Below are 55,504 nucleotides of genomic sequence, written 5' to 3'. Positions count from 1 at the left end.
GACCTCGATGCCACGGTCGACACGTACCTGCAGGGGGTCGTCCGCGGAGAGGGCATCGACGGGAGCCGCATCAAGGTCCGCCATCTCCTCCAGCACACCAGTGGACTTCCCGAGTACGAACACCTCGTCAACGACGACATCCTCCGGCACCGGTACTTCGAACCCCGCGACCTCCTCGACATCGCGTTCCGGCAGGCGTCCGCCTTCGACCCCGGGGCGAAGTGGGCGTACAGCAACACGAACTACGTCGTGGCCGGCCTGATCATCCAGAAGGTCACCGGCCGACCCCTCGCCGAGGTGATCGACCAGCGCGTCATCAAGCCCATCGGGCTGCGCCACACCTACTTCCCCGCTTCCGGTGACATGTCCATCCGAGAAGCCCATCCCAAGGGCTACCACCGGGATTCGGCGGACGCACCGCTGCGCGACACGACGGAGATCGACCCCTCCGTGGCCTGGGCGGCAGGCCAGATGATCTCCACCAACTCCGACCTCAACCGGTTCTTCACCGAGCTCCTCGAAGGCCGCCTCCTCCCGGAGGCCCAGCTCGCCCAGATGCGTACCACCGTCCCCATAGGTGACACCGGCGCCGGCTACGGACTGGGGCTCATGAGCAGGCCGCTGTCCTGCGGCGGAGTCTACTGGGGCCACGGCGGTGACATCCCCGGGTACGAGTCCCGGGGCGGAGTCACCGACGACGGTCGCGCCGTCAGCATCGCGGTGACCGCCATCCCGGCCGACGGGGCGGCCACCAAGCATCTCGAGAGCGTGGTGGACGCGGCCCTCTGCCGCTGAACGGAGCTCATCGAGGCGGATGGAGGACGAGGGTCCAGCTGTGGACGGTGTGCTTGCCGGGGCGGTCGGGATGCCGTTCGGTGAGTGACACCGTGAGCTTGTCACCGGTCCGGTCGAGCCGGCCGTGATAGCGCCACATCTCTTCGGGGGCTACGGGGAGCAGCTCGGCGAGGACGGAGTCCTCCAGCCGGCGGCTGACGGCCCGTAGCACCCCGGAGTCGAGGACCAGGATGGTGCCGTCCGACAGGACGAGCGGCCGCGGGGTCAGCGGATCGGTGAGCAGCGGTCCGCGTTCGACGGTGCCGCCCGGCAGGAGGCGGACCACCCGGCTGCGGGTGGGCAGGTTGCGGTCGGTCTCGACGACGCGGATGCCCGTACCGATGACGTAGTGGCCGTAACTGCGCCAGGAGTCGGCCAGGGTGCCGTCGCGGTCGTACTCCCAGGTGTCGAAGGCGTCGTAACCTTCCAGGCCGAGAAGGAAGCGGCCGCCGCCCAGGGCCGCGCCGCGTTCCCCGCGCAGTTCGGTGATGAGGGTGCCGTCCGCGAGGTCGAGCAGCAGGGCGGGGCCGAGGTTCCCCCAGGCGGTGTACGCGAGGGAGTCCGTGGTGACCAGGACCCGGCCGCGGGATATGTGGGCGGCGTTGGGAACGCCGGAACAGGGCGTGGTCCAGCGGGTGCGGCCCGAGCCGTCGATGCAGCTGATCTTCCCCGCGGTGCCGTGGACGCGGAGGTCCTCCCGGCGGGCGAGCGGCTGACCCTGGCGGCGCGACGGCTCGTACGCCGGCGGGCCGGCCTTGCGTCGCTCCTGCTTCAGCACCGTGACGCGCCAGGCGCCGGAAGCCGCCCATGGGATACGGCCGTTCTCCTCGGGTCTCACCATGGACGCAGATGCTAGCTCGCGCCGGGCGGGAGGCGGGCCGGGTCGATCGTGGTGGATTCGGCAAGACACCGTCACCAAGCTGTGAAGGTTCTGCGGGACGCTGGTGCTGAGCCCATCCCAGCCCTGCCCAGCCCGGCGCACTTCGCGCTTCTCATCGGGGGGAACCACACCATGAGCACCGTACGCAGAGCCGCAGCCGTCCTCGCCGCCGTATCCGCACTGGCAGCCCTGACCGCCTGTGGGCCCCCCGAGGACAGCGCGGGGGGTGGGGCCGGCGGGTCGACGGCGAGCCCGGTGAAGTCCGCGACGCCGGCCGCGTCGGCCAAGCCGTCGACGACTTCGAAGCCGGCGAAGCCGAAGCCGACGAAGCCGTCCACCGACCCCGACTTCGACGTCTTCCCGTGCAGCACGCTCGACGTGAAGTTCACCGCGACCCTGGCGGAGCCCACGACGAGCAGCTACCTGCTGAAGATCACCAACAAGGGCACCAAGGCGTGCAGGGCACTGGGGCATCCGATCGTCACCTTCGGGGACCTGGACGGTCAGGCCACGGAGCGCGGCACGGCTCCCGGTATCGAGGACGCGATCAGGCTCGGCCCGGGAGAGTCGGCGTACGCCGGGCTGATGGGCGGCGCCAACGACGGCAAGGGCAAGACCGTCAACTCGATCGAGCTGACCATGAACACGGAGTCGGACCTGGAGCAGACCCCGCTGAAGGCATCGACGCCCGGTCTGTACGTCTCGCCCGACAAGAACTCCGTGACGGCCTGGATGGACAACGCGGAGGACGCCCTCAGCCTCTAAGGTCGGGTCCACGAAGTCCGGCCTGCTCGGCGCCGAACCTCAGGCGAAGCGCCAGCGGGTCTGGCTGTACGGGGCCTTGCCGAAGCCGAAGGCCGTGCGCGGGGCGACCGCGAAGACCACCGCCTCCCCGGCGCCGGGGTTGACGAAGACGCCTTCGCCGACGTCGAAGTGCCATTCCGCGCCGTACTTCGCCTCCCACGCCTCGGCGAGCGCGCGCAACCTCCCCGAGTCGCTCACGCGCACCGCCTCGCCCTCGACGACCAGGTCGAGGCCCCCGTGGAGGGAGTTGCTGCCGGTGGTGAGCACGACGTTCGGATTCCCGCGGAGGTTTTCGGCCTTGCGCTCGTGCGGACCCGTGCAGAAGTGCAGCGCACCGTCCGCCCAGACACCGATGAGGGGCGTGACGTGCGGGCGCGCGTCGGGACGTACGGTCGTGAGCCAGTACAGCTCGGCCCCGGTCAGCTCCGCCACGGCCGTCGTCCACGGGACGGCGGCCGCCTCCTCGTCGCTGTAACGCTCGTCCAACTGGGTGTAGGGCATACGTGACGTGTTCATGGGTCTCCAGCCTCGACCGTGGGCGCCGGGAGGGTACGGCCGACATGCCCGTGCCTACGGACGTCACTCGATCGGTTGCTCAGGATCCCGGCCGCCGCCGGCCGCCGCGGAATCGGGTGGGAGGGATGGCCCCGAGCAGTGGCCGCGGACGATGATCGGCCTGTGAACGCATCCCACCACGCCGCCCCCGTCCCGCCGGCCCACGGCATGCTGCACCACGTCGAGCTGTGGGTCCCGGACCTCGACCGCGCGGTCGCCTCGTTCGGCTGGCTCCTCGGGGCACTGGGTCACACGCCCTACCAGGACTGGAGCAACGGACGCAGCTGGCGGCTCGGGCCGACCTACCTGGTCATCGAGCAGTCCCCGGCCCTCACCGCCGCCGAGCACGACCGCTGCCGGCCGGGACTGAACCATCTGGCCTTTCACGTCAAGGACGACATCGAGGTCGAGCGGCTGGCCGGGGAAGCGACCCGGCACGGCTGGCGGCTCATGTTCCCCGACAGGCATCCGCACGCGGGCGGTGCGCAGCACCATGCCGCCTACCTGGAGAACGCGGACGGCTTCGAGGTCGAACTCGTCGCGATCGAGGCATCGGAACGCACCTGAGAACGTGATCTCGATGCGCCGCGTCCAGGTCACCTTGGGGCTTTCTATCTCCAACATGCGTTGTTCCTAGAATGGCGGGATGGAGGACATCGACACGATCGCGGTGCTGCAAGATCCGGTGCGCCGCCGCCTGTACGAGTACGTGGTGGCGCAGGGGCGTGAGGTCGGCCGCAACGAGGCCGCCGAGGCGGCCGGAGTGGCGCGCACGCTCGCCGCGCACCACCTGGACAAGCTCACCGAGGCCGGGCTGCTGGAGAGCGGGAGCCGGCGTCTGACGGGCCGCTCGGGGCCGGGGGCGGGCCGCCCCGCCAAGGTGTACACGCGGGCGCGGGCCGAGTGGTCGGTGTCGCTGCCCGCCCGTGACTACCTCACCGCCGCCGAGCTGCTCGCCGAGGCCGCCGAGCAGGCCGGGCTGGACGCCGGGCTCTGCGCGGCCGCGCGCCGGAGGGGCGAGGCCCTGCGCGGATCGGCGGCGCCGTGCGCCGGCCTGGAGGAGGCCATGGAGATGCTGGCCGCCCGCGGCTACGAGCCCCACCTGGAAGGCGTGGGGAGCGCGGAGGGTGAGGCGGCCGAGGCGGGGGCAGAGGGCAGCGGAACGGCCGCGCGTGTCGTCCGTATGCGCAACTGCCCCTTCCATGCCGTCGCCGAACGCTTCCCGCCGCTCGTCTGCGGCATGAATCTCGCCCTGCTGGAGGGGCTGCTCGGTGCGGACGGTCCCGTCCGCGCCCGTATGGACGCCAGGCCGGGGGAGTGCTGCGTGGCGGTCGAGGCTTCTAAAAACAATAATGATTGACATAGAAAGAGGGGCCGTGCTGGGATGAGGCCATGACCGCATCCCCGCCTGCCGCCGCCCACCTCGCCCAGCTCAACGTCGCCAAGCTCCTCCACCCCTTCGACGACCCGCGCGTGGCGCCGTTCGTCGAGCTGCTCGACCCGGTCAACACCGCCGCCGACGGCGCGCCCGGCTTCGTGTGGCGGCTCGTGGAGGAGGGAGCGGCCGACGCCACCGGCCTGCGCCCCGCGGGCGAGGACGTCATCGTCAACCTGTCGGTGTGGGAGACCCAGGAGGCCCTGTGGGACTTCGCCTACCGCAGCGGGCACCTGGAGGTGATGCGGCGGCGCCGCGAATGGTTCGAACGGCACATCGAGGCGCACCTGGTGCTCTGGTGGATCCCCGCCGGGCACCTCCCGACCGTCGGCGAGGCCCTGGAACGGCTGGCGGACCTGCGGACGCACGGGCCGTCACCGCGCGCGTTCACCTTCGCCTCCTCCTCCACCGCAGCGGAGGCCGCCGAGGCCGCCGAGGCCGCCCAGGCCGCCCAGGCCGCCGAGGCCGCCCAGGCCGCCGAGGCCGGCCGGGTCCGAACGGCTTAGGGCCGGGGGCCGTGACAGGCCCGCCCTCCCCGCTCGCACCTATCGTGGGAACAGGCCCATGAGGGTACGGACGTGCGGGCAGGTGGATCGTGAACGGATCCGGGATCGATTACGAGGCGGTCTTCCAAGCCCTGCCGGGCGCGGTAGCGCTGCTCACCCCCGATCTCGTGTACGTGGACGCCAACGACGCCTTCCTGGTCATGTCCGGCCGCACCCGCGAGCAGATGATCGGCCGGTACCTGTTCGACGTCTTCCCCGACAACCCCGGCGATCCGGACGCCACCGGCATGCGGAACCTGCGCGCCTCCCTGGAGCGGGTCGCGACCACCGGGGAGCGCGACACCATGGCCCTGCAGCGCTACGACGTGGAGCACCAGGGCCGGCCCGGGGTGTGGGAGGAGCGGTACTGGAGCCCCGTCAACGTCCCGGTCCTCGCCCCCGACGGCAGCGTGGCGCTGCTGCTCCACCGGGTGGAGGAGGTCACCGAACTCATCCGGGCCCGCGTCGGAGCCGGCAGCGGTTCCGACCGCGCCCAGGAGCTGGCGTCCGACCTCTACACCCGCGGCGGGGAGCTGCAGGAGGTCAACGCGCGCCTGCGGCAGGCCCACGCCCACGAACGCGAGGTCGCCCTCCACCTCCAGGAGGCGATGCTGCCCGCCCCCCAGCCGCTCGGGCACCACGAGGCCGCCGTCCGCTACCGTCCCGCCACCGCGTCCTTGAACGTGTGCGGCGACTGGTACGACCTCGTCGACATGCCCGTGCGCACCGCGGTCGCCGTGGGCGACGTCGTCGGCCACGGACTCCGGGCCGCCGGGGTCATGGGCCAGCTCCGCAGCGCCCTGTCGGCCGCCTCCCGCGTCGTGGGTGGTCCCGCCCAGGCACTCGAAGTCCTCGGGCTGTACGCCCGAGCCGTCGAAGACGCCGAATCCACCACCGTGGTGTCCGTCTTCATCGACTGGCGCGACCGAGTCCTCACCTACAGCAGCGCCGGACACCCGCCGCCCGCCCTCTGCCACCCCGACGGCACGGTCAGCTTCCTCGACCAGGCGACCGACCCCCCGCTCGGCGCCCGGCCCGAACACACACGCCGCCCCGAGGCCCAGGCCGCCTTCGCCGAAGGGTCCGTCCTCGTCCTCTACACCGACGGCCTGATCGAACGCCGCCGCGAGGACATCGACATAGGCCTCCAACGGCTCGCCGACTCCCTCGCACGACACCGCGCCGCCGACCCCGACACCCTCGCGGACGCCCTGCTGACCGAACTGATTCCGCCCGTCGGCGTCACCGACGACGCGGCCCTGGTCGTCCTCCGCCTCTGACGGAGCCGGCCCCCGCGGCCGTCCCCGCGGCCGTCCCCGCCGCCGCCCCCGCCCCTCGCCGTGTCGCGAGGCCCTCACCGGTCAGTGCGGAAGCTCGACCGATACGTACGGGGACAACGCCCGGAGGAAGTCCACCGCGTCGAACATCGCGCCCGCCGAGGCCACACCCGTCGTCCGCGCGTGCCCTGCCAGGATGCGCTCGACGGCCTCCACCGCCAGCGGTGCGGTGACCGCGTAGATGTCCCGGCCGCGAGCCGAGGCCCGGCGCTCGACGCCACCCGCGCTCACCACGACCTCGACGACGAAGGTCTGGTCCGACCGTCCCAGGGCGTCGACCGGCTCCGGGGCCGGCGTGTCCTCGTCGGCGAGGTCCCTCGCGGCCTCGACCGTCATGTAGGTGCGGACCTCGGGCACGGCCACATGGCTGGGAACGGTGACCACATCGGCCATCGTGAACTCCGCGATCACCGCCCGCCGGCCCACGGGCTCCGGGAAGACCCAGTCCTGCTCCCACGGCTTGTCGTCGTGGTACTGCAGTGCGCCCTGCGCGAACCGCACCCGGCGGCCCGCGCGACGCTCGTGGGACACCCGGCCCGCCACCCGGGTACCCGGCGTGGGATGCCAGCCGTTGAGCCCGTACGCGACGTGCACCGTGTCCGCGGCGGTCCATTCGCCCATCGCCGCGGTCACCAGCAGGTCGCCCAGCCCACCGTAGAACGCCATCGCCGGCACCACGGGCGTGTCCGCCGCGCGCGCCGCCGCCGCGTGGTCGGCGAACATCGAGGCGTTCGCCTCGATCTCCGCCGCGACGTCGACGTACGGGATCCCCGCGCGCAGGGCCGCTTCGACGACGGGGCCCGCCGTCACCGCGAACGGTCCCGCGCAGTTGACGACGGCCGCCGCGCCGGTGAGGGCGCGGTCCAGCGAGCCCGCGTCGTCCACGGTGGCCGGCCGCACCTCCACGTCCCCCCACTCGGCGGCCAGCACCGCCAACCGGGCCGCGTCACGGCCGGAGACGACGGTGGCGAAACCACGCCTCCGCAGTTCGGCGACGACGAACCGGCCCGTGTGCCCCGTCGCCCCGAAAACCACCACTGCTGCTGTCGCGCTCATCGTTCCCCGCTCTCGATGTCCTGGTGGATCCACTCTCGTTGCGGGCCCCGCCCGACCGTGAGGGTCCGGAACGACGTCATGCGTACACTTTCGGACATGCCCACTGTCGCGCTGCCGGCCGCCGGTCACCTGCTGCACTTCGAACTGGCCGTGGCCTACGAGATCTTCGGCAATCCCCCAGGCGAGGCCACCGACGGCTGGTACGACGTACTGCTCTGCGGGCCCGGGCCGGTGCGGGTCGGCCCGTTCACGGTCGAGCCCGACCACGGGCTGGAGCGCTTGGCCGAGGCGGATACCGTGATCGTCCCCGCGTGCGCCGACATCGACGAACCGCCGCCGCCGGAGCTCATCGAGGCCGTGCGCGCCGCCCACGCGGCGGGCGCCCGGGTCGCCTCCCTGTGCACCGGAGCCTTCGTACTCGGCGCCGCGGGCCTGCTGGACGGGCGCCGGGCCACCACCCACTGGGCGCACGCGGAGGAGTTGAGGGCACGTCATCCGCTGGCCGTCGTCGACCCGGACGTGCTCTACACGGACAACGGCAGCGTCCTCACGGCCGCCGGCAAGGCCGCCGCCGTGGACCTCTGTCTCCACCTGATCCACCTCGACCACGGCGCCACCATCGCCAACTCCGTCGCCCGCCGCCTCGTCATGCCACCCCATCGGCCGGGCGGCCAGGCCCAGTTCGTGGCCACGCCGGTGCAGGCCGGAGGCGACCACGCCCTCGCGCACCTGCTCGCCTGGGTGCGTCAGCGGCTGGACCAGCCGCTGACGGTGACCGACATGGCGCGGAAGGCGAACACGAGCCCGCGCAATCTCGGACGGCAGTTCCGGTCGGTGATCGGCCAGACGCCGCTCCAGTGGCTCCTGATCCAGCGCGTACGCCGCGCCCAGGAACTGCTGGAGGCCACCGACGAGACCATCGAGGCCGTGGCCCTCGCCACCGGCATGGGCACCGCCACGACGCTTCGGCGCCAGTTCAAGCGCATCGTCGGCGTGCCACCGGACAGCTACCGCCGCTCGTTCCGCAACGCGGCCCCCGGCCCGGCCTAGCCGGCGTCGCCATCGGCGTCGGCGGTGGGCGTGCCGCCTCCGATGTGGTCCGCGATGTTGACGTCCGGCCCGTGTTCCCGGCGCATCAGCTCGGCCCACGCGACCGTCCGCGTACCGGCGTGGGTGGCCAACCCCGGCGAGATGCCCAGCCGGAAGGTCCCCGGGAGCGGCTTGCCCTCGGCCGTGTGGGGGAGGAGGTCCAGCGGTGACGGGCCGTCGGACGCGTACACGACGCGGTCCGCCGAGACCGCCACCGGGAACAGGCCCGTCTCCCGCGCCAGCCTGAGCATCTTGCGGTGCGCGTTGACCCGGGCGGTCGCGGCGACGGCGGCGCGGATGTCGGGTCGCCAGGTCGCGCGCTGCGGGGCCGACCAGGGCTGTCGGAGCCCGCGACCCGCCTCGGGCGGGCCCTCACCGAGCTTGCCCAGGCCGCCCTCGGCGGTGGCCGTGATCGCGTCGAGTACACCGACCAGCCCGGGATCGCCCTCCCGGTGGACGGCCAGGGCGTCCAGGAGCTCCCGGCCGCCGAGACCGGCGGTTACGCCGAGGTCGGCCATGGTGGCCAGGTAGCCGTCGCGTATCCGCTTGTACCAGGGATCCAGGTAGTCGCCGCCCGCGGTGCGGACGTACGCCTCGACGGGCTGCACGGGGAAGCCCAGTTCCACGGCGTAGGCGAGGGTCGGGGTCGTGTACCAGGCCGCGCCCGCCGGCGGCCGGCCGTCGGGCGTGAACGGGGAGGGCAGGTGCTCGTCGAGGGTGACGGACGACAGGTCCACCAGCCAACTGCCGGGCAGCGACGTGTCGAAGACGGGCCGCTCGACGTGCACGGGCGCGCCCAGGCCCACCCGGCGCCGGCTCGCCGCCGCGGTGAGCGGCAGGGTCACCCTGATGGCGACCACGTACGCCTTGAGGCGTTCGGCACCGGTCAGCGGCCGCGACCAGCGGTGTGCCTCCTCCCGCAGGACCTGGTCCGGGGTGCGCCGGTGCGAAGGGGGATACAGGCCGGCGAGCATCGGGTGCCCGTCCGGGGCCTCACAGGGCGCACAGTCCACCGCCCCCCTGAGCGCCCCGGGATTCGGCGCGGACACCCAGCCCCCGGTCCGCTCGTCCCTGACGGCGCGGGTCGGCGGCCTCAGCGCGGTCATGAGCGACAGGCCCGTGGCGGCGGCGGAGCCGTGCGGGGTGATGATGCGCTCCGCGTACGTGCCGAGCAGCCGGGCGACCTCGGACGGAGGCAACTGCGCGGTCAGGCCCCAGTAGCGGGGGTCCAACGCACCCCAGGGCAGGAGGCACAGCTGCACGCACCGGCGCCGGCCGCCGAGGACGGGGCGGTACAGCCTCGCCCACGGGCCGAAGCCGTGCTCGGTCGGCTGCCAGTCCGCCTGCCGCAGCTGCTTGAGGACCTCGTGATCGTCCGGCAGCCGGGGGAGACCGGAGGGCCACGCACCCTCCGGGCGTGAGGGGAGACCGAACCGAACGGCCGCGCCCGAGGTGAGCACGAGCAGCGGATCGGCTGCCCGGCCGTTGCGGTTCAGCCTGGGTGCGCCGAGCCGCGCCCGGGTGAGCGTCCAGTCAAGGAGCGAGTCGAGCGTCGGGGCGGGACAGTCCAGCACCGCGCCGGCCGCGCAGTGGGCCCGCACCCGGCCGTCCTCGGCGTCGGCGTCGATGACGGCCAGTGGCCCGTTCTCGAAGCCCGTCCCAGGCGGGGCGTCGCCGGGGCGCCGGGCACGTGCGAAGGCCGGCTTCGGCCTGGTGGGTTCGGTCGGTGTGATGGCTGCGCTCATCGTGCCGGCTGCGCTCAGCGGGCCGGCCGCGGCAGCCGGCCCGGTGGGTACGGGGGCTCGGCCGGGCGCGGCGGCCCGGTTGCGCAGGCGGATCCGGGCGGCGACGGAGTTCTGGGCGAACTGCTGCGGCTCGGGGCTGCCGCGCTCGCGCATGCGCCGCAGGATCCGGCGCCAGGCGTCGTCCAGACTGAGCTCCGCGCCCGCGTCGGCGACGCCGTGTTCGAGCAAGCTGATCAGCAGGCCCGTGAATTCCGGGAACCGGGCACCCCTGGGGACGAAGGAGCGCCGGGTCGGGGGAGCCGAGGTCAGCACGCAGTCCCCGTAGTCGTCCTCGTCCCCGGCGGTGTCGCCGTGACCGTTCCCGCCCCCGTCCCCGTTGGGGTCCTGGCCCGGGCGCGTGCCCATCGGGGGCCACGGGCCGGACCCGTTCCCACCGGAGTGCGCGGGCTCGTCCAGCGCGTGGGCGAGATCGGTGCGTGTGGGAACACCGCCTACGGACATGGCACCGGCCAGGCCGCTGTAGCAGCAGTCCAGCACCGTCACACGGTGGCGCGCCCGGTACCCGGCCTGCCGCACCACATCGCGTAACGCCCGGTACGGGACCGTCCCGATCTGCGGATGATCCGCGTCCGCCTCGGCCAGCGCCAGGTACAGCTTCTCGTCGCGGTCGCGCAGACCGTGCCCGGCGAAGTACACGAAGAGCGTGTCCGTGGTCTCCAGGGCCGCGTCACGCACCGCGCCCAGGACGCGCGCCATGGAGGCGTCCGAGCCCAGGACCGTGACGTGGGCGGCGGGCAGGCCCCAGACCGACGGATCGCGCAGCAACTCGGCGAGCCGGTGTGCGCCGGCGGCGGCCGCGGGCAGCGGTGCCAGGTCCCGGTGGGTGTAGCCGTCCATCCCGACCAGCACCGCCCGGCTCGCGGACGGGTCAGGAACCGGCACCGCTGGCATCCTCCGGCGCGGCGCCCTGGGACCGGCCGGGGCCGGATTCCGTACCGCCCTCGGGGCTCCCGGCTGCCTCCGCCCCGGCCAGGGCGCGTACGAGGCGGGCCACGTCCTGCTCGGTCCCGTCCTCGATGACCACGCGGACGCCGTCGTGCTCGACCACCAGCCGCGCGCCGGAGCGCAAGCGGGGCGGGAGGGAGGCGCGGAAGGTCCGGTGCGCGTACACGAGCGCGGCGGTCGAGAACCCGGAGGAGACGGCGAGACCGATCCACTCGACCAGATCACCCGACATCGCACCCTCAGGGGCCTCCGCACGGACGCGGCGGACCACCGCGTGCCGGGAGACCTCCCGGTCCTGGGTCAGCCAGTCGGCGAACTCCCCGGTCAGCCCGGCGGTCTGCTCCGCACCCCGGCCGTCCCCGTCACCACTGTCGATCCGTACGCGCATCCCAGCCGCCCCCTCTTCCCCCGTGCCTTGCAAGCACCCCACGAACACCGGCGCAGGCCGGCCGTCCTCACATTATCGAGGCACCGGCCGGCTCACCCGTGCGACCCCATCCGCCCACGGTACGCATCCACTTGACCCGCGGGAGGTTCAACTCCCGTCCCCATGGGGCGCGGTGATCCTGCGCACCGCCTCGACGACCGCCTCCCGGTGGCGGGCGAGCCGGGCCGGTGCCCAGTCGGAACCGGCCTCGCCGCCTGCCGCACCGCCGGCCGCCGGACCGCCCATGGCGCCGAACCACGCCTGTGACAGGGCCACCACCAGCGTCAGGACGTCGGCGGCGTCCATTGCGGCGTCGATCCGGCCCGCCTCCTGCGCCTGCCGCACGGCTGCGATCTTGCCCTGGTAGGACGCCGCCTCGGTGTCCGTGCTCCCCGGGCGTTCCAGCTGCTTCCACAGCACCAGACGCATCAGCGACGGCCGCTCGACGAGGTGGTCGAAGATGGCTCCCGCGTAGCCGGGCAGGTCGTCGACGTCGAAGGGGACGGACTCCGAGCCCGTCTCCAGCGCCCGCTGGAGCACGGCGTCGAAGAGTTGTTCCTTGTTGCCGTAGTAGACGTAGATGAGCCGCTTGTTCGCCTGGGCGGTCTCGGCGATGCGGTCGATCCGCGCGCCGGCGATGCCGTGCGTCGCGAACTCGGAGAAGGCCGCGTCGAGCAGGCGTGCCTTGGTCGCGCTGGAATCCCGTGCCATGCCCCGCAGCGTAGCAAGTAACTATCTGGTTATTGACATCCAGCGCGCGGGTGGTGCACGCTCTATCTATCCAGTTAGTTACTTACCGGGAGAGCATGATGGAGACCGCGATGGAGATCCGCGCACTGGGCGGCCAGGGGCTGAAGGTAGGCGCCGAGGGGCTCGGCCTGATGGGCATGAGCGCCCACTACGGAGCCACGGACGAGACCGAGTCGCTCGCCACGATCGACCGAGCCCTTGAGCTCGGCGTCACCCTGCTCGACACCGCCGAAGGCTACGGCCCCTTCCTCAACGAGCAGCTCCTCGGCAAGGCCCTCGCCGGCCGCCGCGAAGCCGCCGTGGTCGCCACGAAGACCGGCGTCGAGTTCACCGACGAGGGCGCCTTCCTCGGCCACAATGCGAGCCCCGAGTACATCCGCCGCTCGGCCGACCGCTCCCTGCGTCACCTGGGCACCGACCACATCGACCTGTACTACCTGCACCGCATCGACCCGAACGTGCCCGTCGAGGAGAGCGTGGGCGCCCTGTCCGAGCTCGTCGCCGCCGGCAAGGTCCGCCACATCGGCCTGTGCGAGGCCGCGCCCTCCACCATCGCCCGCGCGCACGCCGTCCACCCGCTGGCCGCCGTGCAGACCGAGTACAGCCTCTTCGAGCGCGGCATCGAGCACGACGGGGTCCTCGACACCCTGCGCGAGCTCGGCATCGGACTCGTCGCGTACTCCCCGCTCGGCCGCGGATTCCTCTCCGGCGCGATCGCCGGCCCGGACGACTTCGCCGCCGACGACTTCCGCCGCACCGACCCGCGCTTCCAGGGCCAGAACTTCGCCCGCAACCTGGCCGTCGTCGACCAGGTCCGCCGTCTCGCCGCCGACAAGGGCGTCACGCCTTCGCAGCTCGCGCTGGCCTGGACCCTGCGCCAGGGCGCGGTGCCCATCCCCGGCACCAAGCGCCGCCGCTACCTGGAGGAGAACATCGCCGCCACCGCCGTGACGATCACCGACGCGGATCTGGCCGCCATCGACGCCGTCGCCCCCCACGGCGTGGCCTCGGGCGACCGCTACGCCCCGGAGCTGATGCAGTCGCTGAACGGCTGACGGATCCTCCGGAGGCGGCGACGGGGCCGGAGGACGCGCGCCGCCTGCTGCGAGGGAGGATGGGGGCGTGCTTCCCTACGTGTACCGCGTCACCAAGTACGACCCCGCCGACCGTGACGAACACGGTTCCTACGTCGGCGCCGAGGACAGCGTCAGCGATCACGGCGCGGTCGAGGCGGCTTACCTCCAGGCGGTCGAGGCGTTCGCCGTCGAGTCCGGGATCGACCGCCTCCGCGTGCGCGAGCCGGCGATCTCGTCCTTCGTGCACTTCGGTGCCGAGCCGCCCATGGACGGTTTCGGGCTGGACGGGCTCTTCCCGCGCGACACGGCCGGCCCGGCGGGTTTTCACGACGGGGCGGAGGTTCCGCTCGACACCGCGCTCGCACTGGTGCGGGTCATGCTGCGCGACGGCGGCGCCTGGTGCCGGCTGGAGGCGGAGGACGCGTTCGCCGTGCACGTGGGATGGGACCAGTACCTCTTCATCGGCAGCAGCTCCCCGTGCGAGCAGGGGCAGGCCCGGGCCCGCGCGCTCGGGCTCTTCCCGGAACGCGTGGACGCGTCCCCGTACGACATGGAGACCGACGAGGACGAGGTCCGGCGGCCGGGCGACGACGCGTTCTGGGCCCGCCTGAGATGGGCCGTCGCCTCGTGCCGGGCGGGACTCCTGGAGGAGACGCCGATCGAAGGGGCCTCCCGTTGGCACCGCCTCGACTACGAGACCCTCGACACGGTTCGCGCCGGGCTCGCCCCCCGCGCCCGGCTGGCCGTGTGGCCGGACCTGTCCCCGGACATCGACGCCGTCCTCGGCTCGTTCCCCGCCGACGGCCTCGTCGAGGGCGTCTGGCAGGACGAGGACGGCCGGATCCACAGCGCCGTCGTCGACGAGGACGACTACGCGGAGTTGGCCGCCCGGATGTCCCGTGCCGGTGCGGCAGCGCTCCTGCCCATGTACGCGGACGAACGCGTGCCCTTCATCACCGCCGTCATGCCGGACGGCGACGGAGTGGTGCGGGCCCGCTGGGGGACCGATCCCACTCCGAGTGACCGGAACTGGGCCTTCCTGAAGACCCGGGCCCTCCAGCGGGGTCAGGTCGTCACCGGCACCGTGACCCACATCGCCGACTTCGGCGTCACGTTCGTGGACATCGGCGGCTTCATCGCGGTGATCAACATCCCCGAGCTGTCATGGCTCCCCTTCGACTACCCCTCCGAGGTCGTCTCCGTCGGTCAGGAGATCACCGCGAAGATCCTCGACGTCGACCCGGTCCGAGAACGCGTCTCCCTCTCCCTCAAGGCCCTCCAGGAGGAGCCGCAAGAGACGGCCTAAGCCGGGTGGTCGGCCGTGTCGCTCGTGGCCCGGTCAAGTTCCGCCGTCGGTCCGGTCTCCTCGGCGAACAGCCCGACGTGGTTCGCGTAGGTGAGCATCTTGTCGAAGGCGTAACGGGCTTGCCCGACCCGGCCGGCGCGCGCGAGGGCGTACACGTAGCGGAAGGAGCACAGCGAGAACGCGCCCTCGGAGCCCCGCAGGCCGTCGGGTGAGGCGGCGGGGTCGTAGCGGCAGACGAGGCTGTCCGAGACGAGTTCGCCGTCCACCGCCTCCAGGGTGGACAGCCGGCGCGGATCCTTCGGCTCCGAGGAGCCGCCGACCGTGGCACGGGCCGCCCGCCGGGGGGTGCAGCGGGTCGCCCCAAGAGGCCTCCAGTCCACTGGTTCAGGCAGCCGACCACGGGACGCGGCAGGTGTGGGGAGCCGTCCCCTCAGGGCACAGGCTCTCGATCACCGTCTTGCGGGTGGCCCGCCATGCCCGCAGGGAACAGGCCAAGTGGACGCGCAGTTCCCTCAGTTGTCGTGCGCCGCTGCCCTGCGAGGGATGTTCCAGGGCCCACTGTTCCGCCAGGTAGTCGTACCCGTAAGCGAGCGTGACGGTCTCGCTCACGATCCGGGCGCTCCGCGCGCCGGCGGCGTCCTCGACGAGTGCCCTGACCCAGGCCAGCCCCTGTTCGTCCGCGTACAGGCCGAAGGTCAGCTTGCGCGTTCTCATCGCATCGGGCCCTTGTGATCGTCGTCCCCGCTCGTGGCGAAGGCCGTGGCGAAGGCGGTCGTGAACCAGGAGTGAACGGGAGCGAGCGTAGGCGATGCGGGCCATCCGTTGACCGTCGCCAGGAGCTCCCAGTAGCGCTCGGCGTACGGGTCGGCGGTCGCCCGCAGGCGGGCGAGGAGCCAGCGGCGCAGGTCGCTGTCGCCGGCGCGCTCGAACGCGTGGGCGTAGAGGCTGCCCAGAGCATCCGCAGGGGACGTACGCGTGGCGGAGGACGGCAGCAGGCCGGCGGACACGGCTTCGTCGATGCGTTCGCGCATCGCCTGGTCGAGTGCGTCCTGCAGGCCGCCGACGTCGTGCTGCGGGGGCTCTTCCGCCTGTTCCTCAGCCGCGCGGCGTATCGCGGCACGGAAGTCCGCGTTCTGGCAGAGCCCGGCGAGTTCCATCCAGGCCTCGACCTGTTCGGGCGTGGGATCGTCGGGAAGCTCGGGCAGGGCGGATCGCATCAGAGACACGAACTCGGGGTTGCTGTGCGGGCCTTCGAAGGTGTCGTCGATGAAGCCGGATACGAGTCGGCGTCGTTCGGCCTGGGACAGCGTGGCGAGTCGGTGCATGAGGTCCATCTCCATCGTGGTGGGGCCGCGCCGGGCGACGGCGCGGAGAACCGCCCGGCGCAGGCGAAGCGTTTGGATCTGCACGTCCAGGGCGTTGGCGTGGGCTTCCGCGACCTCCGGCACGGTTGCCTCCCGGTCCAGCACCCTGCGTACGGTCGCCAGATCGAGCCCGAGATCGCGCAGCGTGCGGGCCAGGTCCAGGCGGGCGAGTGCGTCGACGCCGTAGAGCCGATAGCCGGCCGGGCTCCGGCCGGTGGGCGGGACGAGGCCCTTGTCGGAGTAGTACCGGATGGTCTTCACCGTCAGGCCGGTCCGACGGGAGAGTTCTCCGATGGAATAGAGCGTGCCGCTGTCCATGACCCCAGCTTGGTGTCTCCCCCCACGGGAGACTCAACCGGGGCCAGGACGCACCGGTGCGGCGAGTGCACTCGGCCTGCGGACCTTCAGGGGAGGGGGCGGTGGGGGTTGGTGCCGATGCGGGCCGCCAGGAGGGCGATGTCGTCGTCCGCGGATGCCGGTACCAGGTGAGCGATCAGGGTGTCGCAGAGGTGGTCCAGCGGCTGCTCCGGTTCGGTGAGCAGGCTGGTGAGTTCGTTGAGGCGTTCGTCGATGTCGCGGCTGCGGGCCTCGATCAGGCCGTCGGTGTAGAGGACGAGCAGGCTGCCCGGGGGCAGGGTGATTTCGGTGGTGGTGAAGGTGATGCCGCCGACGCCCAACGGGACGCCGGGCGGGGTCTTGACGAGGTACACGGTGCCGTCGGGTTCCGCCACGGCCGGTGGCGGGTGTCCGGCGCGGGTGACGGTGCAGTGGCCGGTGGCGGGGTCGCAGACCACGTAGAGGAAGGTGGCGAGCATCGGTTCGGCGAGGTCGGCGAGGGTGGCCTCCAACTGGTGCAGCAGCGCCGTCGGGGACATGTCGAGGCGCGCGAGGGCGCGTACGGTCGCGGAGAGGCGCCCCATGACCGCGGCGGCCGCGATGCCGTGGCCCATGACGTCCCCGATGAGGAGGGCGGCCCGGCCCCCGGTGAGGGGCAGGACGTCGTACCAGTCGCCGCCGACCTCGTTGACGTCGCTGGCCGCCAGGTAGCGGTGGGCGATCTCGATGCCCGGGGGAGGCGTGACGTGCTGGGGGAGCATGCTGCGCTGGAGGACGACGGCGGTCTCGTGCTCGTGGTGGTACAGCCGCGCGTTGTCGATGCCGACCGCGGCCCGGGCGGCGAGTTCGGCGGCGAGCGTGACGTCGTCGGAGCCGAAGGAGGCCCCGCCCGGCTGGGCGCGGTAGAAGGTCGCGACGCCGAGGACCACGTCCCGCGCGACGAGCGGGATCATCATGAACGAGTGCACGCCCGTCTCGAGCAGTTGGGCCGGCTTGGGGGTGTGGCGGGAGGCCGAGGCGACGGCCCGTTCGTCGAGGTGGGCCATCAGGAAGGGCTGCCGGGCCGCGAGGGCCTGGGTGTACGGGGCGGCCGCGGGGAAGGTGAGGGTGCGGCCGAGCGGCGCCAGGATCTGGGTGACGGCGGAGCCGGTCAGCGGCGCCTTGCCCAGGCGGCGCAGGGCGACGCCGGCCGCCAGCCCCGGGCCCGGCTCGTTGCCGCTCGCGAGGGAGTCGAGGACGTCGACGGTGACGGCGTTGGCGAGGTGCGGGACGGCGAGGTCGGCCAGCTCCTGCGCCGTGCGCTCCAGGTCGAGGCTGGCACCGATACGGGCACTGGCCTCGCTCAGCAGCGCGAGCCTGCGGCGGCCCGCCTCGACCTCGGTCTGATCGCGCTGCTGCCGGGTGATGTCGAGAAGGGAGGCGATGACACCGATCGGCCGGCCGCCGGGGTCCTCCACGCGCACGTACGAGCACGACCACACGCGGTCGTGCTCCGGGTCGGCGGGGGTCCGGCCGGTGCGGCGCCGGTCGAGGACCGGTTCACCCGTGTCCAGGACCTGGCGCATCGCCTGTTCCATCTCGTCGGCGTTCACCTCGGGCAGGATCTCGGCCAGGCGCCGGCCCACGTGGGCGGATTCCGCGAGCCCGTTCATCTCCTCGAGCGCCGGGTTGACCTGCAGGAACCGCAGCTGTGTGTCGAGTATGGCGATGCCGACGGGGGAGCGGGCGAACAGCCCGTCCCACACCGCCGAGGACCCCCGGATGCGGCGGGCGGCGTGGGCGTCCGCGGCGAAGACCAGAACGGCCGAGGCGCCGTGCCGCCGGTCGGGGACGGGGCAGGCCCAGATCTCCAGCTCCAGCGGGTGCCCGCTGCGGTGCCAGGCGGTGACCGTACCCATCACCCCGCGCCCGGTGGCGGCCGTCTCCCACAGGGAGCGGCCCAGGCTGCGGTCGGCCCCCGGATGGAGCAGATCGGCGATGTGCCGCCCGAGCACCTGGGGCGGGGTGTAGCCGAGGAGTTCCTGCGCGCCGTGGTTCCAGCGCACGACCACTCCGTCGCTGCTGGTGGCCACCAGCGCCACCGGCAGCGCGCCGAGCCATCCCCCGGCGTCCTGGGCGGCGCCGCTGATCAGGTCCTCGAACGGCATCTCCTCATGCATCGCGTACCCGTTCCTCCTGCGAGGCCCCGGCCCCCAAGGGGTGCCTCGGACAGCGGCGGGTGCCACCGCTGCCCACGGACGGGAAGGGCGCCACGGTCGGCTCCTGCGGCCACTCGCCCGGTGCCTGCCGCGGCTGCGCTTCGTCCACACTTCTCATCGTCGCCCTGTCGGCTCGGCGCCGCCCCCCGGCCGCTCCGTCCTACGGCCGACCGGAGGTCGCGTCGGCCGCCGCGGGGGCGGCTCCCTCGGCGCAGCGGAGACGATCGGCGGTCACGGGGGCGCCGTCGGCGATGTTGCGGTCGTAGGTGACGGTCTTGACCAGGACCGGCCGTGTGCCGACGGCGACGTCGAAGAACGCGCCGTGATCCGGGCCGGGCTCCAGGCGGGAGCCGGGCAGCGCGGCCGCGAGGGTGGCCGCCTTCTCCTCCTGGCCGGCGGCGAACCGGATGACCGGGGGGCCGGCAGGGCGTTCGGCCGGTGCGGACGGCGAGGTGTCGACGACCAGGAACCCGTTGCGGCGCAGGGTCGCGGCGACGGCGGCGTCGTCCACGCGGACCGCGATCCCGGCGGGATCGGTCGGCGCCGGGGTCTCCGCGACGGGCTGGATGCGGGTGTCGCCAGTGATGGGGCGGTCCGCGCCCAGGGCCGCCCACAACGCCGCGGAACGGGCCTCGTCCCACACCAGGCTGGAACCCACTCCGGGGACGCGGTGGTCGAACAGCCGGATGGGGACGGTCGCGAACTCGGTCCGGTCCGCACGGAGGCGGCCGAGCGCCCAGCCGATGCGGATCAGGTCGGCCGGCCCGGTCCGCGCGTCGGTGCGTACGGTCTTCAGCAGGGTGTGCACGGTCCGTGCCGTACGCAGGGGGCTGGCCAGGGCGCCTTCGAACGTGAGGCGGGCGAGCAGGTCGTTGACCACGCGCTGCTGGCGACGGACGCGTCCGAGGTCGCCCGGCCGGAGGTTGACGTGCCTGGCCCGGACGTAGCGCAGGGTTTCGTTGCCGTTGGTGTGGTGGCGGCCGGCGCCGATGTCGAGGCCGGAGTTCTCGTCCGTGAGCGGCCGGTCCGTGCACACGGTCGCGCCGCCGAGGTTGTCGACCGTGCGCTCGAAGCCCTTGAAATCGGTCTCCAGGTAGTGGTCGACGTGGAGGCCGGTGGCCTTCTCGACGGTGGCCACCGTGAGGGCGCCGCCGCCGAGGGCGTACGCGCCGTTGATCTTGCCGCTGCGGGCGGTGGTGGTGTCGCCGGCGTATTCGACGTAGGAGTCGCGCGGGATGGAGACCACGCTCGCCCGCTGCCGGTTCCCGGAGAGGTGGACGAGCATCATGACGTCCGTGCAGTTGCACGCCTTCCCGCCCACGTGGAGCCGGTTCTTCTCGGCGGCGGAGAGACCGGCGCGGCTGTCGATGCCGACGATCAGGATGTTCGTGCCCCGGCTGCCGCCGCCCGCCCGACCGCTTTCGGCCGACACCGCCGCCGAGACGGCCTGAGGACCCACGAGGGAGCCGCAGGACAGGGCGGTCAGCAGTGCGAGGGCAACAGTGAGACGACGCATGCGCATCCCCGAAGTAGGACGAACCGGCTCAAATTGCGACTCTACGTGGCCTCTGCGCGAGGGACGGGGTCCTACGCGCCGGTTTCACCCCGGCGGCGGCATGTCCTCGCGAGGAGACGTCCCCGCGAGGAGGCGTCCCTGCGAGGAGACGCCCCTGCGAGGAGGCGTCCCTGCGACGAGACGCCGGCCGACGGCACGCGTTGACGTGCTGTCGGCCGGCGTTACGGACGGACCCGAAGCCCTGGCTAGTAGTAGTGGCGCCGTCCGCCGACCTCGTGTCCGACGGCCCCGAGGATCCACAGCACGGCGCCGATGACGAGCAGGATGATGCCAATCGTCCAGAGGATCGAGATGCCGAGCAGCCACCCGACAATCAGCAGGATGAGTCCAAGCACGATCATGAGGGTCTCCCATCTCCCTGGCCGCCTCTTGCCCGATGCCGGACGCGGGGTGCGTGCTCGACGGCGGGTCCTAGCGGAACGCGGCGCACAGGGCGTCTCACCGTTTTCCACCAGCGCAAACACCCGACCGGCCACGGGTCCCGGTCCCGGGTTCCGGCGGCCCGTAAATCCGGTTGTGACGGCCGCCCGCGCCGCCTACGTTCGCGATCATGCTGCCTTTGGTGGAAACGGACGAGGACTGGGACGCGGTCGTTCCCGACGAAACGATCATGCGGCCGGGCGCGCAGGACCTCTGCGGTCGCCTGGGGCTGGGCGGAGCACCCCTCGTCCGCTTCCCGGACGGTTCCCAACCGGTCTACGCGGTCGGTGACGAGCACGTCCTGAAGCTCTTCCCGGCCGCCGCGGCCCGGGACGGCGTCGCCGAGGGACGGGTGCTCGCCCACGTGCAGGGCCGGCTGCCGTTGGCGACACCGCACGTCCGGGAGTCCGGCACCTACGAGAACGGCTGGCGCTACGTCCTGATGTCCAGGCTCGGCGGCGAGAGCCTGGCCCACGCCTGGCCGCGGATACCGCAGGCCGACCGGGAACGGCTGGTGGCCGAGGTCGGCGAGGCGCTGGCGGTCCTGCACGCACTGGACCCCGAACCGCTCGCGGACGTCCTCGGCCCCGAAGACTGGGGCGCCTTCCTCGACCGTCAGCGCGACGGCGCCGTGGAACAGCAGCGCGGCCACGGGCTGGCCGGCGCATGGCTGGAACAGATCCCCGACTTCCTCGCCTCCGTCCCGCTCCCGCGTGAACCCCGGCGCGCCCTGCTGCACACCGAGGTGATGCGGCAGCACCTCCTGGTGGACCCCGACGGCTGGCGGCTGACCGGAATCTTCGACTTCGAGCCGGCCATGATCGGTCACCGGGCGTACGACTTCGTCGGCGCGGGACTGTTCGTCACCCGCGCCGACCGCCGGCTGCTGCGCGGGCTCCTGGCGTCGTACGGGACCGGTACCGGCATCGGCACCGGGTTCGAGCCGGCTGAACTGCTCGCCTACACACTGCTGCACGTCTACAGCAACCTGTCCTGGTACATGCGGGAGCTGGGTGCGCCGTCGGACGCGAAGCTGACCTCCCTCGCCGACTTCTGGTTCGGCCGGGACTGAGGGCGCACCCGGCGGACGCCGCTCACTCGCCGTTGGCGGAGAAGTGCTGGTAGTCCCGGTTGGCCCAGCGGCCGCCCCAGCGCCAGCCGACCTCGCGGAACGCCGCCGAGACGGCATCGCCCGGGTGGATCTGGCCCGGGCGACGCAGGGACCGTCGCAGATGGGGGCGCGCCTGCGGCGGGTGGACGACGCCGTGGATGTCGACGTACGGGTTCTCGACGGGGTTGATGTCCACCGCGTCGCCCCAGGCGTGCTGCGACAGGCGCCGGGGATCGCCGGTGACCGGGCGGCAGTTGAAGGCGGAGGTGTTGTCGTCGGCCATGGCCTCGGAGTCGTCGCGGTACTCGGCCATCACCCGCATCCGGCGGATCGGGAAGTGTGCGTCGAAGGCCCGCTGGAACACGTGGAGGAGGGGGCGGACGGCGTTGTCGCGGACGACCATCTCGCCCGCGTGGGTCCGTCCGTCGAAACCCCAGTGGTTCATCCGGATCAGTCTCAGCTGCTCGGGCGGGACCGGGCAGCCCTTGCGGTAGGAGGCGCCCAGCTTCTCCGCCGGTACGGCCGTGACCCGCGCGGAGAACCGGGCCGGCGGCTCGGCCGCCCGGGCCTGGACACGCGGCGGACCGGCCTGGGTGGAGCAGGCCAGCGCGGCCACGCACAAGGTGGCCGCCACGGCCGCGGCCGCGGTGGTGTGGCGCACGGGACACACGTTACGGCGATCACCGCACGCGGGCATGCCGGGCGTGGCCGGTCGGGCGGCGCACTCACCCCAGCTGGTCCGGCCACCGCCCGGCCGCCCGAGCCGTGGTCAGGGGAGGGTGGTGACCGGCAGGTCGTGCAGGGCGCGGAATCGGAAGGTGCTGTTCCAGCGGAGCGGCTCCGCAGGGCGGGCGAGCCCGAGGCGGGGGAGCCGTTCGATGAGCGCGCCGAGGGCGAGGGCGAGCTGGAGCCGGGCCAGGGGGGCTCCGAGACAGTAGTGCACGCCGTGGCCGAGGGCGAGGTGGGCCTTGTCGGCGCGGTCGATGTCGAACCGTTCGGGCTCCGGGTAGCGGGCCGGGTCCCGGTGCGCGGAGGCCAGGCAGAACAGGACGGTGTCCCCGGCCGGTATCCGTACGCCGCCGATCTCGACGGCCTCGGTGGGGAAGCGGCGGATCGCGGTCTGGTTGGGGCTGGTGTGCCGCAGGAGTTCCTCGACCGCGTCCGCCACGCGCTCGGGCCGTGCCCGCAGCTCGGCCAGCTGCTCCGGGTGCTCGATGAGCGTGAGCACGCCGGCGCTGATGACGTGCTGGACGTTCTCGCCGGCGGCCCCGAGGATCAGGAAGGCGAGCGAGACGAGTTCGTCCTCGGTGAGCCGGTCCTCCTCGTCGCGTGCCGTGATCAGGCTCGACAGCATGTCGTCGCCGGGGGCGGCGCGCCGCAGGGCCACGAGGTCGACGAGGAACCGGTGGATGTCACCGATGGCCTGGACGAGACCCTCGCGGGAGCGCGGGCTGAGCATGGTCGCGACCCAGCCGGAGAAGCGCTCCTGGTCGGCGGCCGGGATGTCGAGCAGGGCGGCGATGACCCGTACCGGCAGTGGTTTGGCGAACCCGGCCACCAGATCGGCCTCGCCGCTGCTCGCGATCTCCGCCGCGAGCCGCGCGACCAGGTCGTCGACGGCTGCCCCGACGCCGGCGCGCAGCGATTCGACGTGCCGGGGGGTGAACCCCTGCGCGACCAGCCGGCGAAGGCGCAGGTGGTCGTCCGGGTCGATGTTCAGCAGATTGCGGTCGAGGGCGGGCGGGAGCGAGAAGCCGCTGAAACCCGTCGCCGCATGCCTCTTGTTGACCGACAGGCGCTGGTCGGACAATCCCGCGCGCACGTCCGCCTCGTGGGTCACCAGCCACACCGGCGAACCGTCGGGCAGCGCCACCCTGTGCACCGACCCTTCGGCGCGCAGGCCCGCGTAGACGGCGTGCGGGTCGCGCGAGAACGACTCTCCGAACGGCTGGGGCAGGGTGACGTCTTCTGAGGTCGGGGTCCGGGTCATGCGCATTCCCTACGTGCTGAGTGGCCGGTCGTCGCCGGGCAGGTGGTCGAGGATGAGAGCGATGGTTTCGGCCGTGCCGGTGGTGTCGTGCGGCAGCCCCTCGCATGTCCGCACCCGATGGCGGCCGTTCCCGGTCGCCCGGACCAGCGGAAGGTCGGTGCAGAGGGGAGCGGTGGCGCGGCGGCTGAAGCGGAGCCAGTCGTGGCTGGTGCGCGGGGACAGGGCTCGCAGGCGCGGTGCGGCGAAGGCGGCTTCGACGAGCTCGTACAGCGAGGCGTACGCAGGGGCGGCAGCCGACGCACGCAGCCGTCGCCACCGGACGGGCACCGCGTCGCCGGGCCCGTTGGCCTGGGACGGCTCGCCGGATCCGAGGAAGGACCACCGTGTGACGAGGCCGGGCACGGGCATCCCCAGCAGCCAGGCATGCATCGCGTCGGCGGCCTCGGACAGGTCCGTGGTGCTGCCGTGGGCCGTGCGCGCCCCGTCGGTACGGCAGTTGACGGTGAAGCCCCGTCGGCCGAGGGTCATCGAGACGATCACGGACCGGTCGCCGCTCCGGGCGCACGCGACGACGTGCCGCCGGCCCGGCGGCGGCATCAGTCCGATCGTGCGTGCGTGGCCCGCACGGTCCGCAGCCGCCTGGAGCGCGTGCCGCAGGGATCCGGCCCGGACGATCTCGGGGTAGAACTCCGCGTACGCGCGCAGGGGTTCCGCCGGCTCTGCTTCGGTGCGTTCCTCGGGCATGATCCGAGTCTGCCATCGCCCGGGCAGGGGCTGGGTCGCGGGTCCGCGAAGATCGCCCGGACAGGGCCTAGCAGGCGGCCGGACCCTTGTCCGTTGCCTCGCACTCGGCACCGGCGCGGGTGAGCTCCGTGCACAGGGAGGCCTCCACCTTGCCCAGCAGACGGGCCAGTTCGGTGCGTTCGGCGTCCTCCAGGCCGTCCAGGGTCTGGTGTTCCAGCTCGCCCCACGCCCTGCGGACCTCGACCAGGAGTCCGCAACTGGTCTCGGTCGCCTCGACCAGGGAGGCGCGCCGGTCCGACGGGTCGGGGCGGCGCCGTACGTGGCCGGCCTGTTCGAGGCGCTGGAGCATCTTGGTCACGGTGGACGGGTCGAGGCCCACCGCCTTGATCAGCTCGGACTGGCGCACGGCCCCGCTGTCCCACAGGTGCATCATCAGGAACTCCTGCCCCGGGTGCAGCCCCAGGTCCCGCAGGGCGCGGCCGGCCGCGATCCGGTGGAGGCGGGCGACCCGGCTGATCGCATGACTCACCGGCCCGTCCAGCACGGCACTGGGCACCGCCGCGCACTGCGGGGCGGTGCGCGCTTCCTGAGCGGTTTCCGCGGCCATGGGGGCGCTCCTCCTGGATCGGATGCGACAGGCCCTGGTGGTGGGTCCTGGTGGGTCCTGGTGGGTCCTGCTAAGTGGTCCTGATGGTGGATCTTACTCTCCCTCCAGATTTTACCTTGGTCGACCAAGTAATGGGGTACGCTGCCTCTCGAAGCCAATGCTTGGTCGACCAATTATCCCTGTGAGGCGAATATGACCACCGCTTTCGAACCGGTTCGCATCGCCGGCTCCACCCTCTCCAACCGGATCGCCCTGGCCCCGATGACCCGCAGCCGCGCGGCCGAGGGCGGCATCGCGACCGCCCTCGTCGCGGAGTACTACACCCAGCGCGCCTCGGCCGGTCTGATCATCAGCGAGGGGATCCAGCCCTCCGTCGTCGGCCAGGGTTACCCCTTCACCCCCGGCCTGCACAGCGCCGAGCAGGTCACGGCCTGGCGTGAGGTCACCGACTCCGTCCACGCGGCCGGCGGCCGGATCTTCGCCCAGCTGATGCACTCCGGCCGGATCGGCCACCCGTCGCTGCTGCCCGGCGGTCTCGTCCCGGTGGCCCCGTCGGCGGTCGCCGCCCAGGGGCAGCTGTTCACCGGCGAGGGCATGAAGGACTTCGTGACCCCGCACGAGCTGACGGCGGCCGAGGTGCGCGCGAGCGTCGACGCCTTCGCCGAGGCCGCCCGCAACGCGGTGGAGGCCGGTTTCGACGGGGTGGAGCTCCACGGGGCCAACGGCTACCTGATCCACCAGTTCCTGGCCCCCGGCACGAACCTGCGCACCGACGAGTGGGGCGGCCCGGTCGAGAACCGGATCCGCTTCGCGGTGGAGGTGGTCAAGGCGGTCGCCGCCGCGATCGGCGCCGAGCGGACGGCGCTGCGCATCTCGCCCGGGAACTCGTACAACGACATCTCCGAGCCCGACCCGCGGCCCGCCTACGAGGCGCTGGTCCAGGAGATCGACGGGCTCGGCCTGGCCTACCTGCACGTTCTGGAGCACGCCCCCGAGGCCCGTGCGACCACCCTCGCCCTGCGCAAGCAGTTCTCCGGGCTGTTCGTGCTGAACCCGGCGACCGAGGGCCCCACCGACCACCGTGCCCTCACCCTGATCGAGGACGGCACCGCCGACGTCCTCGCCTTCGGAGCCCTCTTCCTGGCCAACCCCGACCTGCCGGATCGCCTGCGTACCGAAGGCCCGTACAACACCCCGGACCCGGCCACCTTCTTCGGGGGCGACGCCCGCGGGTACACGGACTACCCGACCCGCTAGGAGCCTTGGCGAGCCCATGGGTGCGGCGTGCCGCGGCGGATGCGCCGTGGCACGCCGTTCACGTGTGCCGGCAGTTCACCGTTGCCCGTGGTGTGGCTGCCGGTGGGGGTCAGCGGCGGGGCTGGTGGTGCCCGCGGCCGCCCCAGGACTCCGTGTCGAGGACGTTGCCGCGGTTGTCGCGCAGGGTGGCGGTGTCGCGCTCGTTCCAGACCTGGTGGCGGCGGTCCTGGTAGACGTCGTGCCTGGTGTCGCGGCCCTGCCCGGTGTGCACCTTGACGCTGGAGCGGCCGTCCAGACGGAAGTTGTCGGCGAAGCGGTAGCGGTTGCCCTGCTGGTCGGTGAGGGTGAAGCCGCGCAGGTTGACGGCGCCCCGGCCGGTGTTCTTCACCTCGACCCATTCCCGGTTCAACGCGCGGTTGGAGCGGTCGTTGCGGGCGGGGCTGTCGTACTGGACGTCGCCGATGACGATCGAGGAACGCGAGTTCCGGTCGCGTCGGTGGTCGTCGGCCGTGGCCGGCAGGGCGGCGGCGCCGACCAGGGCGACGGCGGCCAGCGTCGCGGAGAGGATGCGGCCGGTGGCGAGAGAAGCAGACATGAAGATGACCCCTTCAACAGTCAGCCCGGACCGGCGTCGTTCGAGCCGGTCGGGCTCCGTGCGGTTCCCGGCGTCCTGCCGAGGAGCCACACTTTGGCCTTCGCGCACCCCGAATCGCCGCATTAAGGCTCGTGTTGCTCAATTCGGATATATCTGTAACTCTCCCGTGTAATCGGCGAGGGTGGGAGCCGTGTCGGCGCGGCGAGGGTGTGTATCCGGTCAAGCTGCATGGCCGTTCGGTGAACCGCGCCCGGCCGACAGCAGGTCAGCGGGCGCAAGGACGGACGTCGCGCCCGGCGTCACGCGTGTTCGTGTCCGGCCGAGGCGCCGGCGCGCCCCCTCTGAGCTGCCCGAACGACCATTCGGTCGCGCGTATGTGCATGCTCTGTCCGTAAATCGGTCCTGGACATGCGGTGCGCCCGCATGTCGGACAGTCTGAGCTCACCGGGACGCGATCGAAAGCAAATATCGCGTTCAACCTTTGAATCGAAAGTGAGTCTCGTCGTGCGTCACCGCATCGCAGCTGCCTCCGCCGCTGCAGTCCTCAGCCTGATCGGAGCCACCGGTATCGCGGCGGCCCAGCCCGCCAGCCTGTACGCCCCGTCCGCCATGGTGTTCACCATCGCGCAGGGCGACGACGACGCGTCCACCGTCGTCCGGGCATCCACCCTCAGCTGTGCGCCGACCGCCCTGGGGACCCACCCCGACCCCGGCTCCGCCTGCGCGGCCCTCAACACCACCGGCGGGTCGCTCGACCACCTGCTGGCCTCCCCGGACCCGGACCGGGCGTGCCCGATGCACTACGCCCCGGTCACCGTCACGGCGGACGGCGTGTGGCAGGGCAGCCGCGTCACCTGGAAGCACACCTTCTCCAACAGCTGCGTCATGAACGCGACCCTCAACGGCAACGCCGTCTTCGCGTTCTGACCCTCCGCCGGAGCGGCCCCGCCGCCCGCACACGGTGCCCCGCCCGCGGACCCGCGGGCGGGGCACCCGTACGCGCCGGGTCGCCTACGCCGCCGGGTCGCCTACGCGGCCCTCTCCCGGGCCGAGACGGAGACGTGGTCGACCCGCATCGCGTGGCCCGGTTCGGTGGCGGGGCCGACGGCCGCTCCGTCGGCGAGCGGGAGGCTGCCCCCGACGGCCACGTTGAGGATCAGGAACAGCCCGTGGTCCACGGCCCGCTGCCACGTCCCGGTGTCCATCCGGGCGGCCGTCACCCGGTGGTACACACGGCCGTCCAGATACCAGCGCACCTCCTGCGCACCGGGAGCGAGATCGACCTCGACGGCGTACGCGTGGAAGTCCGTCCGGCAGCCGGAGCACGCCTGCGGCCCGGAGCCGAGCCCCACCGGCTCCTCGCACGGGCCGCCTTCGAGAACCCCGCAGTGCATGGTGGCGAACACCGTGTCCCGCCCGTTCACGGACTCCATGACGTCGAGCTCACCGACCCCCGGCCAGCCCGTGTAACCGTCGCGCAGCGGTGCCCCCAGGGTCCAGAACGCCGGCCAGTACCCCGCCGCCTTCGCGCCGGTCACCTCCGGCAGGGCGATCGACGCCTCGATCCGCAGGATCCCGCCGGGCGGGGGCGCGAAGTCGGAGCGGCGCGTCTCGATGCGCCCCGAACTCCACTGCCCCTCCTTCCGGGTGGGGACGATCTCCAGCGCGCCCTTCCCGTCGAGACGCACGTTGTCGGTCGAGTCCGTCATGGTCTCGATCTCGCCCGTGCCCCACTGCGGCGCCGGGCAGCCCGGATAGCAGGTGCCGAGGTCGTGGATCCAGTGGGCGGCCGACGGGGGGCTGCCCGCCGGGCCGTCGAAGTCGTCCCGCAGCAGCTGCCTCCACCCGTCCGCGCCGGCAGGCGCCGCGGCCGAGGCGGCGGCGGGCAAGGCCCCGGCCTCCGTGAACAGCCGCTCCAGCCGGTTGGTCAGGACGACGGCCGCCACATTGGTCAGGTGGGCGCCGTCCCGGTAGAGCAGGATCCGGTCGAGCACGGCCGGGCAGGTCGGCCCGTCGCCCGGGCACAGGACCGCGTTCACGCTGACGCTCCGTACGCCGGGCAGCGCACCGGACGCGATCCGCGCCGCCAGCGGATCGGGTGGCAGGGCGTCGGCCCGCCCGAACGCGCAGGCGCCCGCCGACCCGGGACGGCCCGAGACGCACGCCGGCACGTCCGTGCCGGGTACGGGGGTGTCCTCGACGTAGACGATCGGCGCCCCCAGCGCCCTGAGCTGCAGCAGCGTCCTCTCCCAGCCCTCGGCCAGGAGCCCCGGGTCGTCGGTGTAGCGGTTGAGGGAGGAGATCACGATGAGCCTCGGCTTCTGCTGCTGCCTCAGCCTCTCCAGGGTGTCGGCCCGCCAGGTGTCGCACTCCCGGTAGGCGCGGCCGAGCTGCGGGCTGTCCACCGCCAGCTCCGGCAGCGGGCAGCCCTGCTTCACCAGCTCCTGCAACGCCCAGCCCCGCCCGGCGGCCAGCGCCAGCATCGGGGAGAACCACTGCCCGGCGTGCGAGTCGCCGAGCAGCACGATCCGGTCCGGGCTGTCCACCGCGCCGAACAGGCAGTCCGGGCTGCGCGTTTCGGCCGGGGCGACCTCGCAGGCGCCGTCCGGCGGGAAGTCCGCGCGCGCCTGCACGGGGCTCGGCACCACGGGACCGTCGACGAGCGGGGTACCGGAGGTCCGGGCGAGCAGGGTGGGGCCGGAGGCCGCGCCCGGCGGCAGCCCCTTCGGGTCCACCGGGGCGGCCGGGCCCAGCAGGTGCACGGTCGTGGACCCCACCACCAGGGCGAGGACGAGCGGCAGCACGATGGCCGTGACGCCCACCGACAGTCCGCGGCGGGGGAGTTCGGAGACCGTGCGGCTGCGGCGCAGCGGCTGCTCGACCCAGCGCAGGGTGGCGAGCGCGGGCAGCACGGCCGCCAGCGTCAGCGCGGTCTTCGCGGGCCAGCCGAGCGGGCCGGTCCGCGCCTCGGCGAACACGAGCACCGGCCAGTGCCACAGGTACAGGTTGTAGGACAGCCGCCCGACGGCCCTCGGCGCCCGCCCCGCCAGCAGCCGTCCGACCTCGAAGGCGCCCGGGTCGTTCCGCTCGCCCCGGCCGGGGATCGCGGCGAGGATCACGGCGGCGGTGGCCAGGGTCGGCACGAGCGCCGCGTAACCGGGGTACGGGGTCGCGGCGTCGTACGACACCACGCACCAGCCGATCGCCGCGGCCCCGGCCCAGCCGCACAGCAGCCGCAGCGGTCGCGGCCCGCGCATCAGGTGCCAGGGCGGCAGGGCGAGCAGCGCACCGCCCCCGAACTGCCAGACGCGCGAGGGCGTTCCGAGGTACGCGAGGGACACGGAGTGCCGCGTCCAGTACAGGGCGAGGGCGAACGACGCCAGGGTCAGCGGCGCGGCGACCAGCACCACGACGTAACGTACGGCCCGGCCCCGGCGGACCGCCCGGGCCGCGCAGAGCACGAGCACCGCCAGCAGCGGGGCCCAGAACAGGTAGAACTGCTCCTCGACGGCGAGGGACCAGAAGTGGAGCAGCGGGCTCTGGTCGTGCCCGGCGGCGAGGTAGTCGGTCCGCTGCGACACGAACCGCCAGTTGGCGACGGACAGCGCCGCCGCGACGACGTCGTGCTCCACGTCGGTGCGGCGCAGCGGTACGGTCAGCCAGGCGCATGCCACCGCCACCGCGCCGAGCACCACGGCGGCCGAGGGCAGCAGCCGTCGGGCCCGCCGGGAGAAGAAGTCCCCGAGCCGGATCCGGCCGGTGGTGATCGCCTCGCGGACCAGCAGGCCGGTGATCAGGTAGCCGGAGATGACGAAGAAGACGTCCACGCCGACGAAACCGCCGGTCGCCCACGGGATCCCGGCGTGGAAGGCGAGGACCGCGAGGACGGCGACCGCGCGCAGCCCCTCGATGTCGGGACGGAAGGCGGACCGGTGAGGGCTGGGCCCGGACTCGACGCCGGAACGGGATCCGGACCGCGGCGCGGCGGGATTACGCCGGCCGGGTGTGAGGAGGAAGGACATGGTGACGGCGCCTTTCAGCTCAGCCAGGGGAGCATCGGGTCGACCCACCCCGAGGCCAGCAGGCCGGTGAGCAGGAGGACCGCGGAGGCGGCGACGGTCTCGGGCCAGCGGCGGGGCAGCATGCCGGTACGGGGGCGCAGGGCGGCCCGTACGCGGGCGCGCAGCGGTCCGGCGGCCGGGTACAGCTCGGCCAGCAGGTCCCGGATCAGCGGGACGTTGATCTGGCACTGCACCAGGAGGTAGAGGAGCAGCCCCCAGTTGGGTTCCCAGCCGTTGTGGGAGACGGCCAGCGCGAGCCCCGCGACGGCCGCGCCGTTGGAGAGGACGAGCCAGATCAGCGAGACGGCCACCACCCGCCGGGCCATCCCGCCCGGAGCCGCCGCACTCCGCGTGCCGGTGGGCACCCAGGCGGCACTGCGGCCCCGCAGCGTGTGCAGGAACGCCGTCGCGGCGGCCACGCTCGTCAGGACGTTCGCCCGGATCACCTCGACCCGCCAGCGGGTCCGGCTGATCCGCGGCAGCAGTACGTGCCAGAGCCACAGCGGGGCGAGCAGCGGCAGCACGTGCCAGGGCCTGATGTGGTCCGGGTACCAGAACATCATCACCAGCGGCGGCAGCGGCGCCGCGAAGGTGTTCACCGCCGTGGTCAGGTACCCGACGATCCCCTCGTAGAAGCACAGCCGCATCCGCCAGGGGGCGCGCATCCGCCCCAGCACGGGCGTGCCGAGCAGGTGGAGGTTGCCCATCGCCCACCGGTACTGCTGGTTGACGAAGGAGGTGACGTGGTCGGGCGAGGTGCCCTTGGCGACCAGCACCGGTACGTACAGGGTCCGGAACCCCTGCTCGTGGAGGGCGAGTCCGGTGTAGAGGTCCTCGCTGTGGTCGAGCCGGGCGAAACCGCCGGCCAGGTCGATCGCGGCGCGCCGGTAGACGGCGTTGCTGCCGCAGCAGATGGCGGCGTCGCTCGCGTCCCGGGACGGCTGGATCCACCGGAAGAACCACTCCTGGGCGGAGCCGGCGGCGCGCTGGATCCAGCCCATGGTCTCGTCGGTGTCGAAGCACTGCGGGCTCTGCACGATCCCGACGGCGGGGTCGGCCAGGTACGGGACGAGGTGGCGCAGGAAGTCCGGCCTGGGCGCGAAGTCCGCGTCGAGGATCGCGATGAACTCGGCGCTGCTCAGGGTGAGCGCGTGGTTGAGGTTGCCGGCCTTCTTCAGGTGCCCACGGTCGGGGCGTACGACGTACTCGTAGCCGTACGAGGCGGCCAGCGCGGCGACTTCGGGCCGGTCGGCGTCGTCCAGGATCCAGACGGTCAGCGCGTCGCCGGGCCAGTCGACGGCCGCCACCGCGCGGTAGGCGTTGTCCAGGACGGGCAGCGGCTCGCCACAGGTCGGCAGGTACAGATCGACGCCGGGCAGGACGGCGGGCCGCCAGGCGTGGACGAGCACCTCGTGCGACTGCCGGGTGAGCCGGCGCTGGCGCAGGCTGTTGACGGAAGACAGCGCCAGGGCGACGACGTTGAGGCCGAGGACGGCGAGGAAGGCCCACAGGGCGGGTGTGCGCAGGGCGAAGGCGAACATGGTCGCCGCCGTGAACACGAAGGCGAGCGAGGTGGCGACCAGGACCCAGCGGCGCTGCGGTCCGAAGTACCAGTAGAGCTCGTCGTCGGACGGTGGTTGCGGAAGATGATGAAAGGTCATAAAGCCCCCCATGGCTGTGCATGTGCATGTTTCAGGTGACCCAGCCTAGTATTAAAGGTATAGACCACTGTCACGTGGGGATGAACAGTCCTGAAACTCAAGGCGCTTGACGACCCGCGCCGTCGGCCCCGGTCACGGACCGGGGCCGACGGCAGGCGTGGGTGGACGGGTCGCGGCGACCGCCTAGCGGCGCGCGTCCACCACCGCGAGGAGTTTGCCGCTGGTCGGGCTCCGGTCCAGCGACGCGCCGTCCACCGCCTCGACCACCAGGTCCAGCAGCCGCTCCGACACCGCCGAGCGGAGCTCCGGATAGCCGGCCAGGAACGCCTCTCGCAGCCGGTCCGGGTCCGTCGCCCCGGCCCGCTCCACCCGTACGGTCAGCCGCTCACGCGCGTCCGCGCCGTCGAGCCGGATCTGCAACTCGCCACGGTGCCCGCCCTGTTCCTCCGCCAGGTCCAGGAAGCGGCGGTGGTTGAGGAAGTACGTCGCCACCCGCATCACGTCACCGGTGCGCCCCCGCAGCTCGAAGCGGGGGGCGTGCCGGCCGCACGGGCAGCGGCCCGGCACCTCACGGCCGAGGTCGCCGATCACGTACCGGCCCAGGTGCTGACCGCGCCGGGCGTGGGTGGTGAAGACCAGCCGGCCCGTCTCGCCCGGGGCCACCGGCCGGTCCTCGGCCAGGTCCACGATCTCCATCGTGTGCAGGTCGGCGTGCAGGTGGTGGACACCGCCGGAGCTCTCCGCGCACTGGTAGCCCAGCGGGCCGAGGTCGGTGCTGCCGTACGTGATGGAGCGGACCGTCTCGATCCCGAACGTCTCCTTCAGCGTGCGCTGTTGCTCCTCGGTGAAGTGCTCGCCGCCGTAGAAGACCTTGCGCAGGCCGCCGTACGCGCGCAGCGCGTCCGCCTCCGCGTGCAGCAACTGCCACAGGTAGGAGGGCATCCCGAAGAGGGTGTCGGCCCCGAGGTCGATCAGCGCCCGCGCCGTCGCCCGGTGGTCCGGCCCCGCGGACAACGGCAGTTGCACCCCGCCGAGCCGCTCCAGGACGGAGAAGAAGCTGATGAAACTGCCGTACATGGCGCCGCAGTAGAAGAGGTTGGCGGTGCGGTCCCCGACCGGGTCGTAGCCGGCGGCGAGCAGACCCCGGGCGGCGGCGTGCATCTGGGCGTCGTAGTCGTCGTAGCTGAAGATCGACAGTGCGGGCGCACCGGTGCTGCCGCCGCTGCGGAAGTACAGCTCGGCATCGGCCCGTGCCACCCGGCGGGCCGGCTCCCGCACGTCCTCCTTGCCCAGCAGCGGGCCCGCCGGCCGCGGCAGTACGACGGGCCGGGCCAGGTCGTCCAGGCAGGCGGTGGCGGCGAAGCGGACCGGGTCGGCCTGGACCGCGACGCGGCGGCTGTAGCGCTGCAGGGCGTAGACGCCGTCGTGCGGCTCACCCGCGTAGCTGTCCAGCATGGCGCCGACCGGCGTGACACGGGTGACGCCCGCCGCCAGGGCGGTGCGGGAGAGCTCGGCGATGTCGGCCGGGCTGCCCGCGAGGCCCGCGGTCTGCAGATAGCGGCGCATCGGGCGCAGGGTGGCGATCAGCCGCTTGCGGGGCAGCGGCTTGACCCACACGCTGCGGTGCAGCGGCGAGGCGGTGAGCGGGGAGCGGGTGTCGGCCATGACCCGCCACGAACCGTCGGGCGCGGCGAACACCCGGGTCAGGCCCAGGTGTTCCTCCAGTCGCGCCATCAGTTCGGTGGTGGTCAGCTCGGCCTCCTCGGCCGGATCGGGCCCGCCCGCCCAGGCGGCGGTCACGGCCGGCGGCCGTGCGCCGAGCACCGCGGCGAAGCGCTCGGCGAACGCGAACACCTCACCCTCGTCCTCGGTGTCGAGGTAGACCACCTGGGGGCTGGAGCACGCCTGCTGCTCGTGCAGGCACACGTCGTCCGCGAGGGCTTCGAGCGTCCCCGCGTCCGACCAGACATCGCCCGTCAGGTAAGCGAAGGAGATCCGGTGCCCCCACTCCACCAGCCGGCAGCCGGCCGGCACATGGGCGGCGACCCCTTCGACCGCGGCCTCCCCGCCCCACACGGCGACCGCGTCCGCGGGCGCGCACATCAGGCGCAGCCACTCCTGCCGGGAGGACGGGAAGCGCAGCACGACGATCCGCGCGGCCAGCGCACCGCTCGGGTCCAGGGCCGCGAGCTCGGCCATCAGGTGCTGGGTGAGGAGGGTGTCGGCGCCGCTCGTCTTCAGGACGTTGACGTTCCCGGCGAGCAGGCCCTCGACGATGCTCAGCGGCGCGACCGTCGAGGCGTTGCCCGGCGCGATGTGCGCGACCAGGCCGACGGGCGCCCAGGCCTCGTAGACCGTCTCGCGCGGATCGGCCCGGTTCAGCCGGCCCGGAGCCGCGCTGCCGAGTTCCCGGCGCAGCTTGCGGGTCAGCTCGCGCCGGCCGAGGAAGACACCGAGCTCGGCCAGGACGGCCGGGTCCTCACCCTCGGGCAGGTGCGGGGCGAGCCGCGCGTGCACCGGGTGGGCGGGGTCGCACAGCGCGCCGGCGAGGGCGTCAGAGGCGGCCAGCACCGTCTCCGTCTCCAGCCCCTCGGCCAGCGCGGCCTCCACGGCGGCCGGCAGACCGGCGAGGCGGCGCCCGGCCTCCTCGTCCCCGACGAAGGCGCCCTGCCAGTAGTGGTGCGCGGCGCCGTCGCCGTGCTGCTCGTACGCGGCCTTGGTCTGCGTCACGGTCACGCCATGCCCTTCATCAGTTCTGCTGCGGCCACCGCGCAGCTGCGGTTGCGGCTCACCCCGGCACGGCCGTGGACGGTGAACCAGGGGGTCTCCAGCTCGCATCCGCAGGCGTCGCCCGGCCGGAGGGAGGCGAGGTCGCCCATGAGCACGCTCTGCGCCGGTACCGAGGTGATGTACGGCGACACGAGGTGCAGGTAGCCCGGCTCCCCGTACGGCAGCGGTTCGAGCGTGCGCGTGGAGCGGATCGTCACCCGGGACCAGACGGGGGCGTGCAGCCGGTGGTGGTCGCACTCGATGTACGGGATGCAGTGCTCCACCGACCCGAAGGTGTCCCGGATCCGCTCACCCGGGATGCCCAGCTGCTCGGTGACGCGGGCGTACAGCTCCTCCTTGCCGATGCGCCGGTCGGCGTGCCCCTTCCAGCCGCCGCCGAGGACGACGAGGGAGCCCTCGGGCAGGCGCAGCGGAGGCAGCCCCATGGCCCGCATCCGCTCCAGCGTGAAGAAGAGGAAGGCCGGGAAGCCGAGGATGCGGACCGGGGCGTCCTCCCGCTCGAAGCGGCGCAGCGCGGCGATGCAGCCGAAGGGGTCGAACTCGTGGTCGCCGCCGGTGTTGCGCAGTGCGTACGCGACGCTGCGCGCCGGGGCGAAGTCGCACAGGTAGTTGTCGGTGAAGGCGGTCCCCAGGTTCAGGGACGGCGCCGGCTCGTAGCTGTAGAGGAGGTAGTTGACCTCCTGCTCGGGGGTGATCCAGCCGTTGCGCTCGAAGATCCTGGCGACCATGCGCTGGGCGGAGCGGATGGTCCACTGGTCGAAGAACATCTGCGACTTCTGGCCCGTGGTGCCGGAGGAGGTCAGGTGCAGCTCGACGTCCTCGCGCGGGATGGAGAGCACCTCATGGCGCTTGAAGAAGTTCGCGTGGACGAGCGGCGTGCGGTACGGCTCGGCCGGGGGAGTGGCCTCGTACAGGGAGCGGAAGAACGGGGAGCGCTCGGTGTGCCAGGCGTTGGTCTCCGCCATGGCGGCGGCGAACAGCGCGTCCTCCGCGGGCCCGAAGGCGTACGGATCGGTCAGGTCGCACAGCTGCTGTACGTGGGGCAGCAGGGTCGGGTCGGGTACGGAGACCGGTGCGAGATGGGGGTTCAGGGTGTGCGTGGCGTCCACGGGATTCACGGGATTCACCGGATTCACGTGGTTTACGGGATTTACGGGATTCGTGGGCTTCATGAGGCGACCTCGGGTGATGTGGGCAGATGGGTCGACGCCCAGGCCGACGTGTAGCAGTCCAGATAGGGCTGGAGGGGCGGTTCGACGGCGACTCCGCGGAAGTCGATCCGCTCGCTGGAGCGGGACAGGACGGCGTAGTCGTGGAAGCCGTCGCCGTCCGCGCGCATCGCCGGGTAGAGGGCCCCGGCGACGAACCCCTGGGCGAGGAAGGCGGAGAGGGCCTCCTGATGTGCGAGCGGCACCAGGGCCTCGACGTAGCCGGCGCCCGCCCGGGCCAGGGCCCGGGTGACGGGTTCGAGGTACGCGGCCGCCGCGGCCGGGTCGGGGTGGGCGGTCAGCAGGGAGGCGTACCCGCCGGCGCGGTTGAGGTAGGCGTACACCTCGAACCGGCCGTCTTCCGGGGTGAGCAGCACGTTCGGGGTGTGCAGCGGGTAGAACCAGCCCTCGGCGCAGGGGAACCGCTCGCGGAAACGGCGGCGTACGAAGGCCGGTGCCTCGATCATCTCCAGCCGTTCGGCGGCACCGTGCGGCGCGGGCGCCGCGAGCGGGCCGGAGGCGGCCCGGACCCCGGGGTAGCGGATGCCGAGGGCGGCCTCGGCGGTGCGCAGCAACGGCAGCAGGGGGGCGGGCACTTCGGTGACGGGGTTCCGGCGGTCCAGCACACCCGTGGAGTGACGCGCGTAGAGCGCCAAGCTTTCGCGGCTGCGGAGATCCACCGCGTTGGGCAGGATGCCCAGCGGGCGGAAGCCGTTGCGGGCGACGACGCGCTGTGGGCCGGAACTGACGGTGCGTACGGTCGCGTACACCGAGTCCAGCCGCCCCGTGTCCAGCATGCCGGCGCACAGCGCCTCGGTCAGGGTGGCGGCCAGGCCCGCCGAGCGGTGCTCGGGGTGGACGGCGATGCCCTCCAGGCGGCCGATGCGGCTGCCGGGCTCACCGTGGATGGCGGCGGACGCGGTCAGGGCCCCGGTGCCGGCGCAGCGGCCGACGAGCCAGAGGGAGTACGGGTCTTCGATGAGCCGGGCCATCTCGGCCGGGTCGGTGCCGAGGGCCACGGGGTAGTGCGGCCCGTAGACGGCGTAGTAGAGCTGGCGCAGTTCGGCGATGTCCGCGCACGTGGCCGGGGTGATGACGGGGTTCACCGGGTGCCCCCCACGGGTTCCGTGCCGCGGCCCGCGTCGGCGTCGGCGTCGGTGTCGGTGTCCGTTTCCGTGTCCGTGTCCGTGTCCGCGTCTGCCTCCGCCGAGGGCGGTTCGGGCGTACGGGACCCGAGCAGGGCCAGCGCGAAGGCGGCGGGAACCAGGCCGGCTCCCTGCACCAGGCACAGGGTCTGGGGCGAGAGGAGGTCCCCGGCGGAGCCGAACACCAGCGATGCCACCGGCAGGGAGGCGCCCAGTACGGCCTGCATCACGGCGAAGAAGCCGGGCTTGTCCGCCGTCGGCACCAGCCGCTGGAAGAGGGCCACGAAGCGGACGCTGACCGCCCCGGCACACCAGCCGGCCACGGCCAGGCAGCCCGCGATGACCAGGCGGTGCGCGACCAGCCCGGGCACCGCCAGCGATAGGGCCATCAGGCCGAGACAGTAGGCGCCGGCGACCGTGGGCCGCCCCGGCACGCGGGTCCCGGTGAAGGCGCCGATGAGCGCGCCGGCGCCGAGGGACGCCTCCAGCAGTGCCACGGTGCCGCCACCGCCCTGGAGCACCGAGCGGGTGTAGAGGGGGATGACGACGAACACGGCGGTGGTGAAGAGGTTCGCCGCGGTGAAGCAGACCAGGATCCGCCGTACGTAGGGCAGTTCGCCCAGGATCCGGCGGAGCGCGCGCCGCTGGGGCACGTCCGCCGGGGCAGAGTCGGTCGCATCGCCCACGGCGGCTTCGGCGGGTTCCGTGCGGCGGAAGCGGGCGCTCGTGATGAGCAGGGCGGCCCCGGCGTAGGCGACCGCGCAGCCCACGGCCAGTCCGGCCACGCCGGCCCGGTCGACGGTCAGGGCGCCGAGCAGGGCTCCGCCGAGGCCGGCCAGGGACTGGGTGGACAGCTCGAAGCCGGTGGCCGTCTCGATGTCGGCGTCGTCGACGAGTTCGGGGACCGAGGTGGTCAGGCAGGGGTCGAAGAAGGCCTGGCAGGTGGCCAGGGCGAGCGCGGCGGCGTACACGGCGCTGAGCGGCAGCCCGCCGCCGTACGCCCACAGCGCGAGGACGCCCGCGGCGGCCCCGGCCAGGGCCGCGGCGGTCCGCAGGACCGAACGGTGGGCGAACCGGCCGACCGCCGCGGCCACGACGGGCGCCAGCGCCACGGCGGGCAGCGTGCAGGCTGCCATGAACAGCCCGGAGGCCAGACCGCGGGCGTCCTGCACGGCGTAGGCGACGATCCACCAGGACACGCCGACCTGGAACATGCGGACGGCGGCCTGCGTGAGGACCTGGCCGAGCCAGACGGCGCCGAAGGCGCGGTTGCGCAGGATCAGCGGCGCGCGCCGGCTACCGGCCGCGACCTCGCGGGCGGCCTCCCCGGTCAGGGGTCCGGCGGTCACCGGTGCGGCGGTCACGGGTCCGGCGGTCGCGGGTGAGGGGGTCGCGCGTGTGGCGGTCATGCGGTCGGCCTCTCGTCGAGGACCCGGACGAGCTTGCCCGAGCGCGGGTTGACGGCGAGGTCGCGGTGGCGCGCCCACTCCACGGAGAGCGGGTGCACGAACCCGGCGCGCACACTGTCCGGATACAGCGGCCGTACGGTCTCCAGCTCCGTGACGACGGCCCCGGCCAGCTCCTCCCGGCCGTGGTCGGGGTCACCGGGGGCCGTCGCCAGGCGCAGCACGAGCCCGTCGCGTCCGTCCCAGCGGCGTACGACGAGCTGCGTGCCGACCACCCGCCCCGCCGTGTCGGCCGCGGTCACGGCGTCCTGGGCGTCCTGGGTGTAGAGGGAGACGGGGCCGACCCGTACGCCCTCCTCGGCGCGGCCGAGGATCCGGAAGTGCCCGGGGCCGGTGCCGGTCCACTCGGCACGGTCGCCGGCGGGGTAGCGGATGATCGGCATCAGGCGGCGGAAGAGGCTGGTCACGACGACGCGGCCGGGCCGTCCCGGTTCGGTGATGGGCTCATCGGTGGAGTCGTCGAGGATCTCGACGACCGAGTACGGGGTGAAGGCCCGGTGCACCCGGGCATCGGCACCGGGTACGGGGCGGCCGAGGAGGCCGGCGTCGACGCTCGCGTATCCGACGGAACGGGCCTCGGCGCGGGGGAACGCGGTGGCCAGCAGGCGCCGCTGGTCGTCGAAGAGCGCCTCGCCGCCGAAGAGCAGCAGCTCGACGGAGTCGAGCCGGGCACCGGACGAGACGACCTGTTCGGCGAGCCGGCACAGGGTGGTGGGGGTGCCGGTCACCACCTGGGCGGCGAGATCGCGCAGCGTGGGGATCGTCGTCTCCAGCGGAGCGCCGCCGCCGATGGGCAGGCGGACGTTGTCCACGGGCGCGTGGGCGAGCGAGTCGAGGACGAAGAGGAAACTGGCGTACAGCTCCCCGGCGTAGAAGAGGTCGGCGACCCGGTGTCCCGGGCGCAGACCCGTGTCCACCAGTCCCTGGCCGAAGGAGGTGACGAAGGTGCGCCACTCGTCGCGGGTGTAGACGGAGAACTTGGGAGAACCGGTGGTGCCGCCGGTCTTGTAGACCGTGGCCTCGCTGAGCGGGCCGGTCAACACGCGGCTGTCCTGGAGGGCGTTGGCCGCCCAGAACTCCTCCTGGTCGACCACCGGCAGGTCGGTGAGGCGGTCGGCGTGCGGCGGCTGGGACGCGTATAGGTCCCGGTAGAAGGGAGAGTTGTGACGGGCGAAACGTATGAGGTCCGAGAGTTGCTGGGCGGACATGGGCCTTTGCCTTGGTGACGGAAATGGGACGGGAGCCCCGGCGGCGCACGGCGACAACGCGAACTCGCCTGCGGCTTCGACCGGTGTGAACGGGGGACCCCCCGGTGCCCCCGGCTCCTCGACGCACGCCAAGAGCTGACGTGCTGTCACAATGATGAAACATCAGTGCCCTTGTCACCAAATTGGCCGAGGAATTCCGGCCAGCGTGGCTGCATCCGCGAATATCTTCACCTCCGCCTCCTGTCCGTCAGGAGGCAGAGGCGCACGTCCGCGCACGTCGGCGCGCGTCGGCGGGTACCCGCGAACACCCGCGGCGCCCCCTCCGTCATGGTTCAGGTCAACAGTGCGGTGGCCTGCCGGCGGGCCTCGGCGAGCCACGCCGCGCGTTCCTCGTCGGCCGAGTCGGTGACGGTACGGAAGACGACCCGACGCACGTCGGCGACTCCCACGTACGGCAGGACGCATGCCGACCAGATGCGGTGCAGCGGGTCGCCGAACTCGGACTCCTCGCGATCGGCAGGAGTGTCGGAGGTGTTCAGGACGAGCGCCCTGCCGGCCTTCAGGAGCCCCGCGGGCTCCCCGTCCGCGGTGCCCAGCTTGTAGGCGACGCCGGGTACGCATACGCGCTGCACCCAGCCGGCCAGGACGGCCGGTGGCATCCCCCACCAGTTCGGGTGGACGAAGACCAGGGCATCGAGCGTCCCCACCTCGGCCCGGTGGAGCGCCACTTGCGCGTCGTGGGCCTGCGCCGCGGACGGGACCGTCTCCGTCTCCTCGGCAGCGAGGGACGGTGCGAATCCCTCGGCGCACAGATCGTGCGCCACCACCGGGCACCCGCGCCCGCGCAGCTCCTCCACCACCGCGTGGAACAGCGCGTGATTGAAGCTTCCCGGCCGCGGATGTGCGAGATACACCCCTACGCGCATGGCTCTTCCCCCAGTCGACACAAGCCGCCCTCGCGGCCGATCGTCATTATCCGCGGGCCACCGCTCACAGGGGGGCGCGCCTGGCCGGTCAGTGACGCAGCGCCGAGTCCAAGTGATGGCGCAGCACGGCCAGTCGGCTGCGGCCGGGTGCGCAGGCCGGCATCAGCCGCAGCAGCCCGCGGACCTCCGGCGACGCGTGCCCGATCGCCCACCGGAGCTCCTCGTCGCCGACGGCCGTGTCATCGCCCGCCGAGAGTTCCCGAGCGAGGGCGGCGTAAAGGGCGGGCCCGTGAATGTGCTTCGCCTGGTGGGGCGTGGCCAACGCGTGGATGTACGGGGCCGCTGCCGCGTAACACGCGGCGCGAGCGGCGGCCGCCGCGGCCGGATCGTCGACGTCGACGGCGGCCTTGTGGCCGGCCCAGGAAGCGGCGCGCAAGCGTGCCGTCCGCTTCCCTGTGTGCGTAAAGACCCGGAGGACCTCGATGGCCTCACGGGGGCGGGTGTCACCGGGAGCCCTCGCCTCGAACAGCGGCAGCACCCGCTCGGCGCAGTCCGCGGCCCAGAGCCCGAGCAGCCGGCGGTCTTCTTCACTGATCGTCACCTGGTCCACCCACCCATCCTGCCGGTCCCGCCGCCCCACGTCGCCCCTCACCGCGCCACACCGCCCGCTCCGGCCGAAAACAGCAGCCCTGTACAAAGACCGTGACCCGAACACCCGACATCGAAATTGCGGTGCGTGCCGGCATCACGCTGGGCAGACTCGCGGACATGACTGAGAAGATCACCCGCATCAACCCCGAGCAACTGCATGAGACGCCCGGCTACCACCACATCACGGTGGTAGAGGCAGGGCGTACGGCCTACCTGGCGGGACAGTGCCCGCTTGATCGGAACGGTGACCTCGTCGGTGCCGGTTCCCTCGAGACGCAGGTCGACCAGGTGGTCGCGAACGCGCTCACTGCCCTGGCCGCGGCGAGTGCCCAGCCTCAACACGTAGTGCGGTCAGTCATCTACGTGCGGAGCGACGAGAGGGACATGCTCGGAGCCGCATGGCGTCGTCTCACCGAGTCTTCCCTGGGTCCGGCGTTCACCACCGCCAGCACGCTCTTGGGCGTTGCCCAGCTGGGCTTTCCCGGACAGCTCGTCGAGGTGGATCTCACCGTGGCACTGCCTGACTGACTTCGAACGACGTATCGAACTGGGCAGCCCAGCTGGGCATTCGCCGGACGCTGGAGCGGCCTTCGTCTGATCATGTGCTCCGACCAAGTGCACGGGACCACGACGAAGGTCGTGAGGGTGAGTCTCCTGCCTGATGCTGCTGCAAGGGAAACGTTCGCGGAAGCGTCACGCTTCCGGGACGAGTTGTACGCGTGTCTGACCGTGCGGGGCGATGAGCTGTTCCCTTTACTTTACGGACACAGAATGCGGTGCCCCTCAGTCGAGGAGCGCGACGAGTAGTACAAAAGCACGTTGTCCCAAAGGGAAAGAATGATGCGCGCCATGAAATACACCGTCTCCATCGAGATCGCCCTGCCGCGGGAGAAGGTGGTCCAGTTGCTCGCCGACCCGGCACACCTGCCGAAATGGCTGCGGGGCCTGGTGCTGCACGAGCCGCTGAACGGGGAGCACGGGCAGCTCGGCACCAAGTCGCGGGTCGTGATGCAGATGGGTCAGCGGAAGATCGAGTGCACCGAGACCATCACACGCCGGGAACCGGCAGACCTGCGCGAGATCCCGAAAACGAGCGTCGTTCACTTCGACCGCGAGATCGTCGGCGAGGGCATGTGGAGCGCCGTGCGCGACCGACTGACCGAAGCCGGATCGGAAACGACGCTCTGGGAGAGCGAGAACGAATACCGGTTCAGCGGGCTTCTGATGAAGCTGGTGGGACTTCTGATGCCCGGCGCCTTCCGCAAGCAGTCGCGACAGCACATGCAGGACTTCAAGGCGTTCGCAGAGCAGGGAAAGGACGTCCGCGAGGCGGACTGATCTGCCGTAACTGGTCAGGCGTCTGACGGCGTGGTGTGTTGGTCTTCCCTTCGTTCAGAGATGACCGTTGCCGAAGGCGGCGAGGCCGACGCTGCGGCGCGCGAAACGCTCCGCAGCCATCGGAAACGCTGCCCCGCCCCAGTCAACCTGGGTGTGTAGCTGACCGATGCGGCCGCGGTAGTTGTCCAGCCGGACCTCTTCCAGGAACGGTTCATTTCCGCTGGAGAAGATCGCGGGCACCGTGCCGTCGTCATCGAGGTTGACGGAGAGGGCCAGGACGCGCTCGGCGAAGGCCCGTACGGCGAAGGACTCGTAGAGCTCTTCCATATGCCAGTCGTGATCCAGGATGAGGTAGACGGCAGCACGCAGTCCGGTGATTTCTCGATCGGCGAGTGCTTGGCCTGCCTGTCGCGCTGGGGCCAGCAACTCGGGGGCCTCGGTACCGCGTCGGTACAGTTCCGCCAAGATCACGACTGTTTCGCCCGAAGTGAACTCCGGCGCGGTGAATGAGAACGCCGGGGACGGCCTCTGGGTGATCGTCAGCTGAGGAGCCCGGGTGAAGACTGCGCCGGGCGACAGCGGATCAGCGCTCGCGACGACCACGACACGGTGTATGTCGGCCGGTAGGCAAGAAAGCTCTGCGGTGACCGCCGCGTCCGCGACCGATACAGCGCCCTGGACCGGATGGTTGTAGAAGACCACCCCACCGACGCCGAGCGGGAGGGCTGGGGCGGAGCGCCGCCCGGCCCGTCCCGGGGCGGGCTCGGGGCGGGCGGGTCAGGGCCTCCGTCGGCCGGCGCGCAGTTCCAGGCGCTCTCCCGGGAAGCGCCGGCGGAAGTCGCGGTCGTGCGAGACCGCGACCACCGCTCCCGGGTACGCCGCGAGCGCCGCCTCCAGGTCCTCGACCAGGTCGAGCGCGATGTGGTTCGTCGGCTCGTCGAGTACGAGGAGGTCCGCGGGCCGGGTCACCAGGGTGGCGATCTGCAGCCGCCGTTGCTGTCCCGCCGACAGCGCCGCGACCGGGACGTCCAGGTCCTCCTCGCGGAACAGCCCCAGCGCCAAAAGCCGTTCGGTGTACTCCTCCGGCAGCCCGGGCCGCCCGGCCGCGAAAGCCGCGAGCAGCGGGAGCCGGGTGGAGCGTGCGGGCAGTTCCTGCGGCAGGTACCCGATGCGGGCGGGCCGGCGTACCGCTCCGGTGTCCGGTTCGAGGTCGCCGGCCATGACGCGCAGCAGCGTCGTCTTGCCGGCCCCGTTCTCGCCGGTGACCAGCAGCCGTTGTCCTGGTGCGATGGCCAGCAGGCCGTCGAGCCGCAGCCGTTCTCCGACCGTCACCCCGTCGAGTCGGGCGAGCGGCGCGCCGGTGTGTCGCCCGGCGCCGGTCGCCTGGGGCGCCGCCGTGAACCGCAGGGGCTCGGGAGGTGCCGCGACGGGGTTGCCCCGCAGGTGGGCGAGGCGCTCCCGGACCGCCCGTACCTGCCCGCCGAGCTTCGCCTCGTGCGAGCGGCGGTGCTTGCCGAAGCCCTGCCGGGGGTCCTTGCCCGTGCCGGCCAACCGTTTCCCTGCGGCCGCGAGCAGTTCCTCGGTGCGGGCGAGTTCCTGGAGCCAGTCCGCGTACTCCTGTTCCGCGCGGCGGCGGGCGGCGGCTTTGGCGGCGCGGTAGCCCGGCCAGCCGTCGCCGTGGCGGTGCACCGTGCGCGCACCGCGGTCGACCTCCAGGATCGTGGTGGCGATGCGCTCCAGGAAGCCGCGGTCGTGGGTCACCGCGACGACGGTGCCCCGATGCGCGCGCAGGTACTCCTCGAGCCAGCGCACGGCCGCCGCGTCGAGGTGGTTCGTCGGCTCGTCGAGGAGGAGCAGCTCGGGGGCGGCGGCCAGCACACAGGCGAGGGCGAGCCGTGACTGCTCGCCTCCGGAGAGCGAGCCGAGGTGGCGGTCGCGGTCGCGGGCGATCCCGGCGATCCCGAGGCCGTGCAGGGCGGCGTCGACGCGAGCCTCCGCCTCGTATCCGCCGCGTTCCTCGTACGCGATCAGCAGCTCGCCGTAGGCGTCGAGTTCGTCCTGCGGTGCCCCGGCGAGACGCTGCTCCGCCGTACGCAGCCGGCGTTCCATGTCGCGCAGTTCGGCGAAGGCCAGATCGACGGCGTCCTGCACGGTGTGGTCCGGGTCGAGGTCGAGGGTCTGGGCGAGGTGGCCGGTACCGCCGGGGAAGCTGACGGTGATCTGTCCGGCGTCCGGTCCCTCGGCCCCGGCGAGCAGCCGCAGCACAGTGGACTTCCCGGAGCCGTTCTCACCGATGACGGCGGCCTTCTCGCCCGGCCGGACGGTGAAGGAGACCTGGTCGAGGACGGTCCGGGTGCCGTAGGTCTTCGTGACGTCCTTGACGGACAGCTGCGCGACGGCAGCGGGCACGGCGGTATGGGCGCGTTCGCGCATGTGACTTTCCCTGGAGGGGTGAAGGGTCTACGGGCAGCAGACGCGGCGGTGTGTGCCGTGCCCGGACTCAGCGGAAGGAGAAGAAAGCCATACGCCCACCATAGCAAGACGATGCGTATCGTCTCAATGGAATTGAGCTTCACGAAGCCTCCGGCCGTCGTCGCGTGTGAGGGCGGTCGCCGAGGTGTCGAGCCCCGACATGACGCGGATCGGTCGCGCGGGGCTCAATGGAGACAAGGCCCGGCCGGAAGAGGGCGCGGCTGATGGGCCGGCCTGCGAGCTGGATGTAGCTGCGGGAACGTCGACGAAGGAGGGAATGTCGTGCTGCTGGAGAACAAGACCGCCATCATCTACGGCGGTGCCGGAGCGATCGGCTCCGCGGTCGCCCGGGTCTTCGCCGGCGAAGGCGCCACGGTCCACTTGGTCGGGCGCACCCACGCGCCTCTGGCGGAGCTGGCCGACACCATCGCCGCGTCCGGGGGTCGCGTCGAGGTCGCCACGCTCGACGCGACCGACCGCGCCGCGGTCGAACAACACGCCAGCTCCGTCGCCCGGCACTCCGGGGGAATCGACATCGCCTTCAACGCCACCTCCAACGACGACCTGCAAGGCGCCCCGCTGGTCGGCATGGCCGACGAGGACGTGCTGCGCCCCGTCATCAAGGCAGTCACCACCCACTTGACTCTGGCCACCGCCGTCGCCCGCCACATGATCTCCCGCCGCACCGGGGTGATCCTGGCCATGGGCGGCGGCCGAGAAGCCATCCCTGGCCTCGGCGGCTCCCACATCGCCTGGTCGGCCCTCTCCGGTCTGTGCCGCCAGCTCGCCGGCGAACTCGGCCCGCACGGCATCCGGGTGGCCTGGCTGCTCTCTCCCGGCTCGCCAGATCCGTCCAGCCGGCCCGAGGACGACCCCGAGGCGACCGTGACGCTGCTCCACCGCCGGCCCCGTCTCGAAGACGTCGCCTACGCAGCGGCCTTCCTTGCCTCCGACCGCGCGCCGACCATGACCGCCACAGAGGTCAATGTCACCGGCGGCGCCGTCGTCGACTGAACGCATGCGCAGGCCCTCGCGGGGGACCAGCCCGTGTACGAGGCGGACGTCGACCTGTCCGGGCCCATCGCGGACTACGACGCGCACCTGCCGGTGATCCGGGACGCGGCCGTCCAGCGCCCTGCCGACCTCACCGGGCTCCTCGCCGAACTCGTCGTCCTCCTCGACGGCCTGGCCGCCGAGGAGCCGCTGGTCGCGTTGAAGGCTCTGGCCGATCTGCGGTACGGCATCGCCCAGGTGGGCCAGGACGCGGCGGGTGAGCTCGCCGCCCAGGACGTCCCGATCGGGGGTGGCGACCGCGCGCGGCACCAGGGAGGCGGCCCGCACCTACCTCAACAGCTTCCTCCACCCCTGAGTCAGCTCCAGTCGAACCTGTCCCGGTGTCCGGCCAGCCACGTCGCGAAATCCTGGAGGGCCGGGTTGAGGGCGCGGACGGCGTCCAGGTCGCGGGCGCCGGTGAAACGGGTCTCGCAGTCGGCGTAGAACTGGAACATGTTGCCGACCTCGTCGGCGCCGGGGAATCCGAGGTCGCGGTAGGCGTCCGGGGTCAGCGGCCGGTAGCGCACGGGCCGACCGAGCGACTCGGCGAGCGCGGCGGCCATGTCGGCGACGGGCAGGTGTTCGCCCGCGATGCTGACGGTCGCGGCGATGAGATCGGTGCCGCGCTTGAAGACGGCGGCCGCGGTCTTGCCGATGTCCTCCACCCCGATGCCTGACAGCCGGTGCTCGCCCATGGGGAAGATCAGCTCGTACGCGCCGTCCTCGGCGCGCTGCGGGGCGAACACGCCGAACAGGTTCTCCCAGTAGAAGGTGGTGCGCAGGAAGGTGGTCGGTACCCCGGCGTCCATGAAGCAGTGGTCGGCCTCCGCCTTGCCGTCGAAGTGCGGGACCTTGTACGAGCCCTGCAGCGTGGGCATCCGGTCGTCGTCGAGCGGGATACAGTCGCGGGTGTCCTCAAGGGTGGACCAGATGGCGTGCTGGACCCCCGCGTGCCCGGCCGCCTGGGCCAGTGCCGCCGCCTGGGCCTTCTCGTGCGCGGCGTCCATGTCCTCCCAGAAGTTGGTCACCAGGTAGGCCCCGTACGCCCCTTCGAAGGCCGGAGCCAGGCTCGCCTCGTCGTCCATGTCGGCCCGGACCACCTCGGCCCCGAGCCGCTCCAGCTCCCGGGCCCGGTCCGAGCCCGGATCGCGTGTGACCGCGCGCACGGAGAAGCCACTGTCCGGGTCCTCGAGGAGCGCCCGTGCGACCGACCCGCCCTGCTGCCCGGTAGCGCCGAACACCGTCACGGTCCGCTTCTCGGCCATCGCCGCCACCCACTCCCGCACCCTGCGCCTCGCACCCGCTCGCTCGGGCACATTTCGCTACGGAACCTACGGCGATGGGCGCAGCCGGACCGGCAGGTACACGCCGACCCCGCCCGTATGGACGTACGCAGGGCATGGATCACCCAGCAGAAAAGACCGCCGCGACCGACTCGACGCCAGGCAGTTCGCAGCGCTGGCCCTGCCGTCTCGCGCGGGCTCTGTCCCGGTCGAACAGTGGCGGCCACGGGATCACGAGCCGACCAACCGGAGACCCGGCCGGGTGAGCTCCAGCCCGCACCGGCCGCGTGCCACGGCACCTTGGCCGGGTACGCGTGAGAGTGCACGGGCTCGAACCCGTTCCTTGACCCGAGCGTGCGCCGTCCCGCCCGGCGCCTGCGGAGTCGTTCCCGTTCCAGGGCGCCGCAGCACTCGGCGCTCTGGAGTGCCGTTCCTTCGGTGAATCGGGCCTCCCGCCCGGGTGATGCCGCCTCCCGCCCTCTCCCGCGCGTTCCGGCCCGTACGGCTACAACCCCGCCCCATCGTTCGGCGTGCTGTTCACCCCACCGAGCCGGACGGCGCCCTGCTGCCGCAGACCCGGCGCGGATCGCTGGACCAGGACCGCTTTCCAGCCCTCGTCGCCGCGGCGGACAAGCTGCCCGACGGCCTGGTCCCGGACCGGGCACTCGTCGCACGGGACAACAAGGCAGGCGGGCTGTCCTTCGAGGGGTTGCAGCGCCGCACCGCCGCCCGCGGCCGCCGCAGCTCATCCATGAGAAGGACCGAGGTTCTCGGCGTCGGCAATAGCGGCCCATCGGCGTGTGAGACGGCGGCATGCGTGGACGAGTTCGGGTGGGTGGAGGTCGGTGAGTTCGGTGTCGAAGGTGGCGAGGATGCCGGCGATGCCGGCCCAGGACCAGGCGCCGAGAGTGAGCCGGCAGTACTCGGTATCGAGGTGTTCCACGACGGAGCCGCCTGGTGCCCAGCGGGCCACGATGTGAGCGGGCAGGTTGAGCCGGGCGGTGCCGGTGCATTGCCAGACGGCGGGGGTGTCGCCGCGGTCGTGCGTGCTCATCACGAAGTGGGCGAGGTCGGGGTGGGGAAGCGCGCGGGCGGCGAAGCACTGTGTGGTGGGGCGGGGGTGCAGTCGATCGACGCGGCGCACTCGCCATTCGTTGTCGGTGAGGTCGTAGGCGACCAGATACCACCGGGCGGCCCAGACGACCAGGTGGTGTGGCTCGATGCGGTGGGCGGGCAGGTAGTCGGGGTCACTGGGTTCGGGGCGTGTGCCGTCGGGCCGCAGAGTCTCGGTGACGAGGAGGTGGCGGTGGCGCACCGCGGCTCCGACGGCGGTGAGGGCGGCCGGGTCGATGGGGGGCGCGGGGAACTCCCAATAGTTCTGCAGTCGAGTCAGGCGCAGCGATTCCATGGATGCCCGCAGCGCGGTGGGCATGACCTGGTGCAGAGCCGCCAGTGCCCGCGCCGCGTCGTCCCCGAGGCCGAACACCGTGCTTGGCGCGGTCTGCAGGGCCACCGCGACCGCGAGGGCCTGGTCGTGGTCGAACAGCAACGGCGGCAGGGTTCGCCCGGCTCCGAGCCGGTAGCCGCCGTCGGGGCCGTGAACGGTAGCGATCGGGTAGTCGAGCGCGCGCAAAGTCTCGATGTCGCGGCGGACAGTGCGTTCGCTGGTCCCGAGCCGGGTGGCGAGCTCGCGCAGCGACCACTTCCGTCCTGATCCGAGCAGAGACAACAGCCGCAACGCCCGGTGTGAGGTGTTCGCCATCGTCCCATCATGACCGGTTGTGGCCACTCGGTGTCCACTACCGGTGTCAGGGTGGGTTCTGTTCGGTGAGCAGCGGCGGAAAGGACGGTCGGGTATGCGGGTGGTCGTGGTGGGTGGCGGGATCGGCGGGCTCGCATTGGGTGCGGGGCTGCGTCGCCGGGGGTTTGAGGTGGCGGTATTCGACCGCGACACCGATGTGGCGGCGACGGGCGGCTACCACATCACCCTGGACGAGCGGGCGCAGTCGGCGCTGAAGGATCTGGTGGAACCGGAGATCACGCAGCGGCTGTTGGCATCGGGGTCGGCGCTGCGACTGCGCGAGCGCGACGCGTTCTGGGATCGCCGCGGCCGGCTGCTGGGCCACGGGCCGGACCTCGGCGACAGTGCAAGTATCGACGTCGATCGGATCACCCTGCGGATGCTGCTGGCCGAAGCCGTCGGAGATGGCCTGCACTTGGGATGCAACGTGTCCGGCGTCGGCCACGATGACCACGGCGCGCCCCGAGTGCTGTTCACCGACGGGGCGCCGGTCTCAGCGGATCTGGTGGTGGGCGCGGACGGCACCCACTCGGTAGTCGCCCGCCACCTGGCGGGAGGCCCGACCAACAGCCCGGCGGGCATCATCGGGTTCTCCGGCCGCACCCTCCGGCGAGACCTCGGCCCCGGCGAGCATCGGCGACTTGGGCCACGATCGGGGCTGGCGATCGGCCCGCGCGGAGGAGCGCTCTACGTCGGCTTCCTTGACCCTGTCGGCAACACCGCGCTCGACGCTCCCGAGTTGCGGATGTCGGTCACCACCGGACCCACCTACATCTGGGGCGCCATGTTCCCCGACTCCACCAGCACCGAATCCCTGCGCGACCTGCGTGGCGGCGAACTGCAGGCCGCGCTGCTCGGCCGCTTCCGCGAGCGGGGCTGGGCCGAGCACACACTCGAGGTCATCGCCCAAGCCGACCCGCACAGCGTGGCCGGGTTCCGCTTCAACGCCGCTTCCACCCGCGCGGTGGATCTCGCGCCCTGGCCTGCGGGTCGTATCACCGCGCTGGGCGACGCTGTCCACGCCACACCGCCCACCGCCGGAATGGGAGCGGGCGCGGCCATCCGCGACGCCGCCAGCCTGCTCACGCACATCAGTGCCGCCGCCGACGGCACCGCCACCCTCACCGACGCCGTGCACCATTTCGAGGCCGGCATGCGCCGGCGCGGCAGCGAAGTCCTCACCCTGGCCATGAAGACCGTCCGGTGGATCCTGGCCACCGACACCACACTCGGCGCCGCAGCCACCGTCGTGAGCACCCCGATTCTGGCCGCAGCCGCCCGGCTACGTCACTGACGAGCCGCGCGACACCCATGCCCCGCACTCAGCACAAGGGGTCGCACACGCGCGCGGGCCGCTAGCCGGTGGGTCCAAGGGGACGTCGCCGTCGAGCAGGTCGATCACCTCGTCCTCGGTGAGCTGCTCGGCGCCGCCTGCCTCCTCTTCCTCGGAATCCGTTCCCTCGCCGGATCCGGCCCGCCCGGCAACTCCGCCCAGGCCGTGGCCAGGAGGCTCTGGAGCGGCTACCGCGAAGGGATCCTCGTCAATGTCCTCAACCCGAAGGTCGTGCTCTTCTTCCGGGCGTTCCTGCCGCAGTGGGTGAGCCGGGATGCCGGCGGCGCACAGGCCTGTACGGAACTGCTGACGCTCGCCGCGATCACCTCACCGTCGCGCTGGCCGTGGACCTGGGGTACGCGGCCACCGCCGGCGCACTCGCGAGAAGGCTGCGCGGCCGCGCGACGCCGGGCCGGGGCAGGGTCCGGACCACGGGTTTCACCGGCGGCGGCCCGCTCCCGCTCCACCACGCCCCCTGCCGCCGTTGCCCGGCCGGGGGGCGGGAGCTCGGTGAGGGCGGTCAGGCTGCGTCAGGCTTGCGCAGCATACGGACCAGCTGCTCCAGGTGCCGCCTGCGCCGGCCGGCGGGCAGCCTCAGAGCGACGGCGAACTCCTCGCCGCCGAGGCGGCCGACGGTGGCGAGGAGTTCGCCGTCGAGGTGCTGAGCCGGCACCGAACGTGGTGAGGGCAGCGTCCCCGGCTTGTCCGGCGCCGGCTGGCACGCGAGGGATCAGATGCGGTGAACCGTGTGGAGCTTCTTCGCGTAGGTGCCGGTGCCGTCGAGAAGTGAGGCGCCTCCCAGGTCGGCCATGGTGGGGCCGTTGCCGGTTTTGCGGCTGGAGAGGAAGCGGCGCTTGCCGGTGGTGTCCAGCCCGAGGTAGATGCCCACGTGGTCGACGGTGACCGTCATCGTGTCGTCGCCGGAGTCGGCGTTGAACAGGAGCAGGTCTCCGGGCTGGAGCCGTTGTGCGGCGGGCGGGTTCGTGCCGTCCGTCTGGTCGATCCGCGTGCCGGGGGCGTAGTCCACCATATGGCGGGACTTGCGGGGGATGCGGGTCTTGGAGGTGTCCTCGCCGGCGGCCATAGGCACGCCCATGTGATAGCCGTAGACCATGCGTGTATAGCCCGAGCAGTCAAGGTTGCCGACCTGCTTACTCGAAGGCCCCATGTGGGTGCCGTCGGGGAAGGTCCAGCCGAGGTTCATGTACTCGTGGAAGTCCGCGCCCTCGTAGCGGTAGCCCTGCGGATCCAGGTAGCCGTAGCCGGCCTCGCCCATGACCTGCTTGCCCGTTGCGGGGGTGGCGGCGGTGGTGACCGCGGGCGCTCCCGCGAGGAACGTGGCCGCGTGGGCCAGAACGTCGGGGGTCGGGGAACCGGCCCAGCCGCGGATGATCTGTTCCAGGGCAGGGGTCCAGATCCCGTCGAAGGGCGCGGGGAGAACGCGTACCCAGGTGTCGTGGGTGACAGCCGCCGGTTGCTGCCAGATCGCGGCGTCGACCTGGAAGCGGCTTACCACCAGCTTGACGGGCAGGTTCGTGCAGTCCTGGTTGGCCAGTGCCCTCAGACCCACCCGCCCCTTGGGGAAGGTGGTGTCCGTGACGTCCGCGGCCCAGCCGGTGGGCTCGGCGGTGTCCGTGCGCCAGGACTTGACCTGGATGCGGGCGCCCTCGCGGCGCACGCGGATCGTCCAGTTCATGCCCGCCGGAACCGCGGTGGCGAGGGTGGTGGCAGTGGTCAACTGGGTGACCGTGTCCACCACTTCCTTCTCGACGCGCAGTTCGACCGTACCCGAGGTCAGGAAGGACAGCCTGGCCCGGTAGTGGTTGTGCGTGTCCTGGTAGCCGAAGGACAGCGCGTACGAGCAGGCCTGGCCGGTCGGTACTTTGTCGAACCTCGCGACCGCGCGGACGTCGACGTCGGTGATCTCATCGTCCCGGAGGGTGGCGTGGCGGCTCGCGTAGTCGGTGGTGAGCGCGATGGTGGCGCTGCCGGGCACCACCGAGTAGTCGGTGTCGACGGGCCCCACGGTGGACCAGCTGCCGCCGGCGGGGGACGTCCCCCAGTACTTTCGATCCAGGACCGGGAGCGTCTGGTCAGGGAGGGTGCGCTGGAAGTCGTCCGCGAAGGACTGCTTGTTCTCGCTGAAGGTGCGCTGCGGGCCCGTCAGGAGGACTGTGCGCGCGCCCTTGGTCAGGATGGCCACGCGCTGGGACCCGGCGGTGACCTCCAGACGCTCCGGTGTTCCCGGCAGCACGCTCGTGGTGAAGGAGGCGAGGGAGACCTGCGTGAAGTAGGCGGGGTCCAGTGCGCCGATCGTGACGGAGGACCGGGGCGAGGTGAGCGACACGGGACCTGCGGCCACGGCCGAGAGGGATGCCGCGCGGGAGGGAGCGGTCGGAACCGAGGCTCTGGGCGAGGCCGCGGCGCTCAAGGTGCCGAGTGGAACGGAAGCGGCCGCGGTGGCGAAGACGGCAAGGACATTGCGTCGGGGAGTATGTGGCATGCGGTAATGATCCACGGGGTCTATTCTCAGCCGTCGTTGCTGCCTGGCGCCTTGTCCGTCCGGCCGTAAGAGCGGCGGGCGGGGCGGGGGAGCCGCCCCGGCCGGGGGGCAGGTGCAGGTGGCCGAACGGGGTCAGACGGATCGGCGCAATGGAGCCTCCTGCTCAGTGGTGGAAGGGGGCATGGGCCGGCCTCCTTCGGCGTGCCAGTCGGTCGGATCAGAAGTCGAGGTCGAGCCGATCGTGATGGTGGTATGGCGGTCGCCGCGGTCACGGTGGGGGGCGTGGACGGTGCGGCGGTGCGCGGCAAGGCGGCCGCACCGACTGGTCAAGAGGCAGTATTCGCACTCTGCGCTGGTGTTGTCGGCGACGACGAACAAGGTGGTCTCGACAGCTGAAGGGCCTTAGGGAGCGGACTTCCAGCCCTGCTCGTGGAGCCGTTCGAATCCGTCGAGGAGGAGGTCCAGCGCGAACTCGAACTCGAACGCGTCGTCGCAGCCCGCGCCGATGACGGACCCCCGGTCGTGGGCCACCGACCGGGCCAGTTCGGTGACGTGGGGGTAGCGCCGGGCCATCTCCTCGTACGCGGCCGCCTGCACCCGCTCGTCCTGCGGTGCGGTGCTCGCCGGGTCGTCGAACAGCTCCTCGGTGAAGCCCAGCACCCGGCTGCCGAGGGCGTGCATCACGTGATGGGTGAGGTCGAGCGAGAAGCCGCCGGCCCGGAACATCGCGATCACGGAGTCCAGGTACGCGAGTACGGCCGGGGTGGGGCCGGTCCGCGAACGGATCACCTGGGCAGCCCAGGTGTGCGCGAGGAGGGCGCCGCGCGCGCCGAGGATCCGCCCGCGGACCGCGCTCTTCCAGTCGGATCCGGGGACCTGACCCCCGATCCCGGCGACGACGACCTCCACCATGCCGTCCAGCAACTCCTCCTTGTTGGCCACGTGCTTGTAGAGCGCCATCGGTACGACACCCAGCTCCTGGGCGAGCCTGCGCATGCTCAGCGCCTCGATGCCGGAGCCGTCGGCGAAGGCGACGGCGGCGCCCAGCACCCGGTCCCGGCTCAGGGGGGTCCGGCGTGGTTCCAGCGGCTGCTCGGGCATGTGGGCTACTCCCTCGATCCGTTCCCGGGGCGGTGGCGCGGGTGGGCGTCCCGCCTTGACGAGTGTACGGCGTACACCTAGGGTGAGGGCCAGCCACGAGGTGTACGCCGTACACCTTTCGAGGAGGGGGTCTGTTCCGCATGAGCTCAACCAGGAGAACCGCGGTCGTCGCGGGTGTGCTGTTCCTCGTCACCGAGGTCGCCGCGATCGCCGGCCTCGCGCTCTACCGGCCTGTCCTGCACGACGCCGCGTACGTCGTCGGTCCCGGCGCCGACACCCGCGTGTTCCTGGGGGCGTTGTGCGAGTTCGTACTCGCCCTGGCGGTCACGGGCACCGGGGCCGTGCTGTACCCGGTCCTGCGGAAGCGGAACGAGGGGGCCGCCGTCGGCTACGTCTGCGGCCGCCTGCTGGAGGCCGCCGTCATCGTCGTCGGCATCATCGCCGTGCTGTCGGTCGTGACCC

49 protein-coding genes and 2 pseudogenes (2 of these 51 only partly in view) are annotated in these 55,504 nt (G+C 72.3%); 18 read left to right on the top strand and 33 right to left on the bottom strand.

Going from position 1 to position 55,504, the window contains the following annotated elements; translation table 11 throughout:
* Positions 1 to 795, top strand: the 3' portion of a protein-coding gene (locus ACZ4VT_RS18385) for a serine hydrolase domain-containing protein (protein WP_467950823.1). The gene continues 273 nt to the left of window position 1, outside the view; only the last 795 of its 1,068 coding nucleotides appear in the window; the start codon falls outside the window, past its left edge; the stop codon is at positions 793 to 795.
* A gap of 7 nt (positions 796 to 802) precedes the next feature.
* On the opposite strand, the gene ACZ4VT_RS18380 is transcribed toward ACZ4VT_RS18385, so the two are convergent.
* Entirely contained in the window at positions 803 to 1,675 is an 873-nt protein-coding gene (locus ACZ4VT_RS18380; protein WP_467950821.1) for a hypothetical protein, read from the bottom strand.
* A gap of 171 nt (positions 1,676 to 1,846) precedes the next feature.
* Here ACZ4VT_RS18380 and ACZ4VT_RS18375 point away from each other — a divergent pair, with 171 nt between their 5' ends.
* The gene (locus ACZ4VT_RS18375; protein ID WP_467950819.1) at positions 1,847 to 2,479 is read left to right on the top strand and encodes a DUF4232 domain-containing protein; all 633 of its coding nucleotides are present in this window, start codon (positions 1,847 to 1,849) and stop codon (positions 2,477 to 2,479) included.
* A gap of 39 nt (positions 2,480 to 2,518) precedes the next feature.
* Here the strand turns inward: ACZ4VT_RS18375 and ACZ4VT_RS18370 are convergent, their stop codons facing one another.
* Complete coding sequence (locus tag ACZ4VT_RS18370) at positions 2,519 to 3,034, bottom strand: pyridoxamine 5'-phosphate oxidase family protein (RefSeq protein WP_467950818.1); 516 nt, start codon at positions 3,032 to 3,034, stop codon at positions 2,519 to 2,521.
* 207 nt (positions 3,035 to 3,241) lie between these two features.
* On the opposite strand from ACZ4VT_RS18370, the gene ACZ4VT_RS18365 reads away from it, so the two are divergent.
* The 4 genes from ACZ4VT_RS18365 (at position 3,242) to ACZ4VT_RS18350 (ending at position 6,333) form a co-directional block, all read left to right on the top strand.
* Complete coding sequence (locus ACZ4VT_RS18365) at positions 3,242 to 3,640, top strand: VOC family protein (protein ID WP_467950909.1); 399 nt, start codon at positions 3,242 to 3,244, stop codon at positions 3,638 to 3,640.
* A 79-nt stretch (positions 3,641 to 3,719) separates the two neighbouring features.
* On the top strand, positions 3,720 to 4,433 hold the full coding sequence (locus tag ACZ4VT_RS18360; protein WP_467950816.1) for a helix-turn-helix transcriptional regulator: 714 nt from the start codon (positions 3,720 to 3,722) through the stop codon (positions 4,431 to 4,433).
* 32 nt (positions 4,434 to 4,465) lie between these two features.
* On the top strand, positions 4,466 to 5,014 hold the full coding sequence (locus ACZ4VT_RS18355; protein ID WP_467950814.1) for a DUF3291 domain-containing protein: 549 nt from the start codon (positions 4,466 to 4,468) through the stop codon (positions 5,012 to 5,014).
* Positions 5,015 to 5,100: 86 nt separating this feature from the next.
* The gene (locus ACZ4VT_RS18350) at positions 5,101 to 6,333 is read left to right on the top strand and encodes a PP2C family protein-serine/threonine phosphatase (protein WP_467950907.1); all 1,233 of its coding nucleotides are present in this window, start codon (positions 5,101 to 5,103) and stop codon (positions 6,331 to 6,333) included.
* 81 nt (positions 6,334 to 6,414) lie between these two features.
* On the opposite strand, the gene ACZ4VT_RS18345 is transcribed toward ACZ4VT_RS18350, so the two are convergent.
* A complete protein-coding gene (locus tag ACZ4VT_RS18345; RefSeq protein ID WP_467950813.1) occupies positions 6,415 to 7,446 on the bottom strand; it encodes a saccharopine dehydrogenase NADP-binding domain-containing protein in 1,032 nt (343 codons plus the stop codon).
* Positions 7,447 to 7,542: 96 nt separating this feature from the next.
* On the opposite strand from ACZ4VT_RS18345, the gene ACZ4VT_RS18340 reads away from it, so the two are divergent.
* On the top strand, positions 7,543 to 8,496 hold the full coding sequence (locus ACZ4VT_RS18340) for a helix-turn-helix domain-containing protein (protein ID WP_467950811.1): 954 nt from the start codon (positions 7,543 to 7,545) through the stop codon (positions 8,494 to 8,496).
* Here the strand turns inward: ACZ4VT_RS18340 and tap are convergent.
* From tap to ACZ4VT_RS18325, 3 genes are all read right to left on the bottom strand, one after another.
* A complete protein-coding gene (gene tap / locus ACZ4VT_RS18335; RefSeq protein ID WP_467950809.1) occupies positions 8,493 to 11,222 on the bottom strand; it encodes a telomere-associated protein Tap in 2,730 nt (909 codons plus the stop codon). The genes ACZ4VT_RS18340 and tap overlap by 4 nt on opposite strands.
* Complete coding sequence (locus ACZ4VT_RS18330) at positions 11,209 to 11,673, bottom strand: effector-associated constant component EACC1 (RefSeq protein WP_467950808.1); 465 nt, start codon at positions 11,671 to 11,673, stop codon at positions 11,209 to 11,211. The genes tap and ACZ4VT_RS18330 overlap by 14 nt, the downstream gene beginning before the upstream one ends.
* A gap of 147 nt (positions 11,674 to 11,820) precedes the next feature.
* Positions 11,821 to 12,423, bottom strand: coding sequence for a TetR/AcrR family transcriptional regulator (locus ACZ4VT_RS18325; protein ID WP_467950807.1), 603 nt, complete (start codon positions 12,421 to 12,423; stop codon positions 11,821 to 11,823).
* 110 nt (positions 12,424 to 12,533) lie between these two features.
* Between ACZ4VT_RS18325 and ACZ4VT_RS18320 the strand changes: the two genes are divergently transcribed.
* Positions 12,534 to 13,517, top strand: coding sequence for an aldo/keto reductase (locus tag ACZ4VT_RS18320; protein ID WP_467950905.1), 984 nt, complete (start codon positions 12,534 to 12,536; stop codon positions 13,515 to 13,517).
* 67 nt (positions 13,518 to 13,584) lie between these two features.
* On the top strand, positions 13,585 to 14,844 hold the full coding sequence (locus ACZ4VT_RS18315) for a S1 RNA-binding domain-containing protein (RefSeq protein WP_467950805.1): 1,260 nt from the start codon (positions 13,585 to 13,587) through the stop codon (positions 14,842 to 14,844).
* Between the two features lie 38 nt (positions 14,845 to 14,882).
* On the opposite strand, the pseudogene ACZ4VT_RS18310 reads toward ACZ4VT_RS18315, so the two are convergent.
* The 6 genes and pseudogenes from ACZ4VT_RS18310 to ACZ4VT_RS18285 all read right to left on the bottom strand — a co-directional run.
* A pseudogene (locus ACZ4VT_RS18310) lies at positions 14,883 to 15,146 on the bottom strand (glycoside hydrolase family 15 protein); the annotation flags it as partial.
* Between the two features lie 82 nt (positions 15,147 to 15,228).
* Positions 15,229 to 15,558 carry a hypothetical protein gene (locus tag ACZ4VT_RS18305; protein WP_467950803.1) on the bottom strand — a complete coding sequence of 110 codons (330 nt, stop codon included), beginning with the start codon at positions 15,556 to 15,558 and terminating at the stop codon, positions 15,229 to 15,231.
* Positions 15,555 to 16,526: a MerR family transcriptional regulator gene (locus ACZ4VT_RS18300; RefSeq protein WP_467950801.1), complete on the bottom strand. Its 972-nt coding sequence runs from the start codon at positions 16,524 to 16,526 to the stop codon at positions 15,555 to 15,557. Before ACZ4VT_RS18300 ends, ACZ4VT_RS18305 begins: the two co-directional genes overlap by 4 nt.
* Before the next feature lie 86 nt (positions 16,527 to 16,612).
* Positions 16,613 to 18,703, bottom strand: a complete 2,091-nt coding sequence (locus ACZ4VT_RS18295; RefSeq protein ID WP_467950799.1) for a SpoIIE family protein phosphatase — start codon at positions 18,701 to 18,703, stop codon at positions 16,613 to 16,615.
* 199 nt (positions 18,704 to 18,902) lie between these two features.
* Positions 18,903 to 20,264 (bottom strand): LCP family protein, encoded by a 1,362-nt coding sequence (locus ACZ4VT_RS18290; protein ID WP_467950798.1) that lies wholly within the window; start codon positions 20,262 to 20,264, stop codon positions 18,903 to 18,905.
* 239 nt (positions 20,265 to 20,503) lie between these two features.
* Positions 20,504 to 20,659 (bottom strand): DUF6131 family protein, encoded by a 156-nt coding sequence (locus tag ACZ4VT_RS18285; protein WP_467950796.1) that lies wholly within the window; start codon positions 20,657 to 20,659, stop codon positions 20,504 to 20,506.
* A 209-nt stretch (positions 20,660 to 20,868) separates the two neighbouring features.
* On the opposite strand from ACZ4VT_RS18285, the gene ACZ4VT_RS18280 reads away from it, so the two are divergent.
* Positions 20,869 to 21,810 (top strand): phosphotransferase family protein, encoded by a 942-nt coding sequence (locus tag ACZ4VT_RS18280; protein WP_467950795.1) that lies wholly within the window; start codon positions 20,869 to 20,871, stop codon positions 21,808 to 21,810.
* Between the two features lie 22 nt (positions 21,811 to 21,832).
* On the opposite strand, the gene ACZ4VT_RS18275 is transcribed toward ACZ4VT_RS18280, so the two are convergent.
* The 4 genes from ACZ4VT_RS18275 to ACZ4VT_RS18260 all read right to left on the bottom strand — a co-directional run bounded on the left by ACZ4VT_RS18275 (position 21,833) and on the right by ACZ4VT_RS18260 (position 25,190).
* A complete protein-coding gene (locus ACZ4VT_RS18275) occupies positions 21,833 to 22,510 on the bottom strand; it encodes a M15 family metallopeptidase (protein ID WP_467950794.1) in 678 nt (225 codons plus the stop codon).
* 108 nt (positions 22,511 to 22,618) lie between these two features.
* On the bottom strand, positions 22,619 to 23,839 hold the full coding sequence (locus tag ACZ4VT_RS18270) for a cytochrome P450 family protein (protein ID WP_467950792.1): 1,221 nt from the start codon (positions 23,837 to 23,839) through the stop codon (positions 22,619 to 22,621).
* 9 nt (positions 23,840 to 23,848) lie between these two features.
* Complete coding sequence (locus ACZ4VT_RS18265) at positions 23,849 to 24,583, bottom strand: DUF6193 family natural product biosynthesis protein (protein WP_467950790.1); 735 nt, start codon at positions 24,581 to 24,583, stop codon at positions 23,849 to 23,851.
* A gap of 67 nt (positions 24,584 to 24,650) precedes the next feature.
* Positions 24,651 to 25,190 carry a MarR family winged helix-turn-helix transcriptional regulator gene (locus tag ACZ4VT_RS18260; protein WP_467950788.1) on the bottom strand — a complete coding sequence of 180 codons (540 nt, stop codon included), beginning with the start codon at positions 25,188 to 25,190 and terminating at the stop codon, positions 24,651 to 24,653.
* Positions 25,191 to 25,382: 192 nt separating this feature from the next.
* Between ACZ4VT_RS18260 and ACZ4VT_RS18255 the strand changes: the two genes are divergently transcribed.
* Positions 25,383 to 26,447, top strand: a complete 1,065-nt coding sequence (locus ACZ4VT_RS18255) for an alkene reductase (protein ID WP_467950786.1) — start codon at positions 25,383 to 25,385, stop codon at positions 26,445 to 26,447.
* 109 nt (positions 26,448 to 26,556) lie between these two features.
* Here the strand turns inward: ACZ4VT_RS18255 and ACZ4VT_RS18250 are convergent, their stop codons facing one another.
* Complete coding sequence (locus ACZ4VT_RS18250; RefSeq protein WP_467950784.1) at positions 26,557 to 27,042, bottom strand: lamin tail domain-containing protein; 486 nt, start codon at positions 27,040 to 27,042, stop codon at positions 26,557 to 26,559.
* Positions 27,043 to 27,546: 504 nt separating this feature from the next.
* On the opposite strand from ACZ4VT_RS18250, the gene ACZ4VT_RS18245 reads away from it, so the two are divergent.
* Entirely contained in the window at positions 27,547 to 27,969 is a 423-nt protein-coding gene (locus tag ACZ4VT_RS18245) for a subtilase-type protease inhibitor (RefSeq protein ID WP_362803846.1), read from the top strand.
* Positions 27,970 to 28,070: 101 nt separating this feature from the next.
* On the opposite strand, the gene ACZ4VT_RS18240 is transcribed toward ACZ4VT_RS18245, so the two are convergent.
* The 9 genes from ACZ4VT_RS18240 to ACZ4VT_RS18200 all read right to left on the bottom strand — a co-directional run bounded on the left by ACZ4VT_RS18240 (position 28,071) and on the right by ACZ4VT_RS18200 (position 42,108).
* On the bottom strand, positions 28,071 to 31,064 hold the full coding sequence (locus ACZ4VT_RS18240) for an acyltransferase family protein (protein ID WP_467950781.1): 2,994 nt from the start codon (positions 31,062 to 31,064) through the stop codon (positions 28,071 to 28,073).
* Positions 31,065 to 31,078: 14 nt separating this feature from the next.
* A complete protein-coding gene (locus ACZ4VT_RS18235; protein WP_467950779.1) occupies positions 31,079 to 32,764 on the bottom strand; it encodes a glycosyltransferase family 2 protein in 1,686 nt (561 codons plus the stop codon).
* Between the two features lie 183 nt (positions 32,765 to 32,947).
* Entirely contained in the window at positions 32,948 to 35,500 is a 2,553-nt protein-coding gene (locus ACZ4VT_RS18230; RefSeq protein WP_467950777.1) for an acyl-CoA reductase, read from the bottom strand.
* The gene (locus ACZ4VT_RS18225) at positions 35,497 to 36,645 is read right to left on the bottom strand and encodes a LuxE/PaaK family acyltransferase (protein ID WP_467950904.1); all 1,149 of its coding nucleotides are present in this window, start codon (positions 36,643 to 36,645) and stop codon (positions 35,497 to 35,499) included. The genes ACZ4VT_RS18230 and ACZ4VT_RS18225 overlap by 4 nt, the downstream gene beginning before the upstream one ends.
* A 77-nt stretch (positions 36,646 to 36,722) precedes the next feature.
* Positions 36,723 to 37,868, bottom strand: a complete 1,146-nt coding sequence (locus ACZ4VT_RS18220) for a GNAT family N-acetyltransferase (protein ID WP_467950775.1) — start codon at positions 37,866 to 37,868, stop codon at positions 36,723 to 36,725.
* Entirely contained in the window at positions 37,865 to 39,316 is a 1,452-nt protein-coding gene (locus ACZ4VT_RS18215; RefSeq protein ID WP_467950772.1) for an MFS transporter, read from the bottom strand. Before ACZ4VT_RS18215 ends, ACZ4VT_RS18220 begins: the two co-directional genes overlap by 4 nt.
* Positions 39,313 to 40,581: a phenylacetate--CoA ligase family protein gene (locus ACZ4VT_RS18210; RefSeq protein WP_467950770.1), complete on the bottom strand. Its 1,269-nt coding sequence runs from the start codon at positions 40,579 to 40,581 to the stop codon at positions 39,313 to 39,315. The genes ACZ4VT_RS18215 and ACZ4VT_RS18210 overlap by 4 nt, the downstream gene beginning before the upstream one ends.
* A 332-nt stretch (positions 40,582 to 40,913) precedes the next feature.
* Positions 40,914 to 41,507, bottom strand: coding sequence for an NAD(P)H-dependent oxidoreductase (locus ACZ4VT_RS18205; RefSeq protein WP_467950768.1), 594 nt, complete (start codon positions 41,505 to 41,507; stop codon positions 40,914 to 40,916).
* An 88-nt stretch (positions 41,508 to 41,595) separates the two neighbouring features.
* Positions 41,596 to 42,108, bottom strand: a complete 513-nt coding sequence (locus ACZ4VT_RS18200; protein WP_467950765.1) for a putative immunity protein — start codon at positions 42,106 to 42,108, stop codon at positions 41,596 to 41,598.
* Between the two features lie 167 nt (positions 42,109 to 42,275).
* Between ACZ4VT_RS18200 and ACZ4VT_RS18195 the strand changes: the two genes are divergently transcribed.
* Together ACZ4VT_RS18195 and ACZ4VT_RS18190 are read left to right on the top strand one after the other, a co-directional pair.
* A complete protein-coding gene (locus tag ACZ4VT_RS18195) occupies positions 42,276 to 42,686 on the top strand; it encodes a RidA family protein (RefSeq protein ID WP_467950763.1) in 411 nt (136 codons plus the stop codon).
* 309 nt (positions 42,687 to 42,995) lie between these two features.
* Positions 42,996 to 43,496, top strand: a complete 501-nt coding sequence (locus ACZ4VT_RS18190) for an SRPBCC family protein (RefSeq protein WP_467950761.1) — start codon at positions 42,996 to 42,998, stop codon at positions 43,494 to 43,496.
* Positions 43,497 to 43,550: 54 nt separating this feature from the next.
* Here the strand turns inward: ACZ4VT_RS18190 and ACZ4VT_RS18185 are convergent, their stop codons facing one another.
* Together ACZ4VT_RS18185 and abc-f are read right to left on the bottom strand one after the other, a co-directional pair.
* Positions 43,551 to 44,099 (bottom strand): VWA domain-containing protein, encoded by a 549-nt coding sequence (locus tag ACZ4VT_RS18185; RefSeq protein ID WP_467950759.1) that lies wholly within the window; start codon positions 44,097 to 44,099, stop codon positions 43,551 to 43,553.
* 174 nt (positions 44,100 to 44,273) lie between these two features.
* Positions 44,274 to 45,929: a ribosomal protection-like ABC-F family protein gene (abc-f, locus tag ACZ4VT_RS18180; RefSeq protein WP_467950757.1), complete on the bottom strand. Its 1,656-nt coding sequence runs from the start codon at positions 45,927 to 45,929 to the stop codon at positions 44,274 to 44,276.
* Between the two features lie 321 nt (positions 45,930 to 46,250).
* Here abc-f and ACZ4VT_RS18175 point away from each other — a divergent pair, with 321 nt between their 5' ends.
* Positions 46,251 to 46,982 (top strand): SDR family NAD(P)-dependent oxidoreductase, encoded by a 732-nt coding sequence (locus tag ACZ4VT_RS18175; RefSeq protein ID WP_467950756.1) that lies wholly within the window; start codon positions 46,251 to 46,253, stop codon positions 46,980 to 46,982.
* 356 nt (positions 46,983 to 47,338) lie between these two features.
* Here ACZ4VT_RS18175 and ACZ4VT_RS18170 read toward each other — a convergent pair whose 3' ends face one another.
* Positions 47,339 to 48,286, bottom strand: coding sequence for an NmrA/HSCARG family protein (locus ACZ4VT_RS18170; RefSeq protein WP_467950754.1), 948 nt, complete (start codon positions 48,284 to 48,286; stop codon positions 47,339 to 47,341).
* Between the two features lie 763 nt (positions 48,287 to 49,049).
* Positions 49,050 to 50,066, bottom strand: a complete 1,017-nt coding sequence (locus ACZ4VT_RS18165) for a helix-turn-helix transcriptional regulator (RefSeq protein WP_467950752.1) — start codon at positions 50,064 to 50,066, stop codon at positions 49,050 to 49,052.
* Positions 50,067 to 50,160: 94 nt separating this feature from the next.
* On the opposite strand from ACZ4VT_RS18165, the gene ACZ4VT_RS18160 reads away from it, so the two are divergent.
* Both ACZ4VT_RS18160 and ACZ4VT_RS18155 read left to right on the top strand, forming a co-directional pair.
* Complete coding sequence (locus ACZ4VT_RS18160; RefSeq protein ID WP_467950750.1) at positions 50,161 to 51,399, top strand: FAD-dependent oxidoreductase; 1,239 nt, start codon at positions 50,161 to 50,163, stop codon at positions 51,397 to 51,399.
* 123 nt (positions 51,400 to 51,522) lie between these two features.
* Positions 51,523 to 51,747, top strand: a pseudogene (locus ACZ4VT_RS18155) (LysE family translocator); the annotation flags it as partial.
* A gap of 211 nt (positions 51,748 to 51,958) precedes the next feature.
* Here the strand turns inward: ACZ4VT_RS18155 and ACZ4VT_RS18150 are convergent.
* The 3 genes from ACZ4VT_RS18150 to ACZ4VT_RS18140 all read right to left on the bottom strand — a co-directional run bounded on the left by ACZ4VT_RS18150 (position 51,959) and on the right by ACZ4VT_RS18140 (position 55,042).
* Positions 51,959 to 52,111 (bottom strand): hypothetical protein, encoded by a 153-nt coding sequence (locus ACZ4VT_RS18150; protein WP_467950748.1) that lies wholly within the window; start codon positions 52,109 to 52,111, stop codon positions 51,959 to 51,961.
* A gap of 57 nt (positions 52,112 to 52,168) precedes the next feature.
* Positions 52,169 to 53,800: an NlpC/P60 family protein gene (locus tag ACZ4VT_RS18145; protein WP_467950746.1), complete on the bottom strand. Its 1,632-nt coding sequence runs from the start codon at positions 53,798 to 53,800 to the stop codon at positions 52,169 to 52,171.
* 543 nt (positions 53,801 to 54,343) lie between these two features.
* Positions 54,344 to 55,042, bottom strand: coding sequence for a TetR/AcrR family transcriptional regulator C-terminal domain-containing protein (locus tag ACZ4VT_RS18140; protein ID WP_467950744.1), 699 nt, complete (start codon positions 55,040 to 55,042; stop codon positions 54,344 to 54,346).
* A gap of 140 nt (positions 55,043 to 55,182) precedes the next feature.
* Between ACZ4VT_RS18140 and ACZ4VT_RS18135 the strand changes: the two genes are divergently transcribed.
* Positions 55,183 to 55,504 carry the start of a DUF4386 domain-containing protein gene (locus ACZ4VT_RS18135; protein WP_467950742.1) on the top strand. 434 nt of this gene lie beyond the right edge of the window, so only the first 322 of its 756 coding nucleotides appear in the window; its start codon is at positions 55,183 to 55,185; its stop codon lies off the right edge, out of view.

It is taken from the genome of Streptomyces sp. NPDC029164 (assembly GCF_055563995.1).
This window is presented reverse-complemented; position numbering and strand designations above follow the sequence as displayed.

Excerpts from the sequence above, each read along its gene's own strand:
- ACZ4VT_RS18380 (WP_467950821.1), bottom strand. The coding sequence starts at position 1,675 with ATGGTGAGACCCGAGGAGAACGGCCGTATCCCATGGGCGGCTTCCGGC.
- ACZ4VT_RS18375 (WP_467950819.1), top strand. The coding sequence starts at position 1,847 with ATGAGCACCGTACGCAGAGCCGCAGCCGTCCTCGCCGCCGTATCCGCA.
- ACZ4VT_RS18370 (WP_467950818.1), bottom strand. The coding sequence starts at position 3,034 with ATGAACACGTCACGTATGCCCTACACCCAGTTGGACGAGCGTTACAGC.
- ACZ4VT_RS18365 (WP_467950909.1), top strand. The coding sequence starts at position 3,242 with ATGCTGCACCACGTCGAGCTGTGGGTCCCGGACCTCGACCGCGCGGTC.
- ACZ4VT_RS18360 (WP_467950816.1), top strand. The coding sequence starts at position 3,720 with ATGGAGGACATCGACACGATCGCGGTGCTGCAAGATCCGGTGCGCCGC.
- ACZ4VT_RS18355 (WP_467950814.1), top strand. The coding sequence starts at position 4,466 with ATGACCGCATCCCCGCCTGCCGCCGCCCACCTCGCCCAGCTCAACGTC.
- ACZ4VT_RS18345 (WP_467950813.1), bottom strand. The coding sequence starts at position 7,446 with ATGAGCGCGACAGCAGCAGTGGTGGTTTTCGGGGCGACGGGGCACACG.
- ACZ4VT_RS18340 (WP_467950811.1), top strand. The coding sequence starts at position 7,543 with ATGCCCACTGTCGCGCTGCCGGCCGCCGGTCACCTGCTGCACTTCGAA.
- ACZ4VT_RS18330 (WP_467950808.1), bottom strand. The coding sequence starts at position 11,673 with ATGCGCGTACGGATCGACAGTGGTGACGGGGACGGCCGGGGTGCGGAG.
- ACZ4VT_RS18325 (WP_467950807.1), bottom strand. The coding sequence starts at position 12,423 with ATGGCACGGGATTCCAGCGCGACCAAGGCACGCCTGCTCGACGCGGCC.
- ACZ4VT_RS18320 (WP_467950905.1), top strand. The coding sequence starts at position 12,534 with ATGGAGATCCGCGCACTGGGCGGCCAGGGGCTGAAGGTAGGCGCCGAG.
- ACZ4VT_RS18305 (WP_467950803.1), bottom strand. The coding sequence starts at position 15,558 with ATGAGAACGCGCAAGCTGACCTTCGGCCTGTACGCGGACGAACAGGGG.
- ACZ4VT_RS18300 (WP_467950801.1), bottom strand. The coding sequence starts at position 16,526 with ATGGACAGCGGCACGCTCTATTCCATCGGAGAACTCTCCCGTCGGACC.
- ACZ4VT_RS18295 (WP_467950799.1), bottom strand. The coding sequence starts at position 18,703 with ATGCATGAGGAGATGCCGTTCGAGGACCTGATCAGCGGCGCCGCCCAG.
- ACZ4VT_RS18290 (WP_467950798.1), bottom strand. The coding sequence starts at position 20,264 with ATGCGCATGCGTCGTCTCACTGTTGCCCTCGCACTGCTGACCGCCCTG.
- ACZ4VT_RS18285 (WP_467950796.1), bottom strand. The coding sequence starts at position 20,659 with ATGATCGTGCTTGGACTCATCCTGCTGATTGTCGGGTGGCTGCTCGGC.
- ACZ4VT_RS18280 (WP_467950795.1), top strand. The coding sequence starts at position 20,869 with ATGCTGCCTTTGGTGGAAACGGACGAGGACTGGGACGCGGTCGTTCCC.
- ACZ4VT_RS18270 (WP_467950792.1), bottom strand. The coding sequence starts at position 23,839 with ATGACCCGGACCCCGACCTCAGAAGACGTCACCCTGCCCCAGCCGTTC.
- ACZ4VT_RS18265 (WP_467950790.1), bottom strand. The coding sequence starts at position 24,583 with ATGCCCGAGGAACGCACCGAAGCAGAGCCGGCGGAACCCCTGCGCGCG.
- ACZ4VT_RS18260 (WP_467950788.1), bottom strand. The coding sequence starts at position 25,190 with ATGGCCGCGGAAACCGCTCAGGAAGCGCGCACCGCCCCGCAGTGCGCG.
- ACZ4VT_RS18255 (WP_467950786.1), top strand. The coding sequence starts at position 25,383 with ATGACCACCGCTTTCGAACCGGTTCGCATCGCCGGCTCCACCCTCTCC.
- ACZ4VT_RS18250 (WP_467950784.1), bottom strand. The coding sequence starts at position 27,042 with ATGTCTGCTTCTCTCGCCACCGGCCGCATCCTCTCCGCGACGCTGGCC.
- ACZ4VT_RS18240 (WP_467950781.1), bottom strand. The coding sequence starts at position 31,064 with ATGTCCTTCCTCCTCACACCCGGCCGGCGTAATCCCGCCGCGCCGCGG.
- ACZ4VT_RS18235 (WP_467950779.1), bottom strand. The coding sequence starts at position 32,764 with ATGACCTTTCATCATCTTCCGCAACCACCGTCCGACGACGAGCTCTAC.
- ACZ4VT_RS18215 (WP_467950772.1), bottom strand. The coding sequence starts at position 39,316 with ATGACCGCCACACGCGCGACCCCCTCACCCGCGACCGCCGGACCCGTG.
- ACZ4VT_RS18210 (WP_467950770.1), bottom strand. The coding sequence starts at position 40,581 with ATGTCCGCCCAGCAACTCTCGGACCTCATACGTTTCGCCCGTCACAAC.
- ACZ4VT_RS18205 (WP_467950768.1), bottom strand. The coding sequence starts at position 41,507 with ATGCGCGTAGGGGTGTATCTCGCACATCCGCGGCCGGGAAGCTTCAAT.
- ACZ4VT_RS18195 (WP_467950763.1), top strand. The coding sequence starts at position 42,276 with ATGACTGAGAAGATCACCCGCATCAACCCCGAGCAACTGCATGAGACG.
- ACZ4VT_RS18190 (WP_467950761.1), top strand. The coding sequence starts at position 42,996 with ATGATGCGCGCCATGAAATACACCGTCTCCATCGAGATCGCCCTGCCG.
- abc-f (WP_467950757.1), bottom strand. The coding sequence starts at position 45,929 with ATGCGCGAACGCGCCCATACCGCCGTGCCCGCTGCCGTCGCGCAGCTG.
- ACZ4VT_RS18170 (WP_467950754.1), bottom strand. The coding sequence starts at position 48,286 with ATGGCCGAGAAGCGGACCGTGACGGTGTTCGGCGCTACCGGGCAGCAG.
- ACZ4VT_RS18165 (WP_467950752.1), bottom strand. The coding sequence starts at position 50,066 with ATGGCGAACACCTCACACCGGGCGTTGCGGCTGTTGTCTCTGCTCGGA.
- ACZ4VT_RS18160 (WP_467950750.1), top strand. The coding sequence starts at position 50,161 with ATGCGGGTGGTCGTGGTGGGTGGCGGGATCGGCGGGCTCGCATTGGGT.
- ACZ4VT_RS18140 (WP_467950744.1), bottom strand. The coding sequence starts at position 55,042 with ATGCCCGAGCAGCCGCTGGAACCACGCCGGACCCCCCTGAGCCGGGAC.